The sequence below is a fragment of the Streptomyces sp. NPDC057253 genome, from assembly GCF_042669125.1.
Taxonomy (GTDB): domain Bacteria; phylum Actinomycetota; class Actinomycetes; order Streptomycetales; family Streptomycetaceae; genus Streptomyces.
In genome coordinates this window covers 1-46,780 of the sequence record NZ_JBHUXV010000078.1, presented here as the reverse complement: position 1 = coordinate 46,780, position 46,780 = coordinate 1, and the positions used below count along the sequence as shown (strand labels likewise).

General features: G+C 70.8%; 46 protein-coding genes and 1 tRNA gene. 23 read left to right on the top strand and 24 right to left on the bottom strand.

The window, feature by feature from the left end; translation table 11 throughout:
- Positions 1 to 32: 32 nt before the first annotated feature.
- The 3 genes from ACFULQ_RS33090 to ACFULQ_RS33080 all read right to left on the bottom strand — a co-directional run bounded on the left by ACFULQ_RS33090 (position 33) and on the right by ACFULQ_RS33080 (position 2,181).
- Positions 33 to 236, bottom strand: a complete 204-nt coding sequence (locus tag ACFULQ_RS33090) for a cold-shock protein (RefSeq protein WP_007383480.1) — start codon at positions 234 to 236, stop codon at positions 33 to 35.
- 247 nt (positions 237 to 483) lie between these two features.
- Entirely contained in the window at positions 484 to 804 is a 321-nt protein-coding gene (locus tag ACFULQ_RS33085; RefSeq protein WP_383551086.1) for a MerR family transcriptional regulator, read from the bottom strand.
- 780 nt (positions 805 to 1,584) lie between these two features.
- Entirely contained in the window at positions 1,585 to 2,181 is a 597-nt protein-coding gene (locus ACFULQ_RS33080; protein WP_383551084.1) for an NADPH-dependent FMN reductase, read from the bottom strand.
- A 114-nt stretch (positions 2,182 to 2,295) separates the two neighbouring features.
- On the opposite strand from ACFULQ_RS33080, the gene ACFULQ_RS33075 reads away from it, so the two are divergent.
- Together ACFULQ_RS33075 and ACFULQ_RS33070 are read left to right on the top strand one after the other, a co-directional pair.
- Positions 2,296 to 3,135 (top strand): helix-turn-helix domain-containing protein, encoded by an 840-nt coding sequence (locus ACFULQ_RS33075; RefSeq protein WP_383551082.1) that lies wholly within the window; start codon positions 2,296 to 2,298, stop codon positions 3,133 to 3,135.
- Positions 3,136 to 3,421: 286 nt separating this feature from the next.
- Entirely contained in the window at positions 3,422 to 4,789 is a 1,368-nt protein-coding gene (locus ACFULQ_RS33070; protein WP_383551080.1) for a phosphatase PAP2 family protein, read from the top strand.
- Between the two features lie 18 nt (positions 4,790 to 4,807).
- Here ACFULQ_RS33070 and ACFULQ_RS33065 read toward each other — a convergent pair whose 3' ends face one another.
- Positions 4,808 to 6,094, bottom strand: coding sequence for a helix-turn-helix domain-containing protein (locus ACFULQ_RS33065; protein ID WP_383551078.1), 1,287 nt, complete (start codon positions 6,092 to 6,094; stop codon positions 4,808 to 4,810).
- A gap of 186 nt (positions 6,095 to 6,280) precedes the next feature.
- On the opposite strand from ACFULQ_RS33065, the gene ACFULQ_RS33060 reads away from it, so the two are divergent.
- Positions 6,281 to 7,012 (top strand): DUF4232 domain-containing protein, encoded by a 732-nt coding sequence (locus ACFULQ_RS33060; RefSeq protein ID WP_383551076.1) that lies wholly within the window; start codon positions 6,281 to 6,283, stop codon positions 7,010 to 7,012.
- Between the two features lie 5 nt (positions 7,013 to 7,017).
- Here ACFULQ_RS33060 and ACFULQ_RS33055 read toward each other — a convergent pair whose 3' ends face one another.
- Positions 7,018 to 7,962: a LysR family transcriptional regulator gene (locus ACFULQ_RS33055; protein WP_383551074.1), complete on the bottom strand. Its 945-nt coding sequence runs from the start codon at positions 7,960 to 7,962 to the stop codon at positions 7,018 to 7,020.
- A gap of 148 nt (positions 7,963 to 8,110) precedes the next feature.
- Here ACFULQ_RS33055 and ACFULQ_RS33050 point away from each other — a divergent pair, with 148 nt between their 5' ends.
- Positions 8,111 to 9,352, top strand: a complete 1,242-nt coding sequence (locus ACFULQ_RS33050) for an MFS transporter (RefSeq protein WP_383551072.1) — start codon at positions 8,111 to 8,113, stop codon at positions 9,350 to 9,352.
- Between the two features lie 212 nt (positions 9,353 to 9,564).
- Here the strand turns inward: ACFULQ_RS33050 and ACFULQ_RS33045 are convergent, their stop codons facing one another.
- On the bottom strand, positions 9,565 to 10,242 hold the full coding sequence (locus ACFULQ_RS33045; RefSeq protein WP_383551070.1) for a TetR/AcrR family transcriptional regulator: 678 nt from the start codon (positions 10,240 to 10,242) through the stop codon (positions 9,565 to 9,567).
- A 96-nt stretch (positions 10,243 to 10,338) separates the two neighbouring features.
- Between ACFULQ_RS33045 and ACFULQ_RS33040 the strand changes: the two genes are divergently transcribed.
- From ACFULQ_RS33040 to ACFULQ_RS33030, 3 genes are all read left to right on the top strand, one after another.
- Positions 10,339 to 11,373: a medium chain dehydrogenase/reductase family protein gene (locus ACFULQ_RS33040; RefSeq protein WP_383551068.1), complete on the top strand. Its 1,035-nt coding sequence runs from the start codon at positions 10,339 to 10,341 to the stop codon at positions 11,371 to 11,373.
- Positions 11,374 to 11,466: 93 nt separating this feature from the next.
- A complete protein-coding gene (locus tag ACFULQ_RS33035) occupies positions 11,467 to 12,528 on the top strand; it encodes a nitrous oxide reductase family maturation protein NosD (protein WP_383551066.1) in 1,062 nt (353 codons plus the stop codon).
- A gap of 51 nt (positions 12,529 to 12,579) precedes the next feature.
- On the top strand, positions 12,580 to 13,608 hold the full coding sequence (locus tag ACFULQ_RS33030; RefSeq protein ID WP_383551064.1) for a methyltransferase: 1,029 nt from the start codon (positions 12,580 to 12,582) through the stop codon (positions 13,606 to 13,608).
- A gap of 70 nt (positions 13,609 to 13,678) precedes the next feature.
- On the opposite strand, the gene ACFULQ_RS33025 is transcribed toward ACFULQ_RS33030, so the two are convergent.
- The 11 genes from ACFULQ_RS33025 to ACFULQ_RS32975 all read right to left on the bottom strand — a co-directional run bounded on the left by ACFULQ_RS33025 (position 13,679) and on the right by ACFULQ_RS32975 (position 27,127).
- The gene (locus ACFULQ_RS33025; protein ID WP_383551062.1) at positions 13,679 to 14,011 is read right to left on the bottom strand and encodes a TcmI family type II polyketide cyclase; all 333 of its coding nucleotides are present in this window, start codon (positions 14,009 to 14,011) and stop codon (positions 13,679 to 13,681) included.
- Positions 14,012 to 14,030: 19 nt separating this feature from the next.
- Positions 14,031 to 14,510, bottom strand: coding sequence for an SRPBCC family protein (locus ACFULQ_RS33020; RefSeq protein WP_383551060.1), 480 nt, complete (start codon positions 14,508 to 14,510; stop codon positions 14,031 to 14,033).
- 1 nt (position 14,511) lies between these two features.
- Entirely contained in the window at positions 14,512 to 14,769 is a 258-nt protein-coding gene (locus ACFULQ_RS33015; protein WP_383551058.1) for an acyl carrier protein, read from the bottom strand.
- A gap of 43 nt (positions 14,770 to 14,812) precedes the next feature.
- On the bottom strand, positions 14,813 to 16,063 hold the full coding sequence (locus tag ACFULQ_RS33010) for a beta-ketoacyl synthase N-terminal-like domain-containing protein (protein ID WP_383551056.1): 1,251 nt from the start codon (positions 16,061 to 16,063) through the stop codon (positions 14,813 to 14,815).
- Positions 16,060 to 17,328, bottom strand: coding sequence for a beta-ketoacyl-[acyl-carrier-protein] synthase family protein (locus ACFULQ_RS33005; protein WP_383551054.1), 1,269 nt, complete (start codon positions 17,326 to 17,328; stop codon positions 16,060 to 16,062). Before ACFULQ_RS33005 ends, ACFULQ_RS33010 begins: the two co-directional genes overlap by 4 nt.
- Positions 17,325 to 17,780, bottom strand: a complete 456-nt coding sequence (locus ACFULQ_RS33000; RefSeq protein WP_383551052.1) for a cupin domain-containing protein — start codon at positions 17,778 to 17,780, stop codon at positions 17,325 to 17,327. The genes ACFULQ_RS33005 and ACFULQ_RS33000 overlap by 4 nt, the downstream gene beginning before the upstream one ends.
- A gap of 96 nt (positions 17,781 to 17,876) precedes the next feature.
- Positions 17,877 to 18,953 carry a SchA/CurD-like domain-containing protein gene (locus tag ACFULQ_RS32995; protein ID WP_383551050.1) on the bottom strand — a complete coding sequence of 359 codons (1,077 nt, stop codon included), beginning with the start codon at positions 18,951 to 18,953 and terminating at the stop codon, positions 17,877 to 17,879.
- A 162-nt stretch (positions 18,954 to 19,115) separates the two neighbouring features.
- Positions 19,116 to 19,736 (bottom strand): class F sortase, encoded by a 621-nt coding sequence (locus tag ACFULQ_RS32990; RefSeq protein ID WP_383551089.1) that lies wholly within the window; start codon positions 19,734 to 19,736, stop codon positions 19,116 to 19,118.
- Between the two features lie 254 nt (positions 19,737 to 19,990).
- Positions 19,991 to 20,521: a hypothetical protein gene (locus ACFULQ_RS32985; protein ID WP_383551048.1), complete on the bottom strand. Its 531-nt coding sequence runs from the start codon at positions 20,519 to 20,521 to the stop codon at positions 19,991 to 19,993.
- A 237-nt stretch (positions 20,522 to 20,758) separates the two neighbouring features.
- Complete coding sequence (locus ACFULQ_RS32980; RefSeq protein ID WP_383551046.1) at positions 20,759 to 22,426, bottom strand: FAD-dependent oxidoreductase; 1,668 nt, start codon at positions 22,424 to 22,426, stop codon at positions 20,759 to 20,761.
- A gap of 288 nt (positions 22,427 to 22,714) precedes the next feature.
- Positions 22,715 to 27,127, bottom strand: coding sequence for a choice-of-anchor D domain-containing protein (locus ACFULQ_RS32975; RefSeq protein ID WP_383551044.1), 4,413 nt, complete (start codon positions 27,125 to 27,127; stop codon positions 22,715 to 22,717).
- A gap of 859 nt (positions 27,128 to 27,986) precedes the next feature.
- Here ACFULQ_RS32975 and ACFULQ_RS32970 point away from each other — a divergent pair.
- The 9 genes from ACFULQ_RS32970 (at position 27,987) to ACFULQ_RS32930 (ending at position 35,416) form a co-directional block, all read left to right on the top strand.
- Positions 27,987 to 28,688: an SDR family oxidoreductase gene (locus ACFULQ_RS32970; RefSeq protein ID WP_383551042.1), complete on the top strand. Its 702-nt coding sequence runs from the start codon at positions 27,987 to 27,989 to the stop codon at positions 28,686 to 28,688.
- Positions 28,689 to 28,842: 154 nt separating this feature from the next.
- Positions 28,843 to 29,166 (top strand): hypothetical protein, encoded by a 324-nt coding sequence (locus tag ACFULQ_RS32965; RefSeq protein WP_383551041.1) that lies wholly within the window; start codon positions 28,843 to 28,845, stop codon positions 29,164 to 29,166.
- Between the two features lie 3 nt (positions 29,167 to 29,169).
- Positions 29,170 to 30,456 carry a putative T7SS-secreted protein gene (locus ACFULQ_RS32960; protein WP_383551039.1) on the top strand — a complete coding sequence of 429 codons (1,287 nt, stop codon included), beginning with the start codon at positions 29,170 to 29,172 and terminating at the stop codon, positions 30,454 to 30,456.
- Positions 30,453 to 31,151 carry a hypothetical protein gene (locus ACFULQ_RS32955; RefSeq protein ID WP_383551037.1) on the top strand — a complete coding sequence of 233 codons (699 nt, stop codon included), beginning with the start codon at positions 30,453 to 30,455 and terminating at the stop codon, positions 31,149 to 31,151. The genes ACFULQ_RS32960 and ACFULQ_RS32955 overlap by 4 nt, the downstream gene beginning before the upstream one ends.
- Positions 31,148 to 31,771 (top strand): hypothetical protein, encoded by a 624-nt coding sequence (locus ACFULQ_RS32950; RefSeq protein WP_383551035.1) that lies wholly within the window; start codon positions 31,148 to 31,150, stop codon positions 31,769 to 31,771. The genes ACFULQ_RS32955 and ACFULQ_RS32950 overlap by 4 nt, the downstream gene beginning before the upstream one ends.
- Positions 31,772 to 31,969: 198 nt before the next feature.
- Positions 31,970 to 32,485: a toxin-antitoxin system HicB family antitoxin gene (locus tag ACFULQ_RS32945; RefSeq protein ID WP_383551033.1), complete on the top strand. Its 516-nt coding sequence runs from the start codon at positions 31,970 to 31,972 to the stop codon at positions 32,483 to 32,485.
- Between the two features lie 152 nt (positions 32,486 to 32,637).
- A complete protein-coding gene (locus ACFULQ_RS32940) occupies positions 32,638 to 33,480 on the top strand; it encodes a DUF4097 domain-containing protein (protein ID WP_383551031.1) in 843 nt (280 codons plus the stop codon).
- A 143-nt stretch (positions 33,481 to 33,623) separates the two neighbouring features.
- Entirely contained in the window at positions 33,624 to 34,628 is a 1,005-nt protein-coding gene (locus tag ACFULQ_RS32935) for an ATP-binding cassette domain-containing protein (RefSeq protein ID WP_383551029.1), read from the top strand.
- Positions 34,625 to 35,416: an ABC transporter permease gene (locus ACFULQ_RS32930; protein ID WP_383551027.1), complete on the top strand. Its 792-nt coding sequence runs from the start codon at positions 34,625 to 34,627 to the stop codon at positions 35,414 to 35,416. Before ACFULQ_RS32935 ends, ACFULQ_RS32930 begins: the two co-directional genes overlap by 4 nt.
- A gap of 52 nt (positions 35,417 to 35,468) precedes the next feature.
- On the opposite strand, the gene ACFULQ_RS32925 is transcribed toward ACFULQ_RS32930, so the two are convergent.
- Complete coding sequence (locus tag ACFULQ_RS32925) at positions 35,469 to 35,837, bottom strand: MerR family transcriptional regulator (RefSeq protein WP_383551025.1); 369 nt, start codon at positions 35,835 to 35,837, stop codon at positions 35,469 to 35,471.
- Between the two features lie 409 nt (positions 35,838 to 36,246).
- Between ACFULQ_RS32925 and ACFULQ_RS32920 the strand changes: the two genes are divergently transcribed.
- Positions 36,247 to 36,621 carry a hypothetical protein gene (locus ACFULQ_RS32920; RefSeq protein WP_383551023.1) on the top strand — a complete coding sequence of 125 codons (375 nt, stop codon included), beginning with the start codon at positions 36,247 to 36,249 and terminating at the stop codon, positions 36,619 to 36,621.
- A 97-nt stretch (positions 36,622 to 36,718) separates the two neighbouring features.
- Here ACFULQ_RS32920 and ACFULQ_RS32915 read toward each other — a convergent pair whose 3' ends face one another.
- The 3 genes from ACFULQ_RS32915 to ACFULQ_RS32905 all read right to left on the bottom strand — a co-directional run bounded on the left by ACFULQ_RS32915 (position 36,719) and on the right by ACFULQ_RS32905 (position 38,863).
- Positions 36,719 to 37,048 carry a TfoX/Sxy family protein gene (locus tag ACFULQ_RS32915; RefSeq protein ID WP_383551021.1) on the bottom strand — a complete coding sequence of 110 codons (330 nt, stop codon included), beginning with the start codon at positions 37,046 to 37,048 and terminating at the stop codon, positions 36,719 to 36,721.
- 67 nt (positions 37,049 to 37,115) lie between these two features.
- Positions 37,116 to 37,781, bottom strand: coding sequence for a DUF1326 domain-containing protein (locus ACFULQ_RS32910; RefSeq protein WP_383551019.1), 666 nt, complete (start codon positions 37,779 to 37,781; stop codon positions 37,116 to 37,118).
- A 209-nt stretch (positions 37,782 to 37,990) separates the two neighbouring features.
- Entirely contained in the window at positions 37,991 to 38,863 is an 873-nt protein-coding gene (locus ACFULQ_RS32905) for a DUF2182 domain-containing protein (protein ID WP_383551017.1), read from the bottom strand.
- Between the two features lie 493 nt (positions 38,864 to 39,356).
- Here ACFULQ_RS32905 and ACFULQ_RS32900 point away from each other — a divergent pair, with 493 nt between their 5' ends.
- Positions 39,357 to 40,049, top strand: a complete 693-nt coding sequence (locus ACFULQ_RS32900) for a hypothetical protein (protein ID WP_383551015.1) — start codon at positions 39,357 to 39,359, stop codon at positions 40,047 to 40,049.
- A 153-nt stretch (positions 40,050 to 40,202) separates the two neighbouring features.
- Here ACFULQ_RS32900 and ACFULQ_RS32895 read toward each other — a convergent pair whose 3' ends face one another.
- Both ACFULQ_RS32895 and ACFULQ_RS32890 read right to left on the bottom strand, forming a co-directional pair.
- The gene (locus ACFULQ_RS32895) at positions 40,203 to 41,738 is read right to left on the bottom strand and encodes an NCS1 family nucleobase:cation symporter-1 (protein ID WP_383551013.1); all 1,536 of its coding nucleotides are present in this window, start codon (positions 41,736 to 41,738) and stop codon (positions 40,203 to 40,205) included.
- A gap of 449 nt (positions 41,739 to 42,187) precedes the next feature.
- Positions 42,188 to 43,039, bottom strand: coding sequence for a LysR family transcriptional regulator (locus ACFULQ_RS32890; RefSeq protein ID WP_383551011.1), 852 nt, complete (start codon positions 43,037 to 43,039; stop codon positions 42,188 to 42,190).
- Between the two features lie 81 nt (positions 43,040 to 43,120).
- On the opposite strand from ACFULQ_RS32890, the gene ACFULQ_RS32885 reads away from it, so the two are divergent.
- Together ACFULQ_RS32885 and ACFULQ_RS32880 are read left to right on the top strand one after the other, a co-directional pair.
- Positions 43,121 to 43,264 (top strand): hypothetical protein, encoded by a 144-nt coding sequence (locus tag ACFULQ_RS32885; protein WP_383551009.1) that lies wholly within the window; start codon positions 43,121 to 43,123, stop codon positions 43,262 to 43,264.
- A gap of 51 nt (positions 43,265 to 43,315) precedes the next feature.
- Positions 43,316 to 43,675 carry a DoxX family protein gene (locus ACFULQ_RS32880; RefSeq protein WP_383551007.1) on the top strand — a complete coding sequence of 120 codons (360 nt, stop codon included), beginning with the start codon at positions 43,316 to 43,318 and terminating at the stop codon, positions 43,673 to 43,675.
- 86 nt (positions 43,676 to 43,761) lie between these two features.
- Here ACFULQ_RS32880 and ACFULQ_RS32875 read toward each other — a convergent pair.
- Positions 43,762 to 43,835 (bottom strand) — tRNA-Gly (locus ACFULQ_RS32875).
- Between the two features lie 512 nt (positions 43,836 to 44,347).
- Between ACFULQ_RS32875 and dcd the strand changes: the two genes are divergently transcribed.
- The 3 genes from dcd to ACFULQ_RS32860 all read left to right on the top strand — a co-directional run bounded on the left by dcd (position 44,348) and on the right by ACFULQ_RS32860 (position 46,473).
- A complete protein-coding gene (dcd, locus tag ACFULQ_RS32870; protein ID WP_383551005.1) occupies positions 44,348 to 44,923 on the top strand; it encodes a dCTP deaminase in 576 nt (191 codons plus the stop codon).
- On the top strand, positions 44,920 to 45,432 hold the full coding sequence (locus ACFULQ_RS32865) for a phosphoribosyltransferase (protein WP_383551003.1): 513 nt from the start codon (positions 44,920 to 44,922) through the stop codon (positions 45,430 to 45,432). The genes dcd and ACFULQ_RS32865 overlap by 4 nt, the downstream gene beginning before the upstream one ends.
- A 288-nt stretch (positions 45,433 to 45,720) precedes the next feature.
- Positions 45,721 to 46,473 (top strand): TIR domain-containing protein, encoded by a 753-nt coding sequence (locus ACFULQ_RS32860; protein WP_383551088.1) that lies wholly within the window; start codon positions 45,721 to 45,723, stop codon positions 46,471 to 46,473.
- The last annotated feature ends 307 nt before the right edge of the window (positions 46,474 to 46,780 follow it).

Genomic DNA, 46,780 nt, shown 5'->3' with positions numbered 1-46,780 from the left:
GTGCGGGCCCCAGCCGTAAAACTGCGTCAGCGTCAGGCGGGAACGATGTTCTCGGCCTGCGGGCCCTTCTGGCCCTGCGTGACGTCGAAGGTAACCTTCTGGCCTTCCTGAAGCTCGCGGAAGCCGGAGGTGGCGATGTTCGAGTAGTGCGCGAACACGTCAGCGCCGCCGCCGTCCTGCTCGATGAAGCCGAAGCCCTTTTCCGCGTTGAACCACTTCACGGTGCCAGATGCCATATTGAATCTCCCTAGGGGCAGTGCCGGGATCCGCACTTTACGGATTCCGAGTCGCCGCGATGATCACCCCTCCGGAAGACCCGGAAAGACCCGGAGAGTTTGTGAACAATCTCCGGAAACCAAAACTGCAACTTTTATCACGGTAACACACCGTAGATGCGCGGATCCACGTCGCCGGTAATTCTGGGCCGGTCCCGTCCGGAAACCTCGCCGCGCGCCGTGCGTGATTCTGCTGCCGCTGCGACAGTTATTCGTCGAGCCGCCGGCGCATCTCCTCGTTCTGGCGGAGGGCGTCGTCGAGCCGGTCCTCCAGGTCGATGATGCGGCAGGCCGCCTCGATCGGGGTGCCCTGGTCGACCAGCTCACGGGCCCGGGCGGCGATGCGCAACTGGTCGCGGGAGTAGCGGCGGTGGCCGCCGTCCGAGCGCAGCGGGGTGATCAGTTTCGCCTCGCCGATGGCCCGCAGGAAGGCGGGCGTGATACCGAGGACGGCGGCGGCCCGGCCCATGGTGTAGGCCGGGTAGTCGTCGTCGTCCAGGTGACCGGCGGGGGAGGTCTCGGCGGGCATGGCACCTTCGTTTCGGGGGCGCGGCGGGCCTGCGGACACCGACGGGCTCCGTTCCCGCCCCAGGAGTGCCCGGATGCTCACAACCCTAACGTCGGCCCCGACGGATATGTGGCGCCGCCCCGACAGATTTCCGTTGGCGGGGACCCCCGAGATTCAGGAGAACGGGGGAGCGCTCAACCGGAGCCGAAGCACCCCCTGGTGACGCACCCCACGCCCCACCGCTCTCCGCCGAGCGCCCCCCACCAGACCCCGTGCGCCCCCGCCGGGTTTCCGCTGCGTGCGCGGGGCGTCTGCGTCGGACCTGAGCCGGACCTGCGCCGGGCTTCGGCTGCTCGCGCCAGATCTCCGCTGTGGGCGCGGGGGCCTGCCGGAGCCTGCGCGGCGTCTCCGCCTGACCCGCGGCGTATCTCCGCCGGACCCGGGCCGGACCTACGCCGGCTTTTCGCTGTGCGTGCCGGCGGGCCGCTGTCCCCGGGCTCGATCTCCGCTGTGCGCGAGTGGGCCCTGCCGACCCCGCGGGGGCGTCTCCGCCTGACCCGCGGCGTATCTCCGCCGGACCCGGGCCGGACCTACGCCAGCTTTCGCTGTGCGTGCCGGCGGGCCGCTGTCCCCCGGCTCGATCTCCGCTGTGCGCGAGGGGGCCCTGCCAGACCCTGCGGGGCCTCTCCGCCAGACCCTGCGGAGCCTCTCCGCCGGACCCCGCGGCGAGTCTCCGCCAGACCCGGCTCTCCCCCCTTGTGTCGGGCCCCCGTGTCTCCACCTGTCCGGTCTCCCCTCCGCTCACGCCGGATAGGGCGCGGTCTCCCGGGCCCTGCTCAGCGCTCCCGCCCACCAGGACAGTTGCTCCAGCAGGGTCTTGGCGTATTCGGTGGTCGCCGGGTCGGTGGGGTGGCCGTCCTGCCACGCGGTGAAGTAGTTCGGGAAGGCGAGGCCGTCGCGGATGGTGACCGCGTGGAGTTCGGTCAGGACGTTCTCCAGGTGCAGCACCGCGTGCCGGCCGCCCGCCGCGCCGCCGTAGCTGACGAAGGCCACGGGCTTGGCCGTCCACTGGGTGAAGTGCCAGTCGATCGCCGCCTTCAGGGACGCGGGGTAGCTGTGGTTGTACTCCGGCGTGACCACGACGAACGCGTCGGCCCCGGCCAGCGCGGACGTCAGCGCGGCCATCCCGGCGGGCCGCGGGTAGTCGTCGCCCGCGTACTTCGGGGAGGCGGCCGGCAGCGCCAGGGGGATGTCGATGTCGGCCAGGTCGACCACCTCCACCTCGAAACCACCGTGGACGCGGGCCTGTTCGGCGACCCATTCCCCCACCACCGGACCGAACCGGCCCTCCCTGACGCTGCCGACGAGGACCACCAGCTTGTGCTTGTCGTTTTCCATGCCCAGAACGATCGAGCCGCGCGGCCGCCGCAGCCAGACCGGACTCAGGCTGGCCCCCGCAGGGCCACGCTGAGCCCTCCGCGCGCGGCCGGCCGCGTCCTATGCTCGGGCCCCATGGGGACACCGTTGGGGGACTTCGTCCGGGCCAGGAGGGACAGCACGCAGCCGGCCGATCTGGGGCTGCCCGACCGGGGCCGCCGCCGCTCACCTGGGCTACGGCGCTCGGACCTCGCCGCGCGGGCCGGGATCAGCGTCGAGTACCTGACCCGGATCGAGCAGGGCCGGGACCGCAACCCCTCGGTGGCCGTGGTCAACGCCCTCGCCGACGCCCTCTCGCTGTCCCCCGCGGAGCGCGACCACCTGCGCTACCTGACGAAGATCAGCGGCGGGGAGTGCGTCGCCCGTACCCGGCCCGCACCACCGGTCCGCCGGGTGCGGCCGTCCGTCCTGCGCACGCTGGAGCTCATGGAGCCGGGCATCGCCATGGTGACCAACCGGATCGGCGACGTCCTCGCCCGCACCGGCGCGTTCGAGGCGGTGACGCGCGGCTCCGGACTGCTCGACTCCGACACCCCGAACCTCACCCGATACGTCTTCACCGACCCGCGCGCCCGGTCCTTCTTCGCCGACTGGGACGACGTGGCGGACGAGCAGGCCTTCGACCTGTGGCTGGGGCCGTCGATCGACACCCACGAGTGGTTCACCGCGGAGCTCGCCCCCGTGGCCGGCCCCGAGCTCACCCGCCGCCTGAACCGTCATGTCGTCCCGCGCCGCGGCGAACTCCGGCTCCACCACCCCTCGGGCCCCACGCTCCGGCTGCTCCGAGAGACCCTCGAACTCACCGCGGACGCCCAGCAGCTGATCGTCTTCCTCCCCGCGGACGAGACCACGGCCCGGACCGTCGACCGCCTCCGGCCCCCACCGCACGGGAGCCGGCTGCGAGCCATCTCGTAGCACCGCGGGGCCCCGCAGGTGCCGTAGGCGGCCGACATCACAGTGTCCGATTGTCCCCGCCATGCCATACGCTGCACCTTCGGCGGCGTCCACAGTGCATCCACAGCCGGTGCCAGGGGGGAAACGCTGCCGGTCATCTTCCACCCGGTGGGCGCCGGGCTTCTCATGTAGAGGGGGGCACATCACCGTGCGCATGCTCGGGCTGCCGGAACCCGGACCGTGATCCTTCCCTCTTCCCCTTTCGGGCGGGCGGTTCTTTGAACGACATCTAGCGAAGTGGCCGAAATTGAGACAGATACTCCAGCGGATCGACGCACGGGCGGGGCTGTGGGCCGCGGTGGGCACCGTGGCCCTCGGTTCCTTCGTCGCACTGGAGGTCGCCGCACGCGGTTACGGCGTGCCGGGCCCGCTGACCACGCTGGCGCGCGAGACGGTCCTCCCGCCGAAGTCGGGGCCGCTGCTGTACGCCGGCCTGGCCCTGACGATGGTGGTGCTGACCTGGCGGGAGCGGTTCATCGCCCTCGGCACCGCGATCGCCGTCGACCTCGGCTTCCTCGTGGTGCGGACGGCGTGCGGCATCGAGGTGACCCACGGCCACCCCTTCGGCAACGGCGCGCTGTGGGTGACCCTCGGCTGCGGGGTCCTCGCCCTCACCCGCCGCACCGGCCCGGAACGGACCCTGCTGCTCAAGGGCGTCGGCCTCGGCCTGGTGCTGGTGGCCGGCCGCAAGCTGGGCGACACCTGGCTGATCATCACCGCGAAGAGCCGGCCGCAGGTCCTCGACCCCTACCTCGCGGCAGCCGACCACGCCCTGGGCAACCCCTCCTGGCTGATGGGCCGGCTCGTCACGGCGACCGGGGCGATCGGCTTCAACTTCCTCGACACCATCTACGGCCAGCTCGCGGTGGCCGCGGTGGTCGTCGCGCTCTACCAGCTGCGCCACGTGGCCGCCGACCGCCGCTTCCCGCGCCACCACCTGGTGCGCACCTTCCTGCTGATCGGCCTCCTCGGCCCGGCCATCTACATGATCTTCCCGGTGGTCGGCCCGGTCTTCGCCTACGGCACCGGCACCGACCACTGGGCGTCGATCGCCCTGTGGTCGCCCCAGATACCCAGCGACGGAAGCTGGGCGGTGGCGAACCTGTGGCCCGGGACCCCGCCGCCGATATCCGCCCCGCACTCCATACCCTTCGACACGGTCACCCCCCGCAACTGCATGCCCAGCCTGCACACGGCCTGGGCCACCGCGATCTACATCCACTCCCGCAAGGGCCCGCGCGCGCTGCGCGTCGCGGGCACGTTCTGGCTGATCGCCACGCTCTGCGCCACGCTGGGCTTCGGCTACCACTACGGCGTCGACCTCATCGCCGGTGTGGTGTTCACCCTGACCATCGAGATGGCCGTACGCACCTACGACCGCGGCTGGGACCGCTCCGGGCTCCGGCTGACGGCGTACGGCACAGGCGTCTTCGTGGCGCTGCTGGCGTCGTACGCGCTCCTGCCCGTCGAGATGGGCGAGCACCCCTGGCTGGCCGGCCCGCTGCTCCTGCTGGCGATGCTCTCCGTGATCTACGGCTATGTCCGCACCGTCGCCCGCTGGGAGACGGCGACGATGCCGGCGCCGGAGCCGCAGCCGCACCCCGAACCGGCGTAACCGCGCCCCCCGCCCGGATCAGCCCCCGACCCGCTCGATCCACTCGCTGCCGCCCAGCGGATAGTCGTAGCCGGGGCGGCCCACGTCGGCGCTGGTGCGGAACGGGCTGCCGTCGTCGTCGATGTGCACGGTCCCGCTGCGGTCGCCGCTGGACCAGTCCAGGGTGAGGTCCCAGCGGACGTCGTGCGCCGTGGTGTGGGCGGTGACGTAGAAGACCTCCGGGTCGGACTCGCTGACCTTGTACGGGAAGTCGCGCTGGCCGTTCTTCACGGTGACCGCGGGGCTGCCGTCGTCGAGGGCGACGTCGAACGACTTGGTCCCGACCCCGCCGCCGCAGCCGACGCCCATCGCGTAGTCGTTCCAGGCGAGCGGCGCGTTCTTGCTGAGGACGCGTACGTGCAGCGCGTTCAGGACGACGGTCTGCGCGCTGGTGCCCTGGACGGTGAGCGCGAGGCGCTGCTCGCCCGAGGAGACCGCCCCGTAGGCGGCGGCCCAGCGCGGGGCGTCCTGCTCGCTCGCCGGCGGGCCGACCTGCGCGGGCTCGCTGTCGACGAGGAAGTGCTGGCTGCACGGGCTGTCGTAGACGTAGGGGCGGTTGGCGACGGCGAGCGGGACGCCGGTCGCGGGCTGCCCGGTGGCGGGCTTGCCGGCGCCGCGGGAGGCGCCGGATCCGGCGTGCCCGGCACCGGCCGTGCCGGTGGAGGAGGCGGAGGCCGACGGGGACGGGCCGGGTCCGCCGCGGCCGGCGGACGGGGTGGCGGAGGGCTTGCGCGCGGTTCCGGCGTCCTGGGTGCCGGTGACCACCGGTGCCGAGGTGTCCCCGGTGGGCGTCGGGCGCAGAGCGTACGCCACGGCTCCGAGCGCGGCGACCACCGCGACGGAGGCGATCAGCACGGTACGGCGGCGGGACCAGGGGGAGCGACGGGGCGCGGCGACCTCGCCCGCCGGGTCGATGACGACCGGTTCACCGGTGTCGCCGTCGCCGTCGCCCTCGTCATCGCGATCACCACCACCGGCGTCCGCGGGCACCTGGTCCGTCCTGCGGCCGCGGGCCGCGTCCGCCAGGATCCAGCGGCGGTGCAGTTCCACCAGCTCCTCCGGGGTGGCCCGGCAGACCCGGGCGAGGCGCTCCACCGGCGCGTACTCGACCGGCACCGCGGTGCTGTTGCAGTAGCGGTGCAGTGTCGACGTGCTCATGTGCAGACGCTTGGCGAGCACGCCGTAGCTGAGCCCCGAGCGGTCCTTGAGCTCCCGCAACAGCTCCGCGAACGCCTCCGACTCGGTCGTCCCCGCTGCCCCTGACACCCGTACCCCTCACCCCGGCGTCCCGGGAACGCATTCCAAGGGCACCGCATTCTTCCTGGTCAAAGCCCATTTCAGCGTTTCAGCGTCCCCAACTGCCCGCTGGGCGTGGCGGTTGGGACGGATCGCCTCACAAGCTTCGGTCATCCAATCACCACCGCCACTCGAACTCCCAAGGGGCTCAGCGACATGTCGAACCTCCGCACCTCCCGCACCCGTCTCGCCGCCGCCGCGGCCACCACCGTCCTCGCGGCGCTCGCCCTGACCGCGTGCGGCGACGCCACGGGCACCCAGGACGAGGGCGCCGCGACGACGAACACCTCCGTCACCCCGAGTGCGGGCACCGGCTCCCAGGCCTCCGAGGGCTCGTCGAACCTCACGGACTCCGTCGGCACCGAGCCCGCCGCCGGGGCGAAGACCACGACGGCCCCCGCCGGCACCTCCGCCTCCCGCCCCTCCTCCGCCCGCCCTGCCTCGGGCGGCTCGTCCTCGACGCCCGTCACGTGCGAGGGGTCCACCACGAAGACGGTGGCGGCCCCGCTGACCCGTCCCGTGAACCACATGCTGCTCACGGTGACCAACACGGGCACCAGGACCTGCTTCCTCTACGGCTCCCCGGTCGTCCGGTTCGGTGCGGCGCAGTCGGTGCCGCCGACCATCGAGGAGTCCCAGCCGCAGGCGGTGGTCACGCTCGAGCCGGGGCAGTCCGGTTACGCCTCGGTGAGCCTGTCCGCCACCGACGGCAGCGCCGGGAACGGCTATACGGCCAAGTCCCTGACCGTGTACTTCCAGGGCCGTTCCCTGAGCGGAAGCGTCGGCAAGGGCGCGACCCCGGCCCTGCCCGCGAAGGGCGTGTACGTCGACGACTCCCTCAAGGTCACCTACTGGCAGCAGGACATGAACGACGCCGTCTCCTGGTGACCCGGTCACCGCGGGTCGCGCGGAAGCACCCAGTCCGGTACCCAGGTCCCGGCGGCTTCGTGGCCGGCCGTCCTCGCGGCGAGGTGGGTGCGGAGGGCGGCCAGTGCCGGGTGGGGGTTGTCGCGGTGCCACAGGAGCGAGTGCGGGTAGACCGGCGTCGGGTCGGTCACCGGGATGCGGCGCAGGCCGTGGTCGGCGGGCCAGATGAGCCGGGTGTGCTCGCCCATGAAGGTGGCCAGGGCCGGGGTGTCGGCGATGGTGTCGAGGAGCGCGTCGGAGCCGAAATTGGGGCCGGTCACCTCCAGGGTGAGGCCGAACTCGGCGACCAGGTCGTCGTAGTAGGCACCCCACTCGGTGCCCGGGGCGATGCCGGGCATCCAGATCCGGTGCCCGACGAGCTCCGCGACGGTCACCGAACGGGCGCCCGCCAGCGCGTGCGCGGGGCCGGTGAGGAGCTGGAGCGGCTCGTCGAGCACCCGGACGGCGGCGATGTCCTCGGGAAGGGGGCGGCCGGGCGCGGCCACGGCGCGGAAGGACGCGTCGATGGCACCGGTGCGCAGGGCGGTGACGGCCGTCTCGATGTCGAACAGCATCATCACGTCGAGCTCGATCTCGGGATGCGCGCGGTGGAAGGCCCGCATCAGGCCCGACTGCGCGCTGCGCGAGGCGAGCACGTCGACGCGCAGCGGGCGGCGGCCGGGGCGTACGGACGCGCTCGCCCGTTCGGCGACCCGCAGCAGCTCGCGGGCGTGGGGCAGGAACGCCCGACCGTCGATGGTGAGCTCGGCCCCGCGCGGGGCACGGGTGAACAGCCGCACGCCGAGGGTGCGCTCCAGTGCCGCGACGCGTTTGGAGACGGCCTGCTGGGTGATCGACAGGTCGTCGGCGGCCCCCTGGAACCGGCCGGCCTCCGCGACGGCGACGAAGGTGCGCACGGTTTCGAGGTCCACGCCGACCCACCTTAGGAAACAACCGGCGGTTGTGGAGTGCCGCCGGGTCGGTTGTTTGACCTGCTGGTGTCCCGCCCGCTTGGCTTTCGTCGGTCAACGCCGCTTTGTGCGGCCGGGGTCTTGGGGGGGCAGGGTGGGCAGGAGACGGTTGGGGCGGCCGTTCGGCCTGCTGTGGGCGTCGTACGCGGTGAGCGCGTACGGGTCCGGTCTCGGCTTCGGGGCGCTGCCGCTGATCGCCGTGCTGGTGCTGCACGCCGGGCCCTTGGAGGTGTCCGCGCTGTCCGCGGTGGGGCCTGCCGTGGGCGCGCTGCTCGCGGTGCCGCTCGCGCCGTGGGTGGAGTTCCGGCCCAAGCGCCCGGTGATGATCGTGATGGACCTGGTCCGGTTCGCGGTCATGGCGACGATCCCGCTCGGGTACGGCCTCGGGTGGCTGAGCTTCGTCCAGCTGCTCGTGGTCTCGGCCGTGGTCGCCGCGGCCAAGATCGCGTTCAACGCGGCCAGTGGCGCCTACCTGAAGACGCTGGTCCGAGCGGACGACCTGCTCGTGGCCAACACGCGGTTCGAGTCCACGAACTGGAGCTCCATCGCGGTCGGGCCACCGCTCGGCGGGGCGGCGATCGGTCTGTTCGGGCCGGTCACCACGGTGGTGTTCGACGCGCTCAGCTACCTCCTCTCCGCGCTGGGCATCACCGCGATCGGCGGCCGGGAGGAAGCCCCGCGGATGACCGGAAGGAGCCCGGTGCGGGCGGGCGGGCTGCTCGACGGCTGGCGGCACATCCTGGGCCACCCCGGTCTGCGGCCGCTCTTCCTCAACCAGCTGCTCGTCGCCGGTCTCATCATGGCCAGCGAACCGCTGCTGGCCGTGCTGCTGCTCCGCCACCTCGGGTTCCCGCCCTGGCAGTACGGCCTCGCCTTCGCCGCCCCCTGTCTCGGCGGGCTCGTCGGCTCGCGGCTGGCCCGCCCTGTCGTGGCCCGCTTCGGCCGGGACCGGGTCTTCCGGACCGTCGGCACCCTGCGTGCCGTCTGGCTGATCGGCCTGGCCTTCGTCCGTCCCGGTGCCGTCGGTCTGGTCACCGTGATGGCCGTCGAGCTGGCGATCATCGTCAACATGAGCCTCTACACCCCGGTCCTCGCCACCTACCGCCTGGAACAGACCCCGGACCACCTCATCGCCCGCACCCTGACGGCCTGGTCGATCGCCTCGGGGACCACGATCGCCACCCTCACGGCCCTGACCGGCCTCCTCGCCGACGCCACGGGCCCCCGCACCGCCCTGACGACCACGGGCCTCCTCATCCTGACCACCCCGCTCCTGCTTCCCCGACGGGACCGGGCGCTGCGGCACGAGCCGGAAAGCCCCGCGGCCACTGAAGCGGCGAGGACCGATTGAGCGTCCCGCCCGCGCGCGGCTCCATTGAGCGTCCCGCCGGCGCCTGCCTCCGCTGAGCACTGCGCCCGCACACGACCGCCGTTGAGCACCACGACCGTGCGCGCCCGGCTACACACCGCCCCCGCACAACACCTGGCGCCCGTCGTGCTTCCCGGCACCGAACCACCCGCCTCGCCCCGCTCCGGGCCGGCCGACTCACACCGGTGAGCCCGTCAGTTCGGTGAGTTCGGTGGTGGAGTTGTCGGTGAGCCCGTCAGTTCGGTGAGTTCCGTGGCGTAGTAGTGGGCCGGGTCGAAGCCCATGCCCGTGAAGTGGCCGGCCAGTTCCAGGGACAGGGCGCCGTGCAGGCGGGTCCAGAAGGTCAGGGCGCGGTGCAGGGTGGCGGTCGGGGCGGGGTGGCCGGCCGCCCAGTCCCGGTGGTCCTCGAGGTGCTCGTCGAACGGGGTCGCCGGGCGGTCCCCGGGCAGCCGGGCGCAGGCGTCGAGGAGGGCCGCCATAATCTCCCGCGCGATCGCGGTGATGTCCTCGGGCGCGTGATAGCCGGGGACGGGGGTGCCGTAGACGAGGAAGTAGCGCTGGGGGTCGTCAAGGGCCCAGGCCCGCAGCGCGTGGGCCAGCGCGGTGGCGTCGGCGCCGGTCCGCACGGCCGCCGCGAAGGTGTCGGCGAGGCTCCGGTACGCGTCCCGGACCAGCTCGGTGATCAGCTCGTCCCGTCCGGCGAAGTACCGGTACAGCGCGGGCCCGCTCATGCCCATCTGCTTGGCGATCGCGTTGAGCGAGAGCGCGGACGCGCCCGCCGTGGCGATCTGCTCCCACGCGCGTTCCTTGATCTCCGTCCGGACCTGGGCGCGGTAGCGCTCGCGCGGGGTCTTCGCTTCCGAGTTCACCATGGTTAGAGGTTATCACTGAAGTTATTGACACTTCCGATGAAGCGGTTATAGCTTCTAACCAACGCGAAGCCAACTAACCCTTCGGAGGGCGCAGCCATGAACACCGAGGAACTCGTCGAGATCGTCCTGCCGGGCAAGGTCGAGCCGGAGGGGCTCCGGATCCGCCGCGGAACCGTGCCCACCGCGGGCCCCGGCCAGGTCGTGATCCGCATGGAGGCGACCGGCGTCTCCTTCGCCGAGCAGCAGATGCGGCGCGGCCGCTACTACGACCAGCCGCCCTTCCCCTTCGTCCCCGGCTACGACCTCGTCGGCACCGTCCTCGCGACCGGCGAGGGCGTCGCCCCGGAGCTGGCCGGCACCCGAGTGGCCGCGCTGGTCAAGGTCGGCGGCTGGGCCAGCCATGTCGTGGTCGAGGCGGCGGACGTGGTGCCGGTGCCCGACGGGATCGGCGCGGCCGAGGCGGAGACCCTCGTGGTCAACGGCATCACCGCCTGGCAGATGCTGCACCGCAAGGCCCGGATCCGGGCCGGCCAGACCGTCGTCGTGCACGGTGCCAACGGCGGCGTCGGCTCGGTCCTGGTCCAGCTCGCCCGGGCCGCGGGTGCCCACGTGATCGGTACGGCCTCCGAGCGCCACCACGACGCGCTGCGGGAGCGCGGAGTCGTCCCCGTCGACTACCGCGCCGCCGACCTCCCGGCCCGCATCCGCGCACTCGCCCCGCAGGGCGGGGTGCACGCCGTCTTCGACCACGTCGGCGGCCGCGGCATCGTCGACTCCTGGCGCCTGCTGGCCCCCGGCGGCACCCTCGTCTCCTACGGCAGCGCCGCCACCCGGGACGCCGAGGGCTCCAAGCAGTTGCCGGTGCTGAAGCTCCTCGGCCGGGTGTGGCTGTGGAACGCGCTGCCCAACCGCCGCCGCGCGTACTTCTTCAACGTGTGGGCCGGCAAGGCCCTGGCCAGGAACCGGTTCCGCGCCCGGCTGCGCGCCGACCTCACCCAGGTCTTCGCCGCCCACCGGCGCGGCGAGGTCACCGCCCAGATCGCCGCCCGGCTGCCGCTCGACCGGGCCGCCGACGCCCTGCGGCTGGCCGAGTCCGGCACCGTCGCCGGCAAGGTCGTCCTCCACCCGTAGCGAGCAGGCGTACGCCCGAACCGGCCGCCGTGACACGCCCCCAGGTGGTCTATCCGTACGGTTCCAGGGCATTCACCCCATAACGTACCGAATATGATGAGATTTCATATCTCCTACCTGGCCTGCGCCGCGGCGATCATCGGGGCGGCTCTGACAGCCGCGCCGTCCGCCGCCGCCCATCAGACGATCCATCTGGTCTTCCCCGGACAGTCGATCCAGCGGGCGGTGGACGCCGCCCAGCCGGGTGACACCGTCCTCGTGACCCCCGGCACCTACCGCGAGAGCGTCAAGGTGACCACCCCCGGCCTCACCCTGCGGGGCACCGGCCGCGAGACCGTCATCGAGCCGGCCGTGACGAAGGCCGCCAACGCCTGTGCCGAGCGCGGCAACGGCATCTGCGTGATCGGGACGAAGGACCGCGACCTCGAGGGCGTCACCGTCGCCTCCCTCACCGTACGGAACTTCCCCGGCACCGGTGTGTTCGCCATGGCGACCGACGGTCTGACCGTGCGGAACGTGACCGCGGTGAAGAACGGCGTGTGGGGGATCGCCCAGGAGGGTTCGGTCCGCGGGGTGTTCCGCAAGAACACCGCCCGGGACAACGGCGACGCCGGCCTGTTCCTCGCGAACACCATCACGAGGGAGGCGGGCGCCACCGACACCGAGGGCACCGTCGTCGAGCGCAACCGCCTGGAGGGCAACCGGATCGGCATCACCGTCCGGCGCCTCAGGAACCTCACCGTCGCCGACAACCAGATCACCGGCAACTGCGCGGGCGTCTTCGTCGTCGGCGACGAGAACAAGCCGCGGGCCGGCGCCCTCACCGTGCGCGGCAACACCGTCGTGAAGAACAACAAGTCCTGCCCGGCGACCGCGCGGCTGGAGGCGTTGCAGGGCTCCGGCATCGTGCTGACCGGCACCGAGGACACCCTGGTGACGGGCAATCACATCACCGGCAACGTCGGCACCTCCTCGCTGTCGGGCGGCATCGTCCTGTTCAAGAGCTTCGTGGGCACCAGCAGCGAGCGGAACCGGATCACCGACAACACGCTGGAGGGCAACGCCCCGGCGGACCTCGTCAACACGGACACCGGCAAGGACAACGCCTTCACGGGCAACACGTGCGGGGCGTCCCGGCCCGCGGGACTGTGCTGACCGGCCGTGGCCATCCAGGAAACCGATGAACTCGAAAAGGGAGGACGGCCCATGACGGCCGTACAGACCGCCGCGCCGCCGTCGATGCGGCTTCGGGAGCTGGTGTTCGGGGCGGCGCTCGCGGCCGCCCTGCGCGCCGCCGCCCGGCTGGGTGTCGCCGACGCCCTCGATGACACCCCGCTGGCCGTCGAGGACCTCGCGGCCGAGGTCAAGACCGAACCGCGGACGCTACGACGGCTGCTGCGCGCCCTGTCCTGCTACGGCGTCTTCGCCGAGCAGCCGGACGGCACCTTCGCGCACACCGACATGTCCCGGCTGCTGCGCGAGGACGACCCGCACAGCCTGCGCGCCATCGCGCTGTGGTGCACCGAGCCGTGGACCTGGCAGGCGTGGCCGATGCTCGACGAGGCCGTGCGTTCGGGCCGCAGCGTGGTGAAGGACCTGTTCGGCAAGGAGTTCTTCACCTACCTCAACGAGGACGCCCCGGAGTCCGCCGACGTCTTCAACCGGGCCATGACCACCTCCAGCGTGCAGTCCGCGCGGGACGTGGCGCAGCTGCTCGACCTGTCGGGCAGCACCTCGGTCGCCGACATCGGCGGCGGCCAGGGGCATGTGGTGGCGAGCCTGCTGGAGAAGTACCCCGCCCTGCACGGCACGCTGCTCGACCTGCCGCGCGTGGTGGCCAACGCCGATCCGCGGCTGCGCGACGGGGGCGCCCTCGCGGACCGGATGCGGCTGGTGCCCGGTGACTGCCGGGCGGCCGTCCCGGTCAAGGCGGACGTCTACGTCATCAAGAACATCCTGGAGTGGGACGACGAGAGCACCACCCGCCTCCTGCGCAACGTCGTCGAGGCGGGCGGCCCGGGAGCGCGGGTCGTGGTCATCGAGAACCTCGTCGACGACTCGCCCTCGCTGCGGTTCAGCACCGCCATGGACCTGATGCTGCTCCTCAACGTCGGCGGCGCCAAGCACACCACCGAGTCGCTGACCCGCAGGCTGACCGACGCGGGCCTGGTCGTCGACGACATCCGCCCGGTCAATCCCTATCTGCACGCCTTCGACTGCACGGTCCCGCGCTGACCTTCGGCACGGGTTCCGGAACGCCGCTCGCCGGGCACGCAACAGCGTGTGCCCGGCGAGCGGCGGTGGTTCAGGAGCGGGCGTCCCGCTCCCAGGTGTAGAAGCAGCGCGCCATCGCGTCCTTCGGCGAACGCCAGGTCGCCGGGTCGTACGCGGTGACGTACGCCGACAGCCGTTCGCTGACGTCCCGGAACTCGGGGTGCCCGGCCACCTTCGCGATGGCGGGCCCGGGGTCCCGCTCGGACTCGATGAGGTGCAGGTACACGTCGTCGAACTGGAAGAGGCTGCGCCGCGCGACCCCCACGAGGTGGGGGAGTTCGCCCCGGTCCGACTCCTCGAACACCTTGGCGATGTCGAGGGCCGACTCCGGGGCCATACGGGCGACGATCAGGGACTGGTGCATCGTCGGGTCTCCGTCCCGGTCAGTCGGACAGCACCGAGACGGGCCGGCGCTCTCCGGCCTCCTTCTCGATGCGGTCCCGGATCAGAGCCATCTGGACCTTGGAGTTCCGGTTGATGTTGTCGGTCATCCAGTCGTCGTCCACCGGGGCGTCCGGCCGCATCGCGAAGTCCTGCGTCCAGACCATCCGGGTGCCCTCGGGCACCTTCTCGTACTGCCACACGATGTTCATGTAGGCGAAGGGCCCGGTCTCGACCCGGCGGGCGCGCACGGTGAGCGCCTCGCGGTCCGCCTCCCGCTCCGAGACCCAGCTCCACACCTTGCCGTTGTCGTCGGGGTGCATGGTGAGCCGGAAGGTGGTCCGGTTCCCCTCCTGGGAGAGAATCTCGGCGGAGGCGTACTCGCTGAACAGGTTCGGCCAGTTCGCCACGTCGTTGGTCATGTCCCAGACCAGGTCCAGCGGGGCCCCGATGGTGACCTCGTTCTGCGTGTGTCCGGTCATCTCAGGCTCCCGCGAGAAGTGCGCTGTTGACGAGGTCGAGGAACTGCCGGGGGGTCTTGGACTTCTCGGCGTCGGGCGGCATCGGCGTGCCGTAGCGGTTCTCCAGCTCGCCCACGATGCCGAGCAGACCGAGCGAGTCGAGGCCGAAGGCGTCGAAGCCGGAGTCGGACAGCTGCTCCAGGTCCGCCGGGGCGACGGTGATCCCGGCGGCCGTCTTCATGAGCCCGGCCAGCTCTTCCACGGTGATGCGGTCACTCATAGGGTTGTTCTCCTTGCTCGTGATGTGTGTTCGCGAGGCCTCGCTACGAGGCGTCGGCGGCACCGCGCCGGAGCACCAGCGCCGAGTTCGACCCCATGAGTCCCCGGCTGAGGACCAGCGCCGTGCGCGACTCGGTGGCCCGCGCGCGGCCGGTGACGAGGTCGAGGTCGTGGCAGACGTCGAAGACGTTCGGGGTGGGCGGCAGCACGCCCTGCTCCATCGCCAGCACCGCCGCCGCGACGTCCAGCACCGCGGCCGCGGCCAGGCCCCGGCCGATGCCGGTCTTCGGCGCCGTGACCGGCACCCGCCCGGCGTGCGGGCCCAGGGCGTCCGCGAGCGCCAGCACTTCGGCGCGGTCCGCGGCCGGCACCCCGAGGGCGTCGGCGAAGACCACGTCGATCTCCTCGGGGGCGCAGTGGGCCTCCTCCAGGGCGCCCCGGATCGCCTGGGCCAGCCCCTCCCGGGACTGCTCCCAGCGGGAGGCGCCGGTGAAGGTCGCCGCGTGCCCGGCCAGCACGGCCCGCACCGGCGCACCCCGGTCGCGGGCCGACTCCTCGGCCTCCACGACGAGCATCGCGCCCCCTTCGGCGGGCACGAAACCGCAGGCCGCGGTGGTGAACGGCCGGTAGGCGCGGTCCGGTTCGGCGACGGTGCTCAGCTCCTGGTAACCGAGCTGGCAGACCATCGAGTACGGGGCCAGCGGCGCCTCGGTCGCACCGGCCACGATCACGTCGGTGCCGCGCCGCACGCCCCGCGCCGCGTGCGCCAGGGCGTCCAGGCCCCCGGCCTCGTCGGCGGCGATCACTCCACAGGGGCCCTTGAAGCCGCCGCGGATGGAGATCTGGCCGGTGCTCGCCGCGTAGAACCACGCGATCGACTGGTACGGCCCCACGAAGCGGCTTCCCTTGCCCCACAGCTGCTGGAGCTCACGCTGCCCGAACTCACCGCCGCCGGAACCGGCGGCGGTGACCACGCCCACCGAGAACGGCGCGGCGTCGGTGTCGGCCCGGCCGAGCCCGGCCTCCTCCAGGGCGAGGTCGGCCGCGGCCATCGCGAAGTGCGTGAACCGGTCGGTCTGGACGAGATAGCGCTCCTCGATCACCGACACCGGGTCGAAGTCGCGCACCTGGCCGGCCACCCGCAGCGGCATGCCCTCGCAGCCCTCCCGGGTGATGCGGTCCAGGAAGCCGACCCCTTCCCGGGTGGCCTTCCAGAAGGCGTCAGTGCTGGTTCCGTTGGGCGCGACCACGCCGATTCCGGTGACGGCGGCGCGCCGGGCATGCGAGGCGCTCATAGGGTCTTCTCCCTCGGCAGGGTCATGACCACCGCGGACTGGAACCCGCCGAACCCGCTGCCCACCGAGAGCACGTTGCGCAGCCTGCGCTCACGGGCGACGCGCGGCACGTAGTCCAGGTCGCACTCGGGGTCGGGGGTCTCGTAGTTCGCGGTGGGCGGCACGACCTGGTGGGCCAGGGCCAGCGCGCAGGCGACGACTTCGATCGCCCCGATCGCGCCGAGGGAATGGCCCACCATGGACTTGATGGAGCTCATGGGCGTGTCATAGGCGTGCGCGCCCAGAGCGCGTTTGACCGCGGCCGTCTCGTGCCGGTCGTTCTGAAGGGTGCCCGAGCCGTGCGCGTTGACGTAGTCGATCGCGGTCCCGTCGAGGCGGGCCTGACCGAGGGCGTCCTCGATGGCGCGGGCCATCTCCAGGCCCTCGGCGGTCAGACCGGTCATGTGGTAGGCGTTGCCGAAGGTGGCGTAGCCGCCTATCTCGCAGTACACGTGCGCACCGCGGGCCCGGGCGTGTTCCAGCTCCTCCAGGACCAGCACCGCGCCGCCCTCACCCATGACGAAGCCGTTGCGGCCGGCGTCGAAGGGGCGGGAGGCGTGGGCCGGGTCGTCGTTGCTGGGGGAGGTCGCCTTGATGGCGTCGAAGCAGGCCATCGTGATCGGCGAGATCGGGGAGTCCGAGGCGCCCGCGATGCACACGTCGGCCCGGCCCTCCTCGATCGTGTGGAAGGCGTACCCGACGGCGTCGAGCCCCGAGGTGCAGCCGGTCGAGACGGTCTGCACCGGCCCGCGTGCCTCGAACCGCTCCGCCACCGCGGAGGCCAGGGTGCTGGGCGCGAACGCCCGGTGCAGATGCGGGCCGGCCTCCCGGTGGTCCACGTCCCAGCGCCGGCCGCCATGGCTGACCAGGACGTAGTCGTGCTCCAGCCGGGTGGTGCCGCCGACCGCGGTGCCCAGCGACACCCCGACCCGCCAGGGGTTCTCCGCGGCCAGGTCGAGGCCGGAGTCGCGTATCGCCTCCTCGCCGGCGACCAGGGCGAACTGGATGTACCGGTCGGCGCGGGCGATCTGCTCCGCGTCCAGTCCGTGCTGCGCCGGGTCGAAGTCGCACTCGGCGGCGATCCGTGAGCGCAGCCCGGACGGATCGAAGAAGGTGATGCCGCGGGTCGCCGTACGGCCGCTGGTCAGCAGGTCCCAGAACGCCGGGACCCCGATGCCGCCCGGGGCGACGATTCCTATGCCGGTGACCGCCACGCGCCTGTTCATGAGCGGACCTGTGATCGCTCGGCCGTGGCGGCGACCGGGTGCTCGTCCACCGGGATCGGCACGCCGTTCGCGTCCTCGGTGTCGACGTGCCCGAGCGGCGGGCTCGGGGCCAGCGGGCCCAGGTGGAAGACCAGCCGGGCCTCCACCCGGCCCACGTTGCGGAAGCGGTGCCGCATGTGGGCCGGGATCAGGAGTCCCTGCTCGGGCTGGAGCGGGTGGGGCTCGCCGTCGAGATCCACCTCCAGCTGCCCGCAGACCACGTAGATGAACTCCTCCGAGTACGGGTGGTAGTGCTCGGCGATGCGGTCCCCGGGCTGCACGATGGCCACGCCCATGAAACCGCTGGTGGAGCCGACCGTGGTGGGGGTGAGCATGGCGCGCAGGTCGCCACCGCGCCGGGTGTTGGGCTCGACCTCGCTGAGGTCCACGATTCCGGGATGACGATGGATCACGACGTTCCTCCGAACATGTGCTGTGTCGACTTGTGCTGCACCCGCGTGTGCCGCACCTGCATGAGGGCGTGGCCGGCACCTCCCCGGCGACGGTGATCAGGCGTCGGGCGAGCGACGGTCGGTGACGAGTTCCATGCAGGAGACCGCCCCGCCGTCGAGGAGCGCCGTCAGCTCGGGGTCCTGAGCGGCGTCGGTGTCGAGCCCGCCGCGCGCGTCGACCAGGCGCACCACGATGTCGTCGCGCTGGAAGATCGTGCTGCGCAGCACCGGCCCCTGCGGGTCGTCCGCCGCCGCCTCGTCCTGCCGGGCGAGCAGCTCGGCCAGCCGCATGCCCTGACCCTCGCGGGCCGGGTAGTACAGCGCGTGCCGTACCGCGTCCGGGCTCTCCTGACCGGCCGTCACATGGTGGACGGCGGGCAGCGCGGCGCGGGTGAAGAAGACCCGGGCGGACTCGGGGTCGTCGAGGTCCCGGTCCTGCTCCAGATAGGGGTTGATGGCCTCCTCGACGGCCCGTACCGCGGGCTGCCGGGCGACGTGGCGCAGCGCGGCGAGCAGGTCGCCCCGCACCTCGATGGCCCGCACCACCCGGTTGCCGTGCATGAACAGGGAGGTCCGGCACAGCCGGGTGGTGTCGTCGACGCGCGGGTCGGGGGAGGTGTAGTCGGCGAGGATCTTCGCGACCGCCTCCTCGCTGCCCGGCTTGACGGTGAAGGTGAGCGCGTGCCGGATCAGGCCGTCGCCGATGCGGGGGGACGCCTGGAGCCGGCGCTCCTCGGCCCCGGTGTCCACGGCGGGTCCGCCGGTCTCGCGCACGATGTGGAAGCGCAGCGACCTGGTGTCCCGCACGCAGGAGTGCAGCGGCTCCACCATGTGCACGTGTTCCTCGCTGTTGACCCAGGTCAGGAAGGGCGGGGCGCTCTCCCACTCGCTGGTGATCAGCCACTGGGAGGGGTTCTCGATGGACTGGCACAGCTGGTCGCTGACGTGTCCGGGGACCGAGGCGACCTGGTTGCACAGCTGCTCGTAGGCCTCGAGGAACTGCTGCTGGGCCCCGTCGTAGACGTCGACCAGCAGGACGACGCGGAGCCTGGAGCCGTCGAAGACGGACTGGGAGACACGCTGCGACGCCTGTTGTGCAAGCGGCTTCGTGACACGTTCGGACGTGGTGGTCATGCGGCGCACAACTCCTTGGTGGGGGACGGACGGACGTCGGCCACACGGGGGGTGACGTCGGCGTGCCTCGATCCTGTGCCCGTCCTGTGAAGGGCGCGACTCGGATGCACCGAGCGGGTGATCGACCGGGGGGACCGCCGGAACCTGCTCGCCGGAACCGGCTCAGGTGAGGTGGGCGAAGACCACCAGGTTGTCGGTGTAGTCCTTGACCGAGTGGTCGTAGTCGCCCGCGCAGGTGATGAGCCGGACCTGGGCCTGGGCGGTGTCGCCGTACACCCGCTCGCTGGGGAAGTCGTCCTTGGCGAAGGTCTCGGCGCTGTCGACCACGAAGTTCGCCCGGCTGCCGTCGGCGCGTTCGACGTGGAAGACGTCCCCCTTGCGCAGTTCCCCGAGCCGGACGAAGACGGCCGCCGAGGTGGCCGTGTCCACGTGCCCGGCGATGATCGAGGTGCCCGTCTCACCGGGGGAGGCGCCGTCGGCGTACCAGCCGACGAGGTTGGTGTCGGCGGCGGGCGGGGGCAGGAGCTGTCCCGTGGGGCCGATCGCGAGCTTGGTGAAGGGGGCGTCCACCGAGATCTTCGGGATGAGCAGGCGCACGGGCTCCGAGCGCGGCAGATGCCGGTCCGCCGCCGCGGTGGGCGCCGGGCCGTCCGCCGGGTTGCCCGCCGCCGGGGCCGACGCGGAGGCGGGGGCGGCCTGCGGGCGGGACGGATCGTCGGGCGACGAGTCCTTGCCGCCGAACAGGCTCACGGCCAGGACCAGGACCGCCACGGCGGCCAGCACCAGTCTGCTGCCGGATCCCGGCCCGTTCTGGGCCGGCTCACCGTCGCTCAGGCTCTCGAGAGGGCGGCTGCCGGGGCTGTCAGCGGAGGAAGAGGGACGAACTGCCAACGGAATCAACCTCACCGGGGCACGGCGGCCCATCGGACGGGAGAGGGAGGGGACAGGGCGGCGGGAGGGGGCCCGGTGCGGGCCGGCCGGGCCGCCACGCGGCGCGCACGCGTGGCGGCCTCAGCGGCTATCGCATCCGGCATGGGTCAGGCCAGGCTTCCGGCGGTCTTCTTACGACGCGCCACGTACAGCCCGGTCCCGGCGACCGCCAGGACGGCGAGGCCGCCCGCGGTCATGCCCTGCGAGCCCGCCAGCGCGCCGCCACCGGTGTGCATGCCGCCGCTGGGCTTCTCGTGGCTGCCGCTCCAGCCGCCGGACTCCTCCTGCTTGCCGCTCCAGCCGCCGGACTCCTTGCCCTGCTCGTCCTTGTCCTTGTAGGTCTCCGGGTCGTACTTGGGGTCCTTGGCGGTGCCCCAGTCGTCCGCGTTGAGCGCGGTCAGCGCACCGCCACCGGTGTGGACGCCACCGTGCGGCCGGTCGTGGTCGCTGCCCTTGCCGTGCTCCTTGTCCTGCTCCTTGCCGTACTCCTTGCCTTGCTCCTTGTCCTGCTCCTTGCTGTAGGAGGAGGAGTCCGTCTGGTCCCAGTCGTCGCCGGCCGCCGCGTAGGCGCCGGGGGCACCGAGAGCGAGGACGGTCGAGGCGGCCGCGGTGGCCAGAATCATGCGAGCAGAGCGCATCTGACGTTCCTTCCGTCGGCGGCCGGGCAGCTGGTGCTTCGTCAGCTGGATTGGCCCGCCCCCGACGTGATCCACCGTCATCCAGCGGGCCGCCCCTCACCACTCGGGGCGTTCACACGGGTGAACCCGGCCGCGGTCCCGGCGGCCCGCGGCGCCCCCGCCCGGACCTGACACAACGTCTGACGCCACGCCCGGCACAGTGCCTGACGTGGCGTCGGATGAAGAGATATGCGGAGGTCAGCCCAGTGACAGCAGCGTCCTGAGGACATCCCGCAGCTCGGAGGCGGCGTCCGCGACCGGCCCCGCGGCCCGCCAGGCCACGAACCCGTCGGGCCGGACGAGTACCGCACCCCCGGACGTCGTCCCGTGCGCCGCCGCCCAGTCGGCACCGTCCTCCGGCGTCAGCTCGGCGCCGGGCCCCTCGCCGATCCGGTACGAGGCCAGGGGCACGGGCGTCTCCGTGGCGAGGCGTACGGCGGCCTCGTGCCAGCCGCTCGGCTCGTCGGCCCCGCTGAGCAGCACGAGAGAGCGCTCGTAGAGGTCCAGCGTGGAAATCCGCTCACCACGGTGGCGTACGGCCATGTGGGGCGCCCTGCTGCCGGGTTCACCGGACAGGTCGAGGCGGTCCGGTACGACGGGGGTCGCGGGGTCGGTGCCGGCGACCGCGCCCACCGGATAGCGGTAGCCGAGGGCCACGTTGAGGATGCCGCGCTGCGGACCGCCGCCGCCGGCGCCGGGCGGCGGGGCGTAGCCCGGGTGGCTGTGCTCGGCCGACCGTACGGCGGCACGGGCGCTGGTGGCCTCCGCGACCGGGCGGCGCTCGGCGTCGTAGGAGTCCAGCAGACCGTCACCCGCCCAGCCGCCGAGCACCGCGGCGAGCTTCCAGGCGAGGTTGTGGGCGTCCTGGATACCGGTGTTGGAGCCGAACGCCCCGGTGGGGGACATCTCGTGGGCCGAGTCGCCGGCCAGGAAGACCCGGCCGGAGCGATAGCTCGTGGCGACCCGCTGGGCTGCGTGCCAGGGGGCCCGGCCGGTGATCTCCACGTCGAGGTCGGGCACGCCGACCGCGCGGCGGATGTGGTCCGTGCACCGCTCGTCGGTGAACTCCTCCAGCGTCTCGCCGCGTTCGGGGTGCCAGGGGGCGTGGAAGACCCAGTTCTCCCGGTTGTCCACGGGCAGCAGGGCGCCGTCGGCTTCCGGGTCGGTGAGGTAGCAGACGATGAAGCGGCGCTCGCCCACGACGTCGGCCAGCTTGCGGGAGCGGAAGGTGATGCTGACGTTGCTGAACAGGTCACCCGGGCCGCTCTGGCCGATGCCGAGCTGCTCGCGGGCGGGACTGCGGGGGCCGTCGGCGGCGACCAGGTAGTCCGCGAGGAACGTGGTGTGCTCGCCGGTCTCGCGGCTCTTGACCACGGCGGTGACCCCGTCGGGCCCGCTGTCGAACGACATCAGCTCGGTCGCGTAGCGCAGGTCGCCGCCGAGCCGCCTGGCGTGGTCCAGCAGCACCGGTTCCAGGTCGTTCTGGCTGCACAGGCACCATGAGCTCGGGCTGAAGCGGGCCAGGCCGCCGCCCGCGTCGATCTCCTTGAACAGCCACTCGCCCGCGTCGCCGACCAGGGTCGGGGTCTGAAGGATCCCGTGGTTGTCGGCCAGTGTGGCGGCCGCCTGACGGATCATCGGCTCGACGCCGGCGGTGCGGAACAGCTCCATCGTGCGGACGTTGTTGCCGCGGCCGCGGGGGTGGATGGAGGTGCCGCTGTGGCGCTCCACCAGGGTGTGCCGTACCCCCAGTCGGCCCAGGAACACCGAGGTCGACAGGCCGACCAGGGAACCGCCGACGATGAGGACGGGGACCCGGTGGGTGGTGGGGTCGGCTTGTTCGGCTTGTTCGGCTCTGTGGTTCATCGCTCGCCTCCAGCGCGTCGTGTCCACCGACTCGTCCGGATACGGCCGGGAGCCTCATCCATGCCCCACACCACGAACACGAGCACAGGCTTCACCCGCTTAACGCGTTCGTTTCGCCGAGTCGGCGGGCATACGGGGGGTGCGGCGGGGGGTGGGGGGCCGGTGCACCGCCGCGGTCCTGACCTGTGCCAGGGTCCAGGGCGGCGGCCATCGTCTACTCCACGGCGGGCGTGGTCACCTTGCCGCCCCCGGCCCGCCAGACGACCCCGCCGCTCGTGCCCGCCGTGCTCACCGCCTGACGGTGAAGTACTGCCAGGCGCCCCAGGTGCTGAGGTTGGTGTTGTCCCGGCTGCTGGCCACGTACTGCGCGGCCACCCGGTACCTGTTGTTCAGCCCGTTGGTGAGGGACATCTTCTGGCGCCCCGTGCTGCTGGAGCTGAGGGCCGCGCAGGCCGAGGTGCTCTGCGTGTGCCAGGCACCGCTGTAGTACCGCTGCACCCGGAACTTGACGCACTGCCCGGCCTTGTTCGGCGAGACGGTGACGTCGAGCTGCTCCGTGGCGGTGCGGTGGTACACCCGGTAGACGGTGCTGCCGATGGTCGTGCTCGTGTAGTAGCCGGACAGCTTCTCGGAGACCCCCGCGTAGGTGTGCACCGCACGGGCGACGGTCTTCGGGGCGTACCGGTAGTCGCCCGTGAACACCGCGCTGAAGGTGGTGTTGCGGGTGAGCTTGTACGACGCCGTCAGGTTGCCGTTGGAGTCCACCTTGGCGGACTTCACCAGGACCTTGCTGCCGCTGTACGGCTGGGCGTAGATCGCCACCGTACGGCTGTTGTACGTGGTGCCGAGGTGCGCGGTGACCTTGGCGCTCTGGCCGTACTTGTACGTCCCGTGGTCGGTGGCGACCGTCAGGGACGTCGCGGCCCGGGACACCTGGACGGTGGCCGTGCGGTCGGCGCCCTTGTGGGAGACGTCACCGCCGAAGGACACCTTGTAGGTGTTCGCGCCGCCGATCTGCGGGGTGTCCTTGAAGCTGAACGACCCGTCGGTGGCGACCTTGGCGTCGGCGAGCGCTACCCCGTTCGGGTTGGCGAGGTCGGTCTTCGTCACCTTGACGACCGTGCCGGAGGCGAAGGGCGAGCCGGAGAGCCGGCCGGTCACGGTCAGCGCCTGGGCGCGGGTGGCCGTGGCCGGCGCCGACAGGGTGACCGTGGTGGGCAGCTTGGCGACCTGGACGAGCCCCGACGAGCTCGCCGACGCGTGGGTGGCGTCGCCGGCGTAGCTCGCCGCGTAGGTGAACGTGCCCTCCGTGGACGGGGTGTCGGTGAACGTGAAGGAGCCGTCCGCCGCCGTCGTCACCCCGGGCAGCGCGGTGCCGTCACGCGTCACCTTGACCACCTGGCCCGCGGCGAGCGCCGCCGTCGAGGTCAGAGTGCCGGTGACGGTCAGGGAGCGGCCCGGGACCGCCGTGGCCGGCGCGATGAGCTGGAGCGAGGTCGCCGCCGGAGGCACCGGCGCCTCGCTGATGACCGGCCCGCTGATCGTCTGCAGATCGGGGCTCTCGGCGGTGCCGCCGGAGAAGGCGAGGAGCGCGCTGGACGGCAGCGTCACCGTCGCGTCGAGCACCTGCGTCCCGTCGATCCGGACGTACACATGACCGGCGGAGATCTGGACGTCGATCTGGTGCGTGCCCTGACGCAGGGAGGTGCCGAGCTTGACCAGCGGCTGGTAGGCGAGCACCGACGAGTCGGCCGAACTGCGGCCTACCGCCACGAAGTTCTGCGCCTGGAGCGTGTTGTTCCAGCCGGTGGCGAACGCGATCACGGTGCCCGGCCGCCCCGCGATGCCGAGGCCGTCGCCGCTCGCGCCGAGTGCCGAGGCGGAGTTCTGGGCCGGGTCGAGCAGTGAGAGCGTCATGCCCTTGCCGCCCTTGCCGGGACCGAACTTCGCGGTGAAGGTGGCCCGCAGGCCGTCGGTGCGCAGCGGCTTGCCGTAGACCGCCGTGCCCGCCTGGTTGAGGGTGGCCGGGGTCAGCTGGACGCCGCCGCCGTCGGCGGGCACCGCCGAGCCGTTGGTCTGCCACTGTCCGTCGGCGATCGAGGTGCTCGTGACGGTGCCGGTTCCGGTGCCCTTGATCGGCACGTACATGGCGCCCTGGGCATTGCCGTTCGCGTCGGTCCCGGTGCCGGTGACCTCGTAGGAGGCGCTCAGGGCCGCCGCCGATCGCGGGGTGAACGTCACGGTCTGCACGGCGGTCTGCTCGGGGCCGATGACCAGGCCCTCCGACAGCTGCACCGGGCTGTTGAAGTCACCGGTGGGCGCCTTGGCCTTGGTCACCGTCACCGGGATGTTGCCGGTGTTGGTGAGGGTGAACGACAGTGACTTCGAGCTGCCGATCGGGACCTGCCCGAAGTCCAGCGAGGCGGTGGAGAACTCCAGGTGACCCTGTCCCGTGACGGCCGTCGCGGTGACCGGCACGCTGAGCGTGTGCGGGGCACCGCCGCCGCTGCTGCTGAGCACGAGCGAGGCGTTGTCGTCCTGGTCGCTCTTCGGGGCGTAGGTCACCGAGAGCACGAACGAGCCGCCGGCCGGGACGACCGTGCCCGCGCTCGGCAGCCCCGAGGCGGTGAAGGCGCCGCCGGGTGCGGAGATCGAGTCGATGGTCTCCGGCGCGGTACCGGTGTTGGTGACCTGGAGGTTCAGTGTCGAGGTGCTGCCGGTGGGCACCTCTCCGAAGTCCAGCGCGCCGGGTGCGGCCCCGAATCCTGGCCGGGTGCCGACGCCGTGGAGCGCGAAGACCAGTTTCTGGCCGTCCGAGAGGTTGGCGGTCAGGGTGCCGTTGATGCCGCCCGTGGTGGTCGGGGCGAACGTGATCGGCACGTCCAGGGTGGCGTCCTTCGCGAGAGCGACGGGTCGCTCGGGGGTGGGCACCGTGGACGGGGCGGCCGAGAACGCGCCGGAGCCCTTGAGCCCGGTCACGCTGACGTCCTGGGTGGCCGTCAGCGTCATCGTGGCCGAGCGGTTGCCGCCGACACCGACCTGACCGAAGTCCAGCGCGGACGCGGTCAGGGCGGTCCTGGCGGGGCTGCCGAAGCCGTAGAGGACACCGTCGCGGGTGCCGACGTACACCTTGCCGTGGGCCGCGGTCGGCGTGCTGAACTTCGTCGCCGTGCCGATGGGGGCGGACCACAGCAGCTGGAGCAGGCCGTTGCCGTCGGGGGTGGGGCTGTAGGCGCGCAGGGTGCCGTCGGCTCCGGAGGCGTTGCTCGCGGAGGTCATCCACACCAGGGCGCTGGACTCGTCGTCGCCGTCGGAGGTGACCAGCGGGGAGCCGCTGGTGTAGCCGAAGGTGTCCTGGCTCTGCCCGGTGAGGGTGAGCGCGGGCGTACCGCCGTTGCGGACGCCGTACTTGAGGGCGCGCAGCGGGCCCTGGTTGCCGACGACGTAGACATAGCCGCCGTCGCCGCCCCAGAACGCGGGGTGTCCCCACATGCCCTGGTAGGGGCCGGACACGTTCACCGCGGCGTCGCCGCCCTGGGGGCCCTGGCCCATGCCGCCGAGGTCGTCGCGGTCGAGCAGGAACACCCGGCCGTCCTTGCCCTGCTGGACCAGCAGATGCGGGTGCTCGGCGGTGCCGAAGCCGTCCGGCAGCGCCATCGGGGCGCCCGAGGAGATGTCCTGGTCGGTCAGGTCCAGGGTCGCGGCGTCGCTGGGGCTGAAGAAGTCGGCGGTGCTGAGGTTGCCGTCCGCGCCCACCTGGAGGCGTACGACGGACTCGGCGAGGGTGCCCTGGACGGTCTTGCCCGGTCCGGGCGCCGGGCTGATGCCGTTGCCGGTGCTGAAGAAGATCCGGCCGGAGCCGTCGGAGACCAGTCCGCCGCCGGACTGCCAGATGCCGGCGCCGCCGGTGCTGGCACCGGTCACCGAGGCCCACATCGAGGTGATGCTGTGTGCGGTGGTGCTCACGCCGACGACATAGCCGCGGTACGGCCAGGCGTCGCAGTGGCCGCCGAAGCCGGCGTAGACGACGCCGTCCATCAGCAGCAGGCCGGGGCGCTGCTGTTGGTAGAAGGCGTCGAAGGTGTTCCCGGGGTCGTTGACGGGGCTTCCCGCGATGGTGACCGGCCATCCCGCGCGCTCGGCGCCGGAGGCCGGGTCCACCGCGTGCATCAGCCACTTCGGGTGGCGGTGCGTGGTGGTGCCGTCGTCGAACTTGGTGGTGAAGTAGAGCGAGTTGGTGTCCGGGTCGTAGACCGGCGTGGCGGTCGCGCCCACGTTGGGCACCAGGTCTCCGCAGCCGATCGCCGAGGCCGGCCAGGCCGGTCCGTAGTTCTTGCTCCACTGGATGGCGCCGGTGGTGCGGTCGAGGCCGTACAAGGTGTTGCTCTCGGTGACCGCGATCACCTGGTCGCCGAGCACCAGGGGCTGGGCGTATATCTGCCCGTCCAGTTTGGTGGCGAAGAGCTGTCCGAAGGCGGAGGACTGGACGACCGCGGGGGAGAGGCCGGCCTGACTCCGGTCCCAGTTGGTGCGCAGGTTGTCGACGCCCTGGGTGGTCTGGTCGGCCTGCGCCGACGGAGTCAGCAGGCTGATCGTGGCGGCGATCAGGGCGGCGCCGGTGAGAGCCGCGAGGACGGTCGGACGGGCGCGGCGCCGGTCGCGGTGGTGGCCACGGCGGGCGCGAGCGGGAAACCCGAACAAACCGGGACCTCCTCCGGTGATCGCTCCCGGAGTGGTCACAGGCGCGGGACAAAACGTGAAGACTGAGCGGTTTTTCCTATCATCTCCCGCCCCATTTCTGCACTCGTTGCGCACACTTCTTTTCAGTAACGTCACCCCCGGTTGCGTCTGTTGAGGGGGTGACGGGACGGGCGGGGGTGGGGTTGTAGGGGATCTGCAGCTGCGTTGCTTTGTCGCGGTTGCTGTCGCCCGAGGGTGCGGCTGTTCGCCGGCGACGCCCGCGATGTGAGGCGCACCGGGCCGACAGCGCGCCGCTGTTGATCGCGCGCGGCGGAGCACTCACGCGGGTCCGCGGCGGTGTGCTTCCACCGGTCCGCCGTCGGATATCCCCTCCGTCCGCAACCCGGTACTCCCGTCGGCCCGCAACCCGGTACTCCCGTCGGCCCGCGGCCGGGTGCCCGCCACGGCCCGCGGCCGGGTATCCGCCGTCGGCCCGCAACCCTTCCTCCTGCTGTCTGCGGCCAGGTGCCCGCCACCGCCCCGTAGGCAGGTGCCTGCCACTGCCCCGCCCCGGCCGCAGCCCCCGCGCATGGCGTCACGCGCGTCCCCGCCCGGCGGCAGGTCCCCCGGCGAGTGCTGCCTGCCCCCTGCCCACAGCCCGGCACTCCCGCTGCCCCGCGCCCAGGTGCCGCGAGCGGCGGCACGCACATCCTCGCCCGGCATCACGTCACCCCCAGTGAGCGTTGACCCCCGGCCCCCGGCCCCCGGCTCCCGGCCCCCGGCCGCTCCCCGCCCCATCCTCCCAATCGGGCTTGCGTGAGGAAACCGATCGGTTTACGATTCGGGAAACCGATCGGTTTCCGATTCTGTGGAGGTAGTCATGACCGCTCTCAAGGGCGCCAACGTCTTCGTCACCGGCGGCAGCCGTGGCATCGGCAAGGCCCTCGTGGAGGAGCTGTACGCGCGCGGGGCCGGCAAGGTCTACGCCACCGCCCGCGATCCGCGCACCGTCACCCACCCCGACGCCATACCGGTGGCACTGGAGGTCACCGACCCGGCATCCGTCGCCGCGGCCGCCGCCCAGGCCGATGACGTCACCGTGCTCATCAACAACGCCGGCGCCTCCGTGGGCGCGTCCTTCCTCGACTCCCCCGTGGACGACGTACGCCGGGAGTTCGAGACCAACTTCTACGGCCCCCTCCTCGTCGCCAGGGCCTTCGTGCCGGTCATCGAGCGCAACGGCGGCGGCCACCTCCTCAACGTGCACTCGGTGCTCTCCTGGGTCGCCCTCGCCGGCTCCTACAGCGCCTCCAAGGCCGCCCTGTGGTCGCAGACCAACTCCCTGCGTCTGGAGTTGAAGCCGCGCGGCATCGCGGTGACCGGCCTGCACGTCGGCTACGTCGACACCGACCTGACCACGAACATCGACGCCCCCAAGTCCGACCCCCGCGACATCGCCGCACTCGCCCTCGACGGCATCGAGACCGGCGCGTACGAGGTCCTCGCCGACGACATCTCGCGGCAGGTCAAGGCGGGCCTCGCGGGCGACCTGACGGGGCTGTACGCCCAGTTGGCCAAGTAGTCGTCCCGGAGCTGTCGGTTCGCAAGGTAGCGATGGCAACGCCTCTTTGCTCATCCTTTAGTCTGGGCGGGCGCCGACAGCTCCGGGGGACAACTGTTCTGTTTGCCGTACGGTCTGTGGCGCCTCGCTCGTAGTCGAGAAAGGGGGCCGCCGTATGGCGGATGAATTCAAGGTCGACCTGAGTCAATTGAACTCGTTCGGCCGGGTATTGAAGCAGTCCGTCACGGATCTGGAGGAAGCGCGCGCAGCGCTCTCCGCGGTCGGCGCCGACCAGATCGGGACTCCGCGCCTGGACGAGGCGTGCGACACCTTCCAGAACCGGTGGAAGTACGGAACCGGTCAGCTGAAGGACATGATCAAAGCGGTGGACGAGGGCGTGGAGAAGACCGCTCTGAGCTACCGGCAGTTCGAGGACAACCTCTCCAAGGCCCTCAAGAAGATGGAAGAGACGAACGCCGCGAATACCGGGGGCAAGTGATCCGTGGCCGACAATCCGTACCCGAGCCTCGGCTGGAACCCGGTCCCCGGCGTCCCCGAGCAGGTCACGTCCCTCCACCGCAAGGTGAAGTCCGCGGCGGACACCCTCACCAACTGCCACCGCCAGATCGAGTACCTGCTCAGCGCGAGCTCCGGCTGGCAGGGAGACGCGGCGAGCGCGTTCCGGGACACCCTGGACGGCGACCTCAAGACCGCCATGAGGAACGCCGGGCAGTCGCTCGACAAGGCCGCCGCCGCGTTGAGCACATGGGAAGGCGAACTGACCTCCCACCGCGACCTCGCCAAGAAGTACGACGACGTCGCGCGCGAGAACAAGGCTGACGCGGACAAGGCCCGGACCCGCTACGACCAGGCCAAGGAGAACCCGGACCTCAAGCTCGCCGGCAAGGAGTACCCCAGCCAGGCGGAGGCCGATGCCGCGACGGCACGTCTGCGCACCGCCGAGCGCGAGCTGAACGAGGCCACCACCCACCTCAACAACGCCAACGCCGCCTACAACGACGTCATCTCCAAGGCGAAGGAGCTGGAGGGCACCCACACCGACGCGGCCGAGGCCGTCGCCCGCAGCCTCGACGAGGCCGACGACAAGCTGGCCCCCAAGGAGCCGGGCTGGTTCGACAAGGCCCTCAGCGCGATCGGCGAGGGCCTCAAGGCGGTCGGAGAGTTCCTCGTGGAGCACGCGGGGACGATCGGAGCGATCGCGGGCCTGCTGGCCCTGCTGCCCACGCCGCTGGCACCGGTCTTCGCGGGGATCGCGGTCGTGGCGAGCGGGGTGTCCATGGCGAAGAACCTGGCGAGCGAGGACTTCAGAGACGCGTTGGCAGGCGATTACGGCTTGAAGGAAGGCGCGTTCGCCTGGGCCTCCATGGTCGGTGACGGCCTCGGCATGGTGCCCGGTGTCGGTGCCCTCGCCAGGGCCGGCAGCGAGGCGGGACTCGCGGCGGCGGTCGCCAGAGAAGGTGGCGAGGCCATGTCACTGGGATCGAAGCTGGGCACGTTCGGCAAGGAGATCGTGCCCGCGTTCAACTTCAAGGCTCTCGACGTGGCCACCGACCCCATGACGGGAGCGCTCGACTACGCCGTCAACGGTGTCAACGTGGCGGCGAACATGGCGTCGTCCCTGGAAAACCTGGGTGTGCTTCCGAAGAACGGTCCCGGACACGACGCGTCCGAGGTCACGAAGGGCGCCGCTGCCTCGACCGGTCTGGTCGGCGGGGTGAAGGTCATCGCCGAGGACATCGGACAACTGATGGCGGGGATCAGGCTGTGAACGGTTTCGTTGCCGCCGTGGAGACCGAACCGAAGCCTGAATTCTGGTACGGGCTGCCCTACGGGTACCTCCAGCTGGACCTCCATCCGTCGCCCGAGGGCATCCAGGAGGCGGCCCGGCAGCTCAGCGCACTTCCCGAGGGCTTGCGGGACCGCGCCGACCAGGTGTTCCGCCTGTACGCCGTCGTCCTGACGATGTTGCGGAGACAGCAGGTCATGGGGTGCGCGCTCGGCATGCACCCGGACGAACACGGCGGTGCCTCGCTGTCGGTCCTCACGGTCTCGACCGTCGCGACCTCGGGGGCGAATCCCGCCGCCGTACTGCTCCGGATGCTGGGCACCGGCCCGGACAACGGCATCGTGCCCGTGGAGCTGCCCGCGGGCACCGGGTACCTGCTGGAGACGGAACGGACCACGCTCGCGCCCACCGCTCCGCCCGACGGGCAGGACGAACCCGCGCAGGGGACCGTCTGGCAGGGCACGGTGGCCATCCCGGTCGCCCGGACCTCGTCGATCGTCACCGTGCAGCTGGTCACCCCGGCGGTGGAGCTGGCCGACGACTACCGCGGCGTGCTGCTCGGCGTCGCCCGTACGGTGACGTTCGACGACCCGGCCGCACCGGGCGAGGTGGCCACCGGGTCCGGTCCGTCCTCGGATGTGGACCCAGGGACAGACGAAAGGAGCCCGTTCGGATGACAGTGCCAGAACGGTGGAAGGACGGACTGGAGTCGGACACCCCGCCCGCGCCGTACGCGACCGACGGAACGGACTTCCGGGGCGCGCTGCGCTACCACTACGTCGTCGCGCTGAAGAACTTCCTCAAGTTCTTCCCGGTGTTCCTGCTGTTGTGGGTCCAGCTGTTCGTGTTCCACATCGACTACTTGCTGCCGGTGGCCATTGTCGGAATGTTCGGCATGGTGTGGACGCTGTTCCTGCTCGCCGGCCGCGTCAGCATGACCCGACAGTGCTCGAAGGTCTTCCGGACCTACCCGCTCGAATTCCGCACCCCGGTCGAGAAGATCGGCATGGAATCCACCCACACGCTCTACCTCCGCCTCGGAGACCAGAAGGGCACCCCCTTCACGCTTCGCGCGAAGGACGCCCTGGGGCGCGGTCGTTGGCCCGTCGGCATCACCGACGGCGTCTGGTTCGCCGGCGACGAACCCTTCGGCGGCGCGATGATCGTGCCGGGCGGCGGCGAACTCCTCGCCCTCCAGCCCAGGGACTGGAGGGAGAGGGAGGAGGACCGGGCGAACGCCGGACCGGAGCGAATCGAGAAGGCGAAGCGGGCGGGCATCCATCGCCCGCGCAGGTAACGCACCAACCGAGTGGCCCCCGCGCCACATGGCACCGGATGGCACCACATGGCACCACGTGGTGCCATCCGGTGTTTGTCTGGCGCCGTCAGGTGCACCTGCGATTTTCGCAGGTGAGACCCCCTCCGATGTCCCCTCGTCCATGCGTGGCACCATCAAGGGTTGCATGTGGCGCCAAAATGGTGCCATCATGGCGGCATGGACCTCACCCCGTATGTCGACAACCTCCGCCGCGAACTCGCGGTGGCTGCCGAAGCCGGAGGCGACGAAGCCCGTGAGCTGGCCGAGAGGCTGACCGCTCCCCTGGAGTCGGCGACCCGCCTGGTCATGCTCCACGTGCTCTCCGCGGCGATGGACGAGATCACCCGCGAACTCGCCCCCGGCTCGGTCGACGTACGACTGCGCGGACTCGACCCGGATTTCGTGGTGACCCTGCCGCCCACCGAGGGCGCCGCTCCGGTGGAGCCGGTTGCCCCCGCCGAACAGGCCGGCGCCCCGGCCCCTGACGCGGACGAGGGCGGCACCGCCCGTGTCAACCTCCGTCTGCCCGCCCACCTCAAGGCCCGCGCCGAGGAGGCGGCGACCCGCGAGGGCCTGTCGGTCAACGCGTGGCTGGTGCGAGCCGTGTCCGCCGCGGTGGACGACGGAACCAGGCCGCGTACCCCGGGCAGGGCCCAGAGCGTCGGACAGAGCTTCACGGGCTGGGTGCGCTAGCCGCCCCGGCCCGCCACACAAAGGCACGTCACCGCCAAGGCACCTCACCGCACAGGCATTTCACGGCACAGGCATTTCACCGCACAGGCATTTCACCCACACCACGTCCCACCAGCAGGGACGCTCCCAGGACTCAAGAGGACGGGACAGCCATGCCTTCTTTCGACACCCCCGGCCCCATCTCGGTCACCGCCCACGTGGCCGCCGGCTCCCTCCGGCTCACCGCGGGCGACCGCCCCGACACCGTCGTCGAGGTGCGTCCCCGCGACCCGGAGCGGGACAAGGACGTACGGGCCGCCGAGCAGACCGAGGTCACCTTCGCCGGCGGTGTCCTGGCCGTCAGGACGAAGGAGCGCCGCATGATCGGACCCTCCGGCGTCGCCGACGTGACGGTCGAACTGCCCACCGGGTCACGGGTGGAGGTGACCGGCGCCTGGGCCCAGGTGCTCGGCGAGGGGCGGCTCGGCGAGGTCCGGGTGAAGACCTCCGTCGGTGACGTCCGCCTCGACACCACCGGCCCGGTCGAGCTGACCGCCTCCCACGGCTCGGTCGTCGTCGACCGGATCGAGGGCAAGGCCGAGATCACCACCAGCTCCGGCAATCTGCGCGTCGGCACGGTCGACGGTCCCGCCGTACTGAAGAACTCCAACGGCAACACGAACGTCGGCGCGGTCCTCGGCGACCTGCGCGTGAGCGGTGCCAACGGCGCCATCGACATCGCGCGCGCCGAGGCGTCGGTCACCGCGACCGCCACCAACGGTGTCCTCCGGGTCGCCCAAGTCACCCGTGGCGAGGTCCAGTTGGAGACCTCCAACGGCCCCATCGAAATCGGGATCCGGGAAGGCACCGCGGCCTGGCTCGACGTCAGCTCCCACCGCGGGCTGGTTCGCAACACCCTCACCGCCTCCGAGGCCCCGGAGCAGACCGAGGACACGGTCAAGGTCCGCGCCCGGACCAACTGGGGCAACATCGACGTCTTCCGCGCCAAGGCCTGAGCGCCCGCCCCCTGGCCGCCCGCCCCCTGGCCGGCCGCCCCCTGACCGCCCGCCCCCGGCCCTGCCGCGTCTCCTCGCCCCCAGACACCTCAGCCTTCGAACGGGAGGGCCTCATGCCTTCATCGGCCACACCCATATCTGTCATGCCCACGTCCAGTCCGGACGACTCCCCGGTGGCCGTCTCCGCCATCGGTCTGCGCAAGTCGTACGGCGACAGGACCGTCCTCGACGGCATCGATCTGCGCATCCCGGCCGGATCGGTGTTCGCCCTGCTGGGACCCAACGGTGCCGGCAAGACCACCGCCGTGAAGATCCTCTCCACGCTCATCGGCGCCGACGGCGGTCAGGCCCAGGTCGCGGGGCACGACCTCGCCGCCCACCCGCAGGCCGTACGGGCGGCGATCGGGGTCACCGGGCAGTTCTCCGCCGTGGACGGTCTGATCACCGGCGAGGAGAACATGCTCCTGATGGCCGACCTGCACCACCTCTCCAGGAGCGAGGGTCGGCGGGTATCCGCCGAGCTGCTGGAGCGCTTCGACCTCACGGACGCGGCGAAGAAACCCGCCTCCACCTACTCCGGCGGCATGAAGCGCCGCCTCGACATCGCCATGACCCTGGTCGGCCAGCCGCGGATCATCTTCCTCGACGAACCCACCACCGGCCTCGACCCCCGCGCCCGCCACAACATGTGGCAGATCATCCGCGAGCTGGTCTCCGGCGGTACGACCGTCTTCCTCACCACCCAGTACCTGGACGAGGCCGACGAACTCGCCGACCGGATCGCCGTGCTGCACGACGGCAGGATCGTCGCCGAGGGCAGCGCCGCGGAGCTCAAGCGGCTCATCCCGGGCGGTCATGTCCGGCTCCGCTTCACCGACCCGGCCGCCTACCGCGCCGCCGACTCCGCGCTGGGCGAAGCCGTCCGGGACGACGAGGCGCTCACCCTCCAGCTCCCCAGCGACGGCAGCCAGCGCGAACTGCGCTCGATCCTCGACTGGTTGGACGCGGCGGGAGTCGAGGCGGACGAGCTGACCGTGCACACCCCCGACCTGGACGACGTGTTCTTCGCCCTGACCAGCGGCACCGACGAGCCGGACCGCCCGGACCAGCCGGACCAGCCGCACCAGCCCAAGGAGTCTGCCCGATGAGCCACCTCTCCCTCGCCGTGCGCGACTCGTCCACGATGCTGCGGCGCAACCTCCTGCACGCCCGGCGCTACCCCTCCATGACGCTGAACCTGCTGCTCACGCCGGTCATGTTGTTGCTGCTCTTCGTCTACATCTTCGGCGACACCATGAGCGCCGGCCTCGGAGACGGCGGTGGCGGCAGGTCCGAGTACCTCGCCTACCTGGTCCCGGGCATCCTGATGCTGACCATCGGCGGCACCACGATCGGCACCGCGGTGTCCGTCTCCATGGACATGACCGAGGGCATCATCGCCCGCTTTCGCGCGATGGCGATCCACCGCGGTTCGGTGCTCGTCGGGCATGTCGTCGGCAGTGTGCTCCAGTGCGTGATGAGCGTGGTGCTCGTCGGCGCGGTGGCCGCGGCGATCGGGTTCCGCTCCACGAACGCCACCGTCCTGGAATGGATCCTGGCCCTCGGACTGCTGGCCCTCGTCGCCCTGGCCCTGACCTGGATCGCGGTCGGCATGGGCCTGTCCGGCCCGAACCCGGAGGCGGCCAGCAACAACGCCATGCCGCTGATGATCCTGCCCCTTCTGTCCAGCGCCTTCGTCCCGGTCGACGCGATGCCCGGCTGGTTCCGGCCGATCGCCGAGTACCAGCCCTTCACCCCGGCCATCGAGACCCTGCGCGGACTCCTCCTCGGCACGGAGATCGGCAACAACGGCTGGATCGCCGTCGGTTGGTGCCTCGGCCTGGCGGTGCTCGGCTACGCCTGGTCCACGTCACTGTTCAACCGCGACCCGCGGTAGGAAGCGGGACCCGCGGTAGGCAGTCGGCCCACCCGAGCGCGGGCGCCGACGATCAGGCGGAACCGGAAGCCGAGCCGGAACTGGAGCCGGCACGGCTCGCCGACTCGTCGGCGGCCCGACGGTACTCGGCGTTGATGCGCTGCGCTTCCTCGAGCTGGTCCTCGAGGATGACGATGCGGCACGCGGCCTCGATCGGAGTCCCCTTGTCGACGAGCTCCCGGGCGCGCGCGGCGATCCGCAGTTGGTAGCGGGAGTACCGGCGATGTCCCCCCTCCGAGCGGAGCGGAGTGATCAGCCGAGCCTCACCGATGGCTCGGAGGAACGCCGGAGTGGCCCCGAGCATCTCGGCCGCACGGCCCATCGAGTACGCGGGGTAGTCGTCGTCGTCCAGACGATCATTCAGAGGATTGTCCGATGTCATGTCACCTCGCTGTGCAACGCGTCGAGGGGCCCTGATGCCGTACGGCACCAGGGCCCCGAAGGAAATTGAACACCATCTGTCGGCCCTACTGCTGGGGCCGACCTTCTGTGTCCGCTACCCGGCCTGGCAGAGGGGGTGCGGAGGGATCGCAGCTGCTTGACCGGGGACCACCATCCATTCCGGGGTCTTGCGGTACCCGGGCCGAGTGTTCTCGGGCCGGGCGATCCTGATGGCGTCTGCTCCTCCGTTCCTCTCTGAACCAACACTGATCGAACTGAGAAGAAGCGTACCCCCGTAGGAAGCGAAAATCTACTTCACCAAGAGAAGATTTCACTCTTCCGGTGGAGGAGGAAAATCTTGCCCTGACCGCCCTGCGGGTGGGCCGGTGGGCCGCATAAGCTCTGCTGTCATGTCGAACCCTGATGAGCTGCTCGTCGCCATCTCCGCCGCGGTGGAGTCCGAGCGAAGCAATCAGATGTCGCTGACCGTGGTCGTCGGCGGCGCCGTCATCACCGGCCGGCTGGCACCGGAGGCCGTGTGGAAGGAGCGGGTGGCGGAGGTCCTGAAGGACTCCGACCGTCTCGGCGCCTTCTCGGACGTCTTCGCACGCGGTTCGCGAGGCGACCGGCCCGGTCACGACGAGGCGCCCACACATCTGCACTTCCACCTCGCCCGGATCCTCCAGGGCACCCTCGGGATCCCGGAGACGGGCGGCATGTACCGAGTCGCGATCAAGGACGTCAGCGCATGGACCGTAGGAGATCTCATCCGCACCGACGGGTGAGACGCTGCCTCCACCGGGAGAAGAGCGGGCCTGCTCTCGCCCCCGAGCGCGCCCTCGGGGCGGTCGTGCCTGTGGCCCCGTTCTCCGGCGCGGCGGCCTACTTCGGTGGCAGGCTCGCGGCGAAGGTGCGGCCCTCGGCGAGCCAGGAGTCGAGGGTGTCGTCCTCCGCGACCGCGGTCCCGTCGACCACCACCCAGCCGCGCATCGGGCGGCCGGTCATGTCGAAGACGCGTGTGCCCGGTCGGCCCAGGGCCGTGTCGGTCCCCTCGGGGCCGACCCTGACCATGAGGTCGTCACCGGTGACGCCTACGGCCATGTTGCCCTCGTAGAGGAACGCCACCCCGCCGAACATCCGCCTCTCGGTGACGGCCGGGTCACCACCGAGCCGCTCCCGGATCCGCTCCGCCAGCCCGTCGTCGTACGCCACCTTCGTCTCACCCCTGTTCCCCGGGCCCCTGCTCCAGAAGTCCCGCGCGGGTCCCGCAGATGGTCGGTCAGTCGGGGCCGGTCCAGTCGAAGGGGAAGTGCTTGCTCGACTTGCCGGACCGGTCCCAGGTGAAGCCGAACGCGTCCGCGCGGTCTACGGTGGCCCGGCCCCACGTGGCGACCTGGCCCGGTCCGACCTCGGCGCCCGGGGCGTTGTGGACCTGAACCCGCCCTCCGTCGGGGGTGGTCGGTCCGGTGAGAGCTTCGGCGGTCGCCATCACCCGGCCGGGGATCTCGGCCCGCCAGCCGCCGAGGTCCTCGTCGATCTCCACATGGATCGGCGCGACGTCCATTCCGCGCATCTCGGGGTGCAGCATCGCCCCGAACTGCGCCGGCCAGCCGCCCGCCTCACCGCCGAAGACGGCACCGAGCGCACCGCGCTGCTGTTCGTCGGCGCGTTCGTCCAGGAAGACCGCTGCGTACGCGTCGCTGTGCTCGCCGGCCCAGACGTTGCCGGTGAAGGCGCCGACCATCAGGACGTTGAGGCCGTCGAGCCGGACGTCGCCGTAGTTGCCCTCCCGGATGTGCCAGACCAGGATTCCTTCGCAGTCGCCGTAGGTCGGGGGCTGGGCGAAGGTGCACGGGCAGGGGATGGCGCACTTGCACACATCGAACCAGTCGCCGGCCAGATGCCAGCTCGTGGTGGCCTGTTCTGTCGTGGCCTGTTCTGTCATCTCGCTTCCCTCCTGCCGAGCCCCCAGGGGCTCTCTCGGAGTGGCGAGACCGCGTGTGCCGAGCCCGGTCCCGGGATCGGGAGACGGTCTCCCTTCCAGCTTGCACCTCCCGTCACCTGGGGGAAACCCAATCACGCGGAAAGGATCAGCATCGGGTCATGTCTGGTCGCGTCTCGTCGTGTCCGGTCACGTCCGGTCACGAGTTGGGGTCACATGTCGTCCATCGACGGCATCGAGTCCCGCAGCCCGGGCAGCAGCCAGTCCTGGAAGGGCGCGAGCACGGCCAGGACGAGGAACACGACACCCACGGCGCGGGCGAGCAGGGGGCCCCGGGACCACAGCTTCTCCATGAAGATCACCACGGCCAGCCCGGCCATCGCCGCCACGTTCATCACGCCCAGCGGGACGAGGACGACCATCAGCCCGGCGCAGCAGCCGACGCAGTAGGCGCCGTGGTGGAGGCCCACCCGCAGGTCGCGGGCAGGTCCCCGGAAGCCGGAATAGCGGACCAGGTGTCCCAGGGGATCACGGCAGTGCCGTAGGCAGACGGACTTCAGCGGGCCCAGCTGGTACAGGCCCGCGAGCAGGAAGGCGGCCGAGCCGATCCAGCGACCGGCCGTGGGGTGCTCGTCCACGAGATCGCCGGTGAAGGCCAGTGCCGCGTAGGCGAGCAGCCCGAACGCCGTCCACACCAGCAGGTATCCGGCGACGAACTCGACGGTACGGGCGGTCCGGGCCCAGCCGGAGGACTGCCGGCCGATACCCCGGACCCAGGTGATCGCCACCGGTGCCATGGACGGCAGCATCATGGCCGCCATCATCGTCACCCAGAGCAGCAGGAACAGGGGCAGCGCCATCCCCATCGTGCCGGGTTCGACCCCCATGTCCCGGGCCTGGCCGATCGTCAGCACCCAGGCGGGGAAGGCGATCAGGACCACGATCGACCAGGCGACCGCGATGTCCCGCGTGGGCAGCAACCCACCGCCCGTTCCGGTCGGGGCGACCGACCGGCCGACGGCGAGAGCGGAACTCCGGCTGCGACGCATCAGCGTGTTCTCCTGCGGCTCCTTCCAGGAGACCATCTCCCCACCCTCACCGCGACCGCGCCCGAGCGGAGGAGGCCCGCGACACGGTCGCCGAGGCATCGATCACGTGGCGACGCGTGAGCTGGGCAGGGAGGCGCCGCCGGACGAGCCGGGACCGTGTCGCTCTGCCGGAGATCACGGAACCCCACCTGGGCGCCGCCCGGTCCGACGAGCGTCCGGGCCGTACGCCCGCTGGGCCGTCGTCAGGCGTTCCGGGTCCTCCCGACGACCCCCCGCTCCGATACGGGACCTCGGCGGTTACGTCGGAGCGGCGACGCCAGACGGCCCCGTGCCGTCGTCCGATGGTCCGCCGAGTCGCACGCCTGACGGTTCCCCGACCCCGTCGGAGCCGCCCCCGCTCGCCACCACCCCGGGCGTACGCTCGAAGGCACCGAGGGTTCCTCGTGTGCCGGCCCAGGAGCCTGTGCCGTTCTCGGCGAACGACGACGCCGGGGCGGACTCCGTCCGGTTCCGGAGCAAGGGCCGTCCCATGACCGCGCGCATACCGGGCCACCCGGAGATCACCCGTGCCGGGCCACCCGGCCCCCACTGGACCCTCGACGAGGAGGCCCGGCCGCGGCGCCTGGGAACGCCGCCCCAGGAGGGTGAGTTCGTCCGGCCGCTGACCCGGCGCCAGGTCGAGGACCGAATGGGCGAGCTCGGCGCCCTGCTCTCTCGCACCTCGTCGTGCGACCCGGGGATCCGAGCCCCGTCGAACCAGGACAGCGGCACCGCCTTCCGGAAGCGGCTCGCGGGTCTGGTGCGGCGCCCGGGATTCGAGCTGCTCGTGGCGGAGGAGGTCGGCGCGGCGGGCGAGAAGGTCATCTCGGCCTGTGCCTACGGCTTCCCGGTGTCCGGCGACGGGACCTGGTGGCGGGGCCTCGACGGGTACCTCCCGGAGGTCCTGTCCCGCCTCACCCCGTCGGGAAAGCTCTTCGCGATCGGGGACATCCTGGTCGAGCGCCGGGTACGCACCCAGGACCAGAGCCGCGACTGGAACCTCGCCCGGCGCCTCCAGAAGCGGCTGCTCGCCGACCACGCGGGCGCTCTCGGCGTCACCCTGGCCGACCGCGCTGACGCGGACACCTACCGTGCCCTGCTGTCCTGGGGCTGGCGCCGCCTCCCGACCACTGCCTCCCGACCGTCCCGCTTCGATTCCCGCTGCCTTCTGGTGCTCGACTGAGGACGTGGGCCGTCCGACTCGCCGAGTACGGCCGCATGGCCTGCCGTCCACACCGGTCCGGCGCACCTGTCCTCGATCGGGACGAAAAAGGGCGCCTGACCGGCATCACTCCAGGTCAGGCGCCCTGCTCGGGCTGTTGGAAGAAGCCGGCTCCTAGGCCTCTGCCGCCTCCGGGGCTGCCGCCTCCGGCGCTTCCGTTGCCGCCGTGCTCGCGGTGAGCGGGCTCCTGCCCCCGCTGAAGGCGAAGTAGAGCACCCCGGCCACGACGACTCCGATGAACCAGGAGTACGGGCCCAGCGTCGCCCCGTACTCGGACGGTCCGTAGACGGGGAGGATGCTGGAGAAGACGGCGCCCACCACACCGGCGGCGAACGCCCGTACGTTCCAGCCCCCCTGGAAGCGGAACTCCCCGTCCTCCTCGTACAGGGCGGGCACGTTCAGCTGGGTCTTCCGGATGAGGTAGTAGTCGACGACGATCACACCGAAGATGGGGCCCATCGTCGAGCCGATGGCGTTGACGAAGCTGGGGGCGTTGTCCCAGGGGTGGAGCGGGTAGAGCAGGAGCGCGATGACGGCGGCGATGAGGCCGCCCCTGCGGAAGGTCACGTGCTTCGGTGCCACGTTGGCGAAGTCGAAGGCGGGACTGACGAAGTTCGCGACGACGTTGATGCCGAGGGTCGCCACGGCGAAGGTCAGGGCGGCGAGCAGGACGAGGAACGCGCTGTCGAACTTGGCGGAGATCTTGGCCGGTTCGAGGATGACCTCGCCGTACACCTTGCTGGCGGCGGCCGTGGTGATCGCGGCGACCAGGGAGAAGAGGATCAGGTTGACGGGCAGGCCCCAGATGTTGCCCTTCTTCAGGGCCTTCTCGTCCGGGGTGAAGCGTGCGAAGTCACCGAAGTTGAGGAACAGGGCGGCGAAGTAGGTGACCCAGGTGGCGGCTATCGCCGCGATCGCGGCGAATGAGCCGGGGCTGACGTCGAGCCCGGTGGCGCTCTTGGCGAGTGCGGCCAGGTCGCCGCTCGGCATGTCGACGGAGAAGGACAGCGTCCCGGCCTTCACGGACAGCGCGATCGCGAGGATCAGCATCATCAGCCAGACCGCCGGGCCGGCGAAGTCCTGGAAACGGCGGACCGTTTCCATCCCCTTGCTGATGATGAGCAGCTGGGCGGCCCACACACCGAGGTAGCACAGCACCTCAAGGCCGCTGTGGTCGAAGAGCCGAGTGGTCTCGTGCAGATGCTTGGGACCGTCGTAGCGGACGAGGAAGGCCACGATGGCGCCGGCGGCGGCGCTGGTCTGGGCGCCGTACCAGAAGGTGGCGACCACGGCCCGTACGAGCGCCGGGACATTGGCGCCGAAGGTGCCGAAGGAGGCGCGGGCGAGGACCGGATAGGGGACGCCGGTCTTGACGCCCGCCTTGCCGATGAGAGTCATCAGCCAGTAGATGATCACCGAGCCCACACCGATGCCGATGAGGAACTTGAGGGTGTTGCCCGCGACGAGGAACAGGCTGGCGGCCAGGAAGTAGCCGTACAGACTGTGCACGTCCGAGGTCCAGACGTTGAAGATGCTGAAGGCGCCCCACTTGCGTTCGGTGGCGGGGGCGAGGTCCGCGTTGTAGAGACGGGGGGAGTACCCGGGCGGGGCGGCTGATCTGTCCGCGTCAGCACTGTCCGTGGCCGTCATGTCCTGCTCCTTCTTGCTGTCCCCGTCCCCTACCGGCGCTGCGCCGGACGGTTGCTGCGGCAGCTAACGGCCCGGATGTTGCACCGGCGTGTCCGGCGCGTACCGGAACCGTCAACGGAAAACCTATTCCATTTCAGGATCGAGTTGCCGGTTGATCAGCGCCTTTGGAGCGGTGGGACGAGGGGCGTGATCGCAGGCGGGACGGATGCCCACGGCGACGTACCGTCGGCCGGCGGAAGGGCCCGAGACGTGATGCGCGGCGCATGCCCGTGTCGCTCAGTGCCGGTGACGACATCGATCGCATGCAATGGCGGCGATGCCAAGTCGCGTTGTCGAGAACAGAGTTGTTCTGCCCGCGACCCCACGGCGACCCCACGGCGACCCCACCGAACGGGCCGGCCACCACCCGCTCCCTCTCCTCGCGCCACAGGCAGGGCGGGTGAGCGGGGTCAGTGACGGTAGGCGGCCGTCGCGATCTCGATGAAGGACCGGATCAACGGGTTGGTGTCACCCTCGTTCCACACCGCCACCACTCGGCTCGGCGCCATGTCGATCAGCGGCACCACGGCCAACTCCGGGGGCAGCTCGTGCCCGAGCGGGGCCAGGCCGATCGTGCCGCTCCACAGCACGGCGTGAAGGCATTCCTGGACGGCGCGCACCACTGGGCCCTCGCGCGGCGTGTTGCCGTTCCAGTACGACTGCCAGATGGGGTCGGTGTCCTGCGGGAACTGGAACCAGCGGCGGTCGCTCAGCTCGGACAGCCGCAGCCGGTCGCGGCGGGCCAGCGGATCGTCGGCGCGCAGGACCGCGCCCACCGGATCGGTGCGCAGCTCACGCACCGTCAGGGCGGTCTCGTCGAACGGGGCCCGGGTCAGGGCGACGTCGACCAGTCCGGCGCGCAGCCCGCACGTCGGGTCCGTCAGATCGGTCTCGCGGATGCGGATGTCGATGCCGGGGTGGGTTCGGGGGTAGGCGGCGGCCAGCCTGGCCACTCCCGGGTCGGTGCCGTCGCCAAGGATGCCGACGGTGAGGGTCGCGGCACCGGCCGCCGCGCTCACGCGTGCACGGACGCGGTCGGCGTGGTCGATCAGGGCCCGCGCCTCGTCGAGCAGCACCGCGCCCACCGGAGTGAGCGTGACGCCGGTGGGCGAGCGGGCGAACAGCAGGGCCCCGGCCTCGGCCTCCAACTTCTTGATCGCCCGGCTCAGCGGCGGCTGGCTCATGTGCAGTCGGCTGGCTGCCCGGCCGAAGTGCAGTTCCTCGGCGACGGCCACGAAATAGCGCAAGGTCCGTAGCTCCACGCGGCAACGATACCCACGGGGTATCGGCGCTGCGGGATGGGTCTTGGACACCGGCAGGCCTCCACCGGTGCACTGGTGACCATGACCGAGGAAGCAACTGCCACCTGGGCACCACGCACCTGCGCGTCCCGGAGGACGGCGGCCGCACCGGGCGGGTTGACGCCCCAGGCCACTGTCGACGCGATGAGCCGCTACGCGACCGAACCCGTCGCCGGCCTCGCCTGAAGCAGTCCACGGTGTGTGCGAACCGATGACCCACGAACGGAAACGGGAACGATGAACATCGCCTACTGGATCGTCGCGGGACTGCTCGCCCTCTTCTACGTCTACGCGGGCACGCTGAAGGCGATCCGCAGCCGCGATCAGCTTCGACCGATGATGGCCTGGGTCGACCGCATACCCTTGCCCGCCCTCAGGGCGCTGGGGACGGTGGAGATCCTCGGCGCGATCGGTCTGATCCTGCCGCCGCTGACGGGCATCGCGCCCCGGCTGGCGCCGGCCGCGGCCTGCGGCTTCGTCCTCCTCCAGGTCGGTGCGATCGCCGTCCACCTGACCGGCCAGGACCGCCGGATCGCACTCAACGTCGGGCTCGCCATCACCGCGATGGTGACCGTCTGGCTGGCCACCGGGCTGTGACGGAGCACGGCCCTCGCCCGCACAGAGCCCCTCGTATCGGACTGGACAACAAACAAACCCCAGGCCACTGACCTGGGGTTTCGCTCTGGAGCGGGTGACGAGAATCGAACTCGCGCTCTCAGCTTGGGAAGCTGATGTTCTACCATTAAACTACACCCGCGTGAGACGCCGGACGGAACCGGTGTCGAACGCAAAGTCACCTTACCTCATGCCAGGCCCCCGGCGCTGAAGCCGTGGGGCCTGAGTGCGTTTCAGGGGTGGGACAGGGCTGCGGGGGACCGGAGTTGGGGCGTACGGTGGAGGTGTGGAAGAGGGTCCGGGCGGGACCGGAGTGCCGCCTGGAGGGCCGTCCCGAGCATCCCGTAATGTGGCATTTTGTCGTCAGGTGAGCAGTAGCCCGACGCGGCTCTTGGGGAAGGGACTCTAGGACTTGATGGAGCGCACCGTCGTCCGTTGTGCCGATGGGCACGTGTTCAGCACCGCTTCGTTCCCGATGCAGCAGGCCGAGCGCCTCGGCCCCGGACGGCTCGTTCGCTGTCCGCGCTGTGCCCGGCTTCGAAGCGTCGTTCCGGTGGCCTTGGAGAAGCACTAGGAAGAAGCGGTAGAGATCGGTACCAGGCGCGCGGACCGTCCGATGGTGGTCGGTCCGCGCGCCTTGCGTATCCTCGGGGCGTGCTTCTCTCAGACAAGGACATCCGGGCCGAGATCGACGCCGGGCGCGTGCGGATCGATCCCTACGACGAATCCATGGTGCAGCCGTCCAGCATCGACGTACGGCTGGACCGGTACTTCCGGGTGTTCGAGAACCACCGGTACCCGCACATCGACCCCTCCATCGAGCAGAGCGACCTCACGCGGCTCGTGGAGCCGGAGGGCGACGAGCCGTTCATCCTGCACCCCGGGGAGTTCGTCCTCGCCTCGACGTACGAGGTCATCACCCTCCCGGACGACCTCGCCTCCCGCCTGGAGGGCAAGAGCTCGCTGGGGCGGCTCGGACTCGTCACCCACTCGACCGCCGGGTTCATCGACCCCGGTTTCAGCGGGCACGTCACCCTGGAGCTGTCGAACCTCGCGACCCTCCCCATCAAGCTCTGGCCCGGCATGAAGATCGGCCAGCTGTGCATGTTCCGGCTCTCCTCGCCGGCCGAGTCCCCCTACGGCAGTGAGCGCTACGGCTCCCGCTACCAGGGCCAGCGCGGTCCGACCGCCTCCCGCTCCTTCCTCAACTTCCACCGGACCCAGGTATGAGCGCCGACGCACGGGAGAACCTCACCTACGAGGCCTTCGGCACCGCCGTCCGCGAACTCGCGCAGACCATCGCCGACGACGGCTACGAGCCCGACGTCGTGCTGTCCATCGCCCGCGGCGGCGTCTTCGTCGCGGGCGGGCTGGCGTACGCCCTGGACTGCAAGAACATCCACCTGGTGAACGTCGAGTTCTACACCGGCGTGGGGACCACCCTCGACATGCCCGTCATGCTCGCCCCCGTCCCCAACGCCATCGACTTCTCCTCCAAGAAGGTCCTGATCACCGACGACGTCGCCGACACCGGCAAGACGCTCAAGCTGGTCCGCGACTTCTGCCTGGACACCGTCGCCGAGGTCCGCTCCGCGGTCATCTACGAGAAGACCCAGTCCCTGGTGAAGTGCGAGTACGTCTGGAAGCGCACGGACGACTGGATCAACTTCCCGTGGAGCGTTTTGCCTGTAGTACGTAAGTCGGGGGAGCCGATCACTCCGTCTAAGGAGGCTCTCTAGAGGTTCCCTCCGTAGGCGAGCGGCTACCGCGGTGACCTGTGAGCCTGAGCCGATGTCAACCTGGTCTAACTGCCATCACGCGGAAGACCTCAGAAATGTAGCCCACGTAAGCGCAGTTTTCTGAACACGGTCCGGAGCCGGTATGCCTTTCCACGTGCGTGTAACTACTAAGTCCAACAGGTCGCACACCGAAGTCCGCCTCGACTTGAGTAAGCGAGAGCTGGAAGAGCGCTTCCTAAGGCCTACCGAGAGGGCCGCCCGATAGTCATTGGTGGCGTAACAGTGGCGATGGACAACCTGGAACGGATTCGGATCAACGAAACCGAGCAGGATGCGGCGAAAATTCTGCCGATTGTGCGCGAGCAACGCAGAAACTCGCAGGTTGTCACATTCACTCCAGACGACTATTACATTGCGGCGTACGGGAAGGATGTAACGGATGATTACATCACGTCGGAACCCGGTGCTGAGGTGACTAGGTCGGCAAGCATCGATGTCTCGATCTCTGCGATGGAACGGCCTGACCCTCGACGGGTATTTGTAGTGCACGGGCGGAACCTCAAAGCGAGGGATGCGATGTTCTCCTTCCTGCGCTCGATTGGGTTGAGTCCTGTCGAGTGGATCGAGGCTGTCGCAGCCACTGGTAAGTCCTCTCCCTACGTGGGTGAAATTCTCGACGTTGCATTCCGTCAGGCTGCGGCTGTCCTGGTGCTAATGACGCCGGATGACAATGCGTGGCTCAAAGAGGAATATCAAAGTGCGCATGAGCCTGCTCATGAGACGAAGCCTACGGGGCAAGCCAGGGCAAATGTGCTATTCGAAGCGGGTATGGCGATCGGTCGAGATGAGGATCGAACGGTATTGGTCGAATTGGGTGTAGTGCGACCATTTAGCGATATCGGCGGCCGTCACGTAATTCGAATGAACAACTCAACTCAACGCCGTCAAGAGTTGGCACAGCGATTGCTTGACGCTGGTTGCTCATCGAACATGGGTGGTACTGATTGGCATACGGTCGGCGACTTCGACGGTTCCCTTTGACCGCCAGTGGTTGATGTCGGCCCCATCAACCACTACTCACCTCAGCTCCCGTCCCGTCCGCCGTCGACCCACACACCGTGGAGCAGGCGTGGTTCATGGCGTCCAGGTGGAGCGCGCCACTGTACGAACGACCTGGACGCCATGGGCCGCGTCTGCTCGGCTTTGCCTGGGTCGATGGTGGTCGGGATGGGAGCTCCCCGCGCACGCCACTTCGGACCCGCGGCCGCGTACGGCGCTCCCTCCATCCCGGTGCCGGCCGATCCCCCGCCGGAGGCATCGTTCTGACCGTGGCCTGCCCGTCTAGGGC

Coding starts and splice junctions, on each gene's coding strand:
- ACFULQ_RS33080 (WP_383551084.1), bottom strand. CDS start 2,181: ATGGAAAACGACAAGCACAAGCTGGTGGTCCTCGTCGGCAGCGTCAGG.
- ACFULQ_RS32880 (WP_383551007.1), top strand. CDS start 43,316: ATGAACATCGCCTACTGGATCGTCGCGGGACTGCTCGCCCTCTTCTAC.
- ACFULQ_RS32905 (WP_383551017.1), bottom strand. CDS start 38,863: ATGGTCTCCTGGAAGGAGCCGCAGGAGAACACGCTGATGCGTCGCAGC.
- ACFULQ_RS32860 (WP_383551088.1), top strand. CDS start 45,721: ATGGACAACCTGGAACGGATTCGGATCAACGAAACCGAGCAGGATGCG.
- ACFULQ_RS33035 (WP_383551066.1), top strand. CDS start 11,467: ATGATGAGATTTCATATCTCCTACCTGGCCTGCGCCGCGGCGATCATC.
- ACFULQ_RS33025 (WP_383551062.1), bottom strand. CDS start 14,011: ATGCACCAGTCCCTGATCGTCGCCCGTATGGCCCCGGAGTCGGCCCTC.
- ACFULQ_RS32920 (WP_383551023.1), top strand. CDS start 36,247: ATGTCGAACCCTGATGAGCTGCTCGTCGCCATCTCCGCCGCGGTGGAG.
- ACFULQ_RS32895 (WP_383551013.1), bottom strand. CDS start 41,738: ATGACGGCCACGGACAGTGCTGACGCGGACAGATCAGCCGCCCCGCCC.
- ACFULQ_RS32965 (WP_383551041.1), top strand. CDS start 28,843: ATGGCGGATGAATTCAAGGTCGACCTGAGTCAATTGAACTCGTTCGGC.
- ACFULQ_RS33075 (WP_383551082.1), top strand. CDS start 2,296: ATGGGGACACCGTTGGGGGACTTCGTCCGGGCCAGGAGGGACAGCACG.
- ACFULQ_RS32910 (WP_383551019.1), bottom strand. CDS start 37,781: ATGACAGAACAGGCCACGACAGAACAGGCCACCACGAGCTGGCATCTG.
- ACFULQ_RS32995 (WP_383551050.1), bottom strand. CDS start 18,953: ATGACCACCACGTCCGAACGTGTCACGAAGCCGCTTGCACAACAGGCG.
- ACFULQ_RS32935 (WP_383551029.1), top strand. CDS start 33,624: ATGCCCACGTCCAGTCCGGACGACTCCCCGGTGGCCGTCTCCGCCATC.
- ACFULQ_RS32985 (WP_383551048.1), bottom strand. CDS start 20,521: ATGCGCTCTGCTCGCATGATTCTGGCCACCGCGGCCGCCTCGACCGTC.
- ACFULQ_RS32885 (WP_383551009.1), top strand. CDS start 43,121: ATGACCGAGGAAGCAACTGCCACCTGGGCACCACGCACCTGCGCGTCC.
- ACFULQ_RS32980 (WP_383551046.1), bottom strand. CDS start 22,426: ATGAACCACAGAGCCGAACAAGCCGAACAAGCCGACCCCACCACCCAC.
- ACFULQ_RS32865 (WP_383551003.1), top strand. CDS start 44,920: ATGAGCGCCGACGCACGGGAGAACCTCACCTACGAGGCCTTCGGCACC.
- ACFULQ_RS33060 (WP_383551076.1), top strand. CDS start 6,281: ATGTCGAACCTCCGCACCTCCCGCACCCGTCTCGCCGCCGCCGCGGCC.
- ACFULQ_RS33005 (WP_383551054.1), bottom strand. CDS start 17,328: ATGAACAGGCGCGTGGCGGTCACCGGCATAGGAATCGTCGCCCCGGGC.
- ACFULQ_RS32970 (WP_383551042.1), top strand. CDS start 27,987: ATGACCGCTCTCAAGGGCGCCAACGTCTTCGTCACCGGCGGCAGCCGT.
- ACFULQ_RS32945 (WP_383551033.1), top strand. CDS start 31,970: ATGGACCTCACCCCGTATGTCGACAACCTCCGCCGCGAACTCGCGGTG.
- ACFULQ_RS33015 (WP_383551058.1), bottom strand. CDS start 14,769: ATGAGTGACCGCATCACCGTGGAAGAGCTGGCCGGGCTCATGAAGACG.
- ACFULQ_RS33085 (WP_383551086.1), bottom strand. CDS start 804: ATGCCCGCCGAGACCTCCCCCGCCGGTCACCTGGACGACGACGACTAC.
- ACFULQ_RS32930 (WP_383551027.1), top strand. CDS start 34,625: ATGAGCCACCTCTCCCTCGCCGTGCGCGACTCGTCCACGATGCTGCGG.
- ACFULQ_RS33040 (WP_383551068.1), top strand. CDS start 10,339: ATGAACACCGAGGAACTCGTCGAGATCGTCCTGCCGGGCAAGGTCGAG.
- ACFULQ_RS33020 (WP_383551060.1), bottom strand. CDS start 14,510: ATGACCGGACACACGCAGAACGAGGTCACCATCGGGGCCCCGCTGGAC.
- ACFULQ_RS33030 (WP_383551064.1), top strand. CDS start 12,580: ATGACGGCCGTACAGACCGCCGCGCCGCCGTCGATGCGGCTTCGGGAG.
- ACFULQ_RS32900 (WP_383551015.1), top strand. CDS start 39,357: ATGACCGCGCGCATACCGGGCCACCCGGAGATCACCCGTGCCGGGCCA.
- ACFULQ_RS33090 (WP_007383480.1), bottom strand. CDS start 236: ATGGCATCTGGCACCGTGAAGTGGTTCAACGCGGAAAAGGGCTTCGGC.
- ACFULQ_RS32940 (WP_383551031.1), top strand. CDS start 32,638: ATGCCTTCTTTCGACACCCCCGGCCCCATCTCGGTCACCGCCCACGTG.
- ACFULQ_RS33045 (WP_383551070.1), bottom strand. CDS start 10,242: ATGGTGAACTCGGAAGCGAAGACCCCGCGCGAGCGCTACCGCGCCCAG.
- ACFULQ_RS33010 (WP_383551056.1), bottom strand. CDS start 16,063: ATGAGCGCCTCGCATGCCCGGCGCGCCGCCGTCACCGGAATCGGCGTG.
- ACFULQ_RS32925 (WP_383551025.1), bottom strand. CDS start 35,837: ATGACATCGGACAATCCTCTGAATGATCGTCTGGACGACGACGACTAC.
- ACFULQ_RS32950 (WP_383551035.1), top strand. CDS start 31,148: ATGACAGTGCCAGAACGGTGGAAGGACGGACTGGAGTCGGACACCCCG.